The organism is Streptomyces sp. NPDC056128 (assembly GCF_042263835.1).
In the GTDB taxonomy this organism is placed as follows: Bacteria; Actinomycetota; Actinomycetes; order Streptomycetales; family Streptomycetaceae; genus Streptomyces.
Genome location: NZ_JBHJVQ010000024.1, coordinates 1 through 53,520 on the forward strand (window position 1 = coordinate 1; position 53,520 = coordinate 53,520).

The window sequence follows — 53,520 nt, forward strand, 5'->3', positions numbered from 1 at the left end:
GTTGTCCACCGCCAGCCGCGGACGCCCCCGGAACCGCCCCTTCACCGTCGGCGGCACCAACTCCGCACGCACCTCGGTGAACGCCGTGATCGTCAGATTCCCCTCGGGAACCGTCACCGCATCCGGATGCTCCGTCGGCGTAATCCGCACCGCATAAGGATTCGGCCCCGCCACCGCATCCGACGTCCGCGGCGGAGCGAACGTCAGCTCCACCGTCCCCGTCGTCCCCGGATACAAGCGCAGCGTCTGCGGCTCCACCGTCGTCCAGGGCGACACACCCCCGACCGGCTCGAACCGATACTCATCGACCACATCGCCGGTATTGCGAACCCGCAACCGCACACGCGTACTGCTGCCGGGATCGACGGTGGCGGAGGCGGGCTCGAGGGAAGTCCAAAGGCTCACGCCGCGACGCTAGTTCGGATCCGAAGTGACGTCAGGAGTCGCAAGGGCAAACTGGTTTGCCCTTGCCGACGACGTCATACGGTGATCCGGACCGCCTCCAGCTGGTGCCGCTGGTCCATCGGGCTGCCGAAGTAACGCCAGTTCCCGGCCTCGGTGCAGCCCTGCTTCTGCCAGCCCGTGTCCTTGACATGGGTGTTCGGGCAGACGATGCCTTCCGTCGTCTTGAGGGTGAACCCCTCGAGCGGGGAGACCGCCTCCTTGGAGCTGCCGAGGTACATGTCGACGCCGTCGCCGGCGCTCGCCCACTTGTCGCCGGTCAGCCAGCCCTCGACGACGTGGGCTCCGTTGCCGGTGACGCCCTTCGTGCCGGCCACGGCGATGTTGAGGACCTTGATCGGCAGGTTCTTGCCGACGGTGCCGGCCTCGGCGCCGTCGCACACCGGTTGCTGCCAGCCCTTGTCCGCCACGTAGGCGCGGTAGCAGATGTGCCGGCCATCGCTGCGCTCGGCCAGCTCCTTCACCGCCGTGGCGGCGGTACGCACCGGCGGCTTGGCCTTCTTCGTCGGCTTCTTGGACGGCTCGCCACCGCCCCCGCCGCCACCGCCGCCGTCCTTCGAGTCAGGCTGGGCGGACTGCGCCGCAGGCGACTCGGCGGGGGCTGAGGGCGCCGCGCTGGGCAGGGTTTCCGGGGACGCGCTGGGGCTGGGCGCGAGAGCGGCGCCGGCCTGCTCCGTCTGCTCGGTGGCACTCGTGCGGACCTGCGGCTTGTACGCGATCCAGATCATCACGAACGCGATCGCGATGGCCAGGAAGATGCCGAAGAAGGTCGCCAGCCAGCGCGGCAGGAACCCACGCTGCACGTACGTCCCCTCGACGTCCGTCGGATCCGTCCCGGAACGCTTGACGGACAGGGTGTACGGCCGCTCCTCCTTCGAGCCGCACCAGATGATCTCCCGCGGCTTCAGCGTCGTCTCCACGAACGCCGCACGCCCCGGCTCGATCTGCACATTGGCCGGACGGATCTCGTACGACAGATGATCCCCGTTGTCGCTGCCCGCGACCGACGCCGTCACCTTCGTATTGCCCAGGTTGTCCACCGCCAGCCGCGGACGCCCCCGGAACCGCCCCTTCACCGTCGGCGGCACCAACTCCGCACGCACCTCGGTGAACGCCGTGATCGTCAAGTTCCCCTCGGGAACCGTCACCGCATCCGGATGCTCCGTCGGCGTAATCCGCACCGCATAAGGATTCGGCCCCGCCACCGCATCCGACGTCCGCGGCGGAGCAAACGTCAGCTCCACCGTCCCCGTCGTCCCCGGATACAAGCGCAGCGTCTGCGGCTCCACCGTCGTCCAGGGCGACACACCCCCGACCGGCTCGAACCGATACTCATCGACCACGTCACCGGTATTACGCACCCTCAGGCGCACACGCGTACTGCTGCCGGGGTCCACAGTCGCGGACGCGGGCTCCAGCGAAGTCCACAGGCTCACACGCCGACGCTACGGCCGTCCCGCCGCGACGTCAGGAACTGGTGGGGCAGGAGGCGTTGCCCCAAAGGGCCGTTCGTGCGGCGCCCGGGACTAGTCCGCGTCCTCCACGTCGTCCGCGACCGCTCGCTGGGCGACGAGGGACGGGGCGGTGGTGTGCCCGGCCTTGAAGGCCGCTCCGTCGTTCACGGCCGCGACCTCGGAACTCTGGCCGGGGTCGGTGACGGCGGGGCTGCCGCCACTCCCGCTGCCCGTCTCCGTGATTCCCCGGCTGTTCTTGTCGAGGTGGCTGGCCTCGTGGGCGAGGATCTCCTCGTTGCCGACGGCGGACGGGCCGAGGAACACGTCCATCCCGATCGTCATGGCATCGGCCCCCATGGCCGCCGTCGCGCGCTGGGCGACCGGACCCGTGTACATGCGTGCGCCGGCGAGGTTCGGATTGTCGTAGAACGGCACCGCCCTGTCGAGGAAGGGCCCGGGGAGCGTCGAGCTGGGCTCCCCCTTGGCCTCCTTGATGAGCTGGTGCTGCCCCTCCGCGCTCCGGTCGTCGATCCCGTCGTGCCCGCAGCCCGCGCCGTGCTGGTGCGAGTCCGGGTCGATGCGGCGCTGCACGGGGTGCCCGCAGCCGGGGCCGTGCTGGTGCGAGTCCCGGGCGACGACGCGCTGGACGGCGGCGTTGCCGACGGCGCTCTGCAGCGCCAGGACCGTCGCCGGGGTCATCGGCGCTCCGCGCACCCCGGTGGTGGGCGCGGGCGTGGCCCGGTGCGGAGCGCGGCCGCCCCGGGCGGCCGGCTGGTCGGCGGCTTCCTCGTGCGCGCGCACCATGCGCTCCCTTCGACACCGGGCGTGTGACCCTCAGCCTTACCGGAGCTTTGCCGCGGCCGACAGGTCTACGCGGGCAACACCGGGGGCAACGGCCCCCGGAGTCGACTCGGGACGCGGCACACGGCGCTCAGAGCGAGCCGAGCTGCTTGGCGATCGCCTCTTCCCATTCCGCCTGCTTCTCGGGGTCGTTGAGCGACGCCAGCCACTCCTCTTCCTTCTGGTTGTGGTCATCCGGGCCACACTTGAGCTCCTTGAGGAACTCACGTGCCTCGTCCCGGATGTCATTGGGAACGTTCCTGCCCGCGGGAACGGCCGGTCCGGCTGCGACCGCGTAGATCTCCTGCGCTCTGAGCTGCCGCTTCCCCTGCTTGATGGAGTGCGTCACCGTGACCGCCTCCTTCAAGGCGTCACGCCTCCTGCCCCTCCTGCTCGTACCGTCCTTGGACATCCTCGGCGCCTCGGACGCCTCGGACATCTCGGGCTCCTTGGGCTCCTCGGTTCCCTCCTGGGCCGGCGTGGTGCGGGCGTACCGGTCCGGCTGCCGTACCGAGATGTAGCGCTTGTTGGCCTTCTTCACGGCCTTCTTGGCGGCAAGGCCGCCCAGGAACCCCGCCGTCAAACCACCTGCGACACCGGGAGCGATCCCGCCGGTCACCGCACCCGTAGCGGCGGCGATCGCCACGGCACCGGCTGCGATGCGCGCGACGTTGCCCGCCAGGTTGGTGAAGCGGTGCCCCAGTTTCCACTTCTTCTTGTGCACCACGTATTCCCGTGCGGCGGCCATGTGCTCCCGCACCTCTGTCCTGAGGTTCTCGATGCGGGCCTGCTGGTCCTCGACGGCCTTCAAGCCGTTCTCCGAGTCCCCAAGTCTGGACGCCTTCTCGGCCAGGCCGACGCCGGCCCTCCCCAGGTCGTCCAGTACGTCCTGGAGCTTTCGGTCGCGCTTCGCGGCCACGTCGCTGAAGTGGTCCTTCAGCTTCTTGCGCTGGGCGTGGGTGTTCTTGATGACCATGCTGTCGCGGCCCACGTGCACTGCCGAGAACGAGATGGTGAGGGCACCGCTGGCATCTGCGAGCGCGGCCGTCCCTGCCAGGTCTCCGGCGGTCTTCGTACCCGTGTTGGCGATCTTCAGGACGTCATTGGCGGCCATCTGGGAGCTGCTCGCCAGGCCGAGGGGCTTGCCCACGTAGTTCTTTCGGTGCGCGTGGGAAGCCGGGCCCGATTCATGGCGCTTGCCGGCCGCTTCCTTGATCGCCGCGATGTCGTTCACGGTCCCGGTCACGTCGCTGACGAGGTTGATCGGGTTCTCGACGTTCTGCTGGATCACAGTGTCGTGCGCCGTCCCGTGGTCCCCGTGCTTCATCGATGCCGACTGGACCGTCGCCCCGGGCGGCGCACTGCCGCGGAGCACCAGGGTGTCAGGGACGTCGGCCCACGGCTTGGCCTTGGCGGAGGCCTTCTTGACCGCCTGCCCGGTACCGTCGACCGCTCGCCCGACACCGCTGCGCGAGGCCCCATCCGTCGTCTCGGCGCCGGCCGGTCCCGACTGCTCCGCACCTTCCGTCGCGGTCTGGGCGGCCGGTTCCTTCCCCTTGGCCGCCTTGTCCTGCGCCGCCTTGTCCTCCGCCGCCTTCTTCTCCGCCGCCTTCTTCTCGGCCGCCTCCGCGGCCAGTGCCGCCCTCGCCTCGGTTTCGGCCGTCCCGTGACGCAGCTGTCCCTGCGCCGCGGCCGCCGCTTGCTGCCGGGTGGCGGCCGCCACCCGCCCAAGGCGTGTCACCTCGGTGAGGGCGGCTTCGTGCTCCGTCTGCTTCTCCCCCGCGGTCTTCGCGAACCCGGCCGCTTCGGCCCGGGCCTTCCTGGCGTTGCCCTGTGCGTCCTGCGCGGTCTTCTCGTGCCCGGCCGCCGCCCGCTCGGCGGTCTCGCGTGCCTCGGTCGCGGCCCTGGCCTTGCGGTCCAGCTTCGCTGCCAGGGTCGCGGCCTCCCTCGCGCTCTCGTTCGCCTCGTCCCGGAGCCGGGCGGCCTCCTCCTCGCCCTCGCCCGCCTCCTTCCTCGACGCACCGGCTCCCTCGGCCTCTTCGCTCCTCGCCTCCGCCTCTGCTCTGGCGGCCTTCGCCCCCTTCAGGGCCTCGGCCAGTTCGACGGTCCGCTTCCTCATGGTCGCCGCGAACTGCACCTCGGACTCCGCCTCGGCCTCGGCCTCGGCCGCCTGCTCCTGCGCCTTGCCCTCGGCTTCCCCCGCCCGGCGCGCCGTTTCGTCGGCGTCCTTCAACTGCGCCGCGGCCAGCTCCGCCTGCTGCGAGAACAGACGCACCTTTTGCTCGGCTTCCGCCTGACGCTGCCGGGCGTCCGCGATCGTCGCCGAAAGTGCCTCCACCAAGTCCTCGGCGGTCTTCCGCTTCCGCTCGGCGTCCTCGGCCTCCTTCGCGAATTCATCCGCCTGCTCGCGAACTTCCTTGGCCGCCGCGCCCTTCCTCTCCTCGGTCGCGCCGTGCCTCCCGGCCGCCTCGGCGGATCTCCGCTGCCTCTTCGCCGCCGTCTTCGCCTCGCCCGTGAAGTCTCGTGCCGCTCCGAGCGAAGCCTGCTCTCCCCGCTTCGCGGTCTCGACTTCTCCCTCGAGCGCGTCCGCCCTGCCCCGGGCGGCCGTCTCCTTCTTGCGTGCCTCGATCGCCGTCCCGGACAGGTTCCGCACCTCGGCCACGGCGTCGGCCCGGGCCCGCGAGGCGTCCGCGACCTTCGCCTTCTGGTCCGTCACCTCCTCCACGGCCGCCTGCCGCTCGGGCTCCGTCACCGGTGTGATCTGCAGGTCGTCCGGCGTCGACGAGGTCGCCCGTTCCGGTGCCGGGGCCTTGGGGAGCTGTGCCGTACCGGCCGAGCGCTGGATCGCCGTACCGGACCCGCGCTGGATCGCCGAGGCCACGGCCCGGTTCCCCGCCGCGGCCTGCAGCGAGGCCAGGGGCGGTGACTGACGCGCCTGCGGGCGGGACCGCGCCGGAGCGACCTCGGCCGGGCGGTGTCTGTGCGTATGGTTCAAGCGGTCCGACACGGACGATCCCCTCCTGACACCCCGTCACCGTCCCCGCTTCACACGGGGCAGCGCCCCGGTGCGGCGGGACGGCGCGCCCCGGAACGGGGCTTGATCGCAAGATGACATCCTGGCGAACTGACAGTCGACACAAGATGTTGAATCAGAAACGCCAGGCGTCCGCCAGGGGTCTTCGGGGGGAAGTGCCGGGAAGCGGCGGGAGTCTGCCCCAACGGGCACGACCAGGGGCAAGGAACATGCCCCCGCTCCGGCACCCGGGGACGTTTCGACGGCGGCAACGCGCGCGTGAAGCTGGGGGGCGTCCTGTCTCGTACCCCGAGGAGAGCAGAGCATGCCGTCCTACCTGTCGCCCGGCGTCTACGTCGAGGAGGTGGCCAGCGGCTCGCGCCCGATCGAGGGGGTGGGCACCTCGGTGGCGGCCTTCGTCGGTCTCGCCCCGACCGGCCCGCTGAACGAGCCCACGCTGGTGACCAACTGGACGCAGTACGTCGCGGCGTTCGGTGACTTCACCGGCGGGTACTACCTCGCGCACTCCGTCTACGGGTTCTTCAACAACGGCGGTTCCGCCGCCTACGTCGTCCGCGTCGGCGGTTCGGCCGAGGAAGCGGCCCGCGACGTCACGGACGGTTCCGCCGCGCCCGCCGCCGTCACCGGCAGCGCCTGCAAGGCCGCGCTGCCCGCCGCCGAGCCCAAGCAGCTCGGCACGTTCGCCGTGACGGCCACCGGTGAAGGCCAGACCGGCCCGCTGACCGTCGAGGTCGCCGACCCCGAGGGCGAGGGCCCCGCCGAGCGCTTCAAGCTGATCGTCAAGGACGGCGAGAAGCCGGTCGAGACCTTCGACGTGAGCGCCAAGAAGGGCAACCGCTCCTACGTCGTCACCCAGGTCAAGGAGCGCTCCAAGCTCATCACCGTGACCGAGGCCGCGCCGTCCGCGCAGCTGGCCCGTCCGGAGAACCAGACCCTGACGCTGCCCGCGCCGCCGTCCGCCGCCCCCGCCGTCCCGGTCGAGCAGGCCGAGAGCGCGCACCCGGGCCCGGCCCAGTACCTCGGCGACTCCTCGGACCGCACCGGCTTCGGTGGTCTGGAGGCGATCGACGAGATCTCCATGGTCGCGGTGCCCGACCTGATGGCCGCCTACCAGCGGGGCGCGATCGACCTGGAGTCCGTCAAGGCCGTCCAGCTCGGTCTCATAGCCCACTGCGAGCTGATGGGCGACCGCGTCGCCATCATCGACCCGCCGCCCAGCCAGAACGCCCGTCAGATCCGCGTCTGGCGCCAGGAGACGGCCGGCTACGACTCCAAGTACGCCGCCCTGTACTACCCCTGGATCAAGTCCTTCGACCCGGCGACCGGCCAGTCCCGCCTGGTCCCGCCGAGCGGCCACGTCGCCGGCATCTGGGCCCGCAACGACTCCGAGCGCGGCGTGCACAAGGCGCCCGCCAACGAGGTCGTGCGCGGCGCCGTCGACCTGGAGCTGCAGATCACCCGCGGCGAGCAGGACCTGCTCAACCCGATCGGCGTCAACTGCATCCGCTCCTTCCCCGGCCGCGGCATCCGCGTCTGGGGTGCGCGCACCCTCTCCTCCGACCCGGCGTGGCGCTACCTGAACATCCGCCGGTACTTCAACTACCTGGAGGAGTCGATCCTGATCGGCACCCAGTGGGTGGTGTTCGAGCCGAACGACCACAACCTCTGGGCCCGCATCCGCCGCAACGTGTCCGCGTTCCTGGTCAACGAGTGGCGCAGCGGCGCCCTCTTCGGCCAGAGCCCGGCAGAGGCCTACTACGTCAAGTGCGACGAGGAGACCAACCCGCCGGAGTCGGTCGACCTCGGCCGGGTCATCTGCGAGATCGGCATCGCGCCGGTCAAGCCCGCCGAGTTCGTGATCTTCCGGCTGGCCCAGTTCTCCAGCGGCAGCGGTGAGCTGGAGGAGTAGGACCCGCGTCCTGCGCCCCTCCGCACCGACCGCCTCTTCCTTTCACTCAGACACCTAGAAGGACAGCGAACCAATGGCACTCATGCCGGGTGACTCCCTCACAGCGAATAACTTCGGCCTCCAGATCGACGGAGTGATGGTCGAGTACCTCGCCGAGGTCAGCGGCCTCTCGCAGGAACAGGACGTCATCAAGTACCCGCAGAACAACAGCGCCACCGGCAAGGCGGAGACGGCCGTTCTGCCGGGCAACAAGAAGGACGGGCAGTGCACCGTCGTGCGCGGTATGACCCAGTCCTCGTCGTTCAACCAGTGGATCAACGACTCCATGAACGGCCGGATGAGCACGGCGCGCAAGAACGCCTCCATCATCCTCATGGACTACGAGGACAACCCGGTGAAGCGCTACAACCTGCGCAACGCCTGGTGCAGCAAGATCGACGCGAGCACGGTGAAGGCGGGCGACACCTCCGCGCTGACCGAGACGGTCACCATCGTGTTCGAAGAACTGGTCGTCGAATAATGCGGCGTGCGGCCGGCGGGGCGCCTGCGGCCCCCGCGGCCCCCGAGGCCCCTCAGACCGCGGCGGTGGGAGCGGACTTCCCCCGTTCGGCTCCCGCCGCCGCACCCGCGGAGACACCGGCCGCGACGGCGCCTCGGCAGCAGTTGCGCACCGAGTTCCCCTTCGAGCTGCCGCGCGGGTACGTCGACGAGTCGGGCACGGTCCACCGGGACGGTGTGATGCGCCTGTCGACGGCCCGGGACGAGCTGATCCCGCTGCGCGACGTGCGGGTGCAGGAGAACCCGGCGTACCTGTCGGTGGTGCTGCTCGGCCGGGTCATCACCCGGCTGGGCACGCTGTCGATGGTGCACGACGGGATCGTGGAGAACATGTTCGCCTCCGATCTGGCGTTCCTCCAGGACTTCTACCGCCAGATCAACGCGGAGGGGCACACCCGCGCGGCCGTCGAGTGCCCGCACTGCTCGGAGCCCTTCGAGGTGGAACTCGGCGGGAGCCGCCTGGGGGAATCGTGACGTACGCGACCGACCGGCTGCATGAGGAGATCGCGTACGTCGCCTACCACTTCCACTGGGGCCTGGAGGCGATCCTGGACCTGGAGCACCAGGACCGCCGCCGGTACACGGACCAGATCGCGTCCCTCGTGACGCGTGGCATGGCGGAGGGCTGATCGTGGGATTCCTGGACCGGCTGCGGGCCCGTCGGGACGGCGTCGGCGGGGGCGGGACCACGCCCCCGCCCGAGCCCTCGGGTACCGACCCGGGTGCGGACACGAGCGGGAGCAGCACGGGCGGGAGTGTCACGCCCGCGCCCGTGGCCGCGCCCGTGGCCGTCGCCGCCTGGACGGGCCTGCCGCCGATCCAGCGGGCGACGGGTACGGCACGTACGGGAGTGGCGGACGCCGGGTTCGGCGGCCGCCTTCCGACGTGGCAGAACCCGTCGTTCACGGGGGCGCCGTCCCCCGCGGTCCTCGACCCCGCGTCGGGCGACGGCATGCTGTCCGGCGCGGTCGGCACGCCGTCCCGCCCGGCGGCCGGTCTCGAACACCCCGCGCAGCCCCTGCCGTTGGCCTCACCGTCCGCCGCACCGCCGGTGCAGCGGATGCCGGTCGCCCCGCTGCGGGCGATACCGGCGGACACCCCGACGCCGACGGCTTCCACGGCTCAGGCGCCGGGGACGCGGTCCGTCGGTCCCGCCGTGCCGGGTGCGCGCGCGGGGGCGTCCGGCGGTCCGTCGGCCCCGCCGGGTGCGAGGGGCGGGGCTCCGACCGCGCCGAGTGCGCGCGGCGGTGGGCGCCCGTCGTCGCCCGCGCCCGCGTCCGCCGCCCCGGCCACGCCGGTCCAGCGGTCGCGCTCCACCGCGTCCGCGTCGTCAGCGTCGTCCGCGGCACCCGTGAACCCCTCGCCGCAGGCGGCCCGTGGTGTCCGCGTGACACCGGTGCCGCCCGCGCCGCCCCGCCCTCGGCAGCCGCTGACCAAGGCCCCGTCCGGGTCGCCGCCCGTGCAGCGCCGCGCCCTGCCCTCGACCCGCCGGACCGCCGACGCCCCGCCGAAGTCCTCCGGAACGGCGCCGTCGTCGGGTACCGGCGACCGAGCGGAGCCCGGCTCGGCACCGGCTGGGCCCGCCGTCCCGGCCCCCGATTCCGGCGGTGACACTCCGGCCACGATGCCTGCGGCGTCCCCGGCATCCCCGGAAGCCCCGGTGCAACGCGCCGTGCGCCCGCAGCAGCAGGGCCCGGCCGCCACCGACGCCCCGGCCGTCCAGCGGTCGGTTCCCCGTCCGCCTGCCTCTTCCGGCGACGCCGCAGCTTCCAACGCGTCGGTGCGCAGGGCGCCTTCGCCGTCCGGCGACAGCGCGGCCTCCGGTACGCCGAGCCCGCCCGCCCCTCCGGTACAGCGTGCGACGCGGCCCTCGGGTAGTCCGGCCTCCCCCGCCCCGACCGGCGGTGCCTCCTCCGGTACGCCGGTCCAGCGGGCGGCGTCACCTCGGCCGAACCGGGCGGCCCCGGCGCCGGGCAAGGGCACGCCGACCGGTACTCCGACCGCACCGGCCGCTACCCCGCCGACTCCTCCGGCCCCTCCGGCCCCTCCAGCTCAGGGCGCCTCCTCGCCCTCCGGCGGCGGCACGGCGTCCGGTACGCCGGTCCAGCGGGCCGTGCCGCGATCCGGCCCGGCACCGGCCACCCGTCCCGACCCCGCCCGTGGGGCCGCCGACACCGGTGAGCGCCGGTCCGCCGCCGCACCGGAGCCCACGACGACCAGTTCCCCCGTGCAGCGGGCGGTGCCGGAGCAGCACCCCCGCACCGAGGCACCCTCCCGCGCCAACTCCGGGCCCAGCGCTTCCCGTCCGGGCCGGGACGCCCCGTCCGCCCCCGGCACCGACGTGGCGCCGCACACGCCGGTGCAGCGGGCCGTACCCCGGTCCGGCAACGCACCGAGCGGCACGGGCGACCTCCCGGTGCAGCGAGCCGTGCCCCCGACCACCTCCGCCAATTCCCGCACCGCCCCCGCGCCCCGGACCGACCGCAGCGCGACCGGCGGCTCCGAGCAGCGGGCCTCCTCCGCTCCGGCCAACCCCGCGCCCCGGACCGGCGGCACGACGGCACCAGCACCGGCACCTACGCCCGCCCCCTCAGCGTCCCCCTCGCCCGCACCCACCCCGACGAGCGGCGGCACGGCGCCCGGAACCCCGGCCCAGCGGAGCACCGCCCCGCAGGACCGCCCCTCCAGCGCCACCGACCGCACCACGCCGAGCGGCACCCCGGTCCAGCGAGCCGTCACCCGGCCCACCACCCCCGCGACCCCGGCCCCGCCAGCCCAGCGTGCCGTGGCCCCCGTCAACCCCGCGCCCAGCAGCGGCAGTACGGGCACACCCACCCCCGTACGACCGGCAGGCAACGGCGACGGACCCACCGCTGCTCAGCGGCCGTCCCCGACGCCCCCGCCCGCGAACCGGCAGCCCGAGCCCCTCGCCCGCCCCAACACCCCGACGGGCGCCCAGCAGCCCCCCGTCCAGCGGAGCGCGACGACTCCCGGCAGCCCCACGGCGCACCAAACCGCACAGCCTTCCCACGCCGTCCCCCCGGTCCAACGCGCCACGAACACATCGATACCGTCCGGCACCACGCGACCCCCGGTGCAGCGCACCGCCGGGACACCGCAGCCGCCGCCACCCGCCGGTGACCCGGCGCCCGCGTCGCCCCCGGTCCAGCGCTCCGCGACGAGTTCCACCAGCCCGTCCGCCACGGCCGCGTCGCCCGGCCCGTCATCCCCCGTACCCCCGACCCAGCCGCCCGGGACGACCCCGCCGCTGGCCACCACCCGCCCGGTGCAGCGCAGCGCCACGCGCCGTCCGGGTCTCGGTGCCCCCACCACGGCCAAGCCGGCCGACGCCGTACGCCCGACCGCGCTCCCCTCCACCACGCCGCAGGCGCCCGTGCCCCCCGCGGCCCAGGGCCCGTCGGCCCCGTCTCCGTCGGCACCCGTCTCGCGCCGCTCCCCCCTCGGCGCGCCCCTCTCCACGCCGCCCTCGGACACCATGCCGATCACCCCGGCCTCGGCACCGGCCGCGAACTCCCCGCTCACCGGCGGCCGTACGGACCCGCCGGTCCAGCGAGCCGTCGCCCCAGTCGCGGCGCCGATCGTCACGACGCCCGCGCCGACGGTCACCGCGCCCCCTCCGGCCGTGACCGGGACCGCGCCGACCGTCGCGGCGCCGACGCCGACGCCCTTCCCGACCACGGCCTCTCCGCTCCCCTCCCCGGGCTCACCGGCCCCGGTCTCCCCCGCCCCGTCGTCGTCGCCGCTGCCCGTCGCCGGTGGTCCGACCGTCCAGCGCGCCGCGGCCGGCCGCCCGGCGCCCGCCAAGGCGGTCCCGCTGCGCCGACCCACGGCGTCCGCGACCACCGCCGCCGCCACGCCGCTCCCCGTGGCGCCCCTGACTCCTCCCCCGCCGGCCCCGTCCACCCCGCTGCAGCCGCCCGCCCCGCAGCCGGCACCGGCCACGGACACCACCTCCGCTCCCCCGGTGCAGCGCCTGTTCGGCCTCAGCCGCGGCCGCACCACCCGCACCCTCGCCGCCGCGGCCGCGCACGCCGCGCTCCTCCCGCTCCACCGGGCCCAGGAATCGTCACAGCAGGCCCCGCCGGACGACCCGCCCCCGGCCTACAGCCCGGCGGCCCCGCCGAACGATCCGCCCGCCCAGTCGGCCGGGTCCGCCCGGCGTCCGGAGGCGTCGGAGCCGCCGCCCGGATACACGAGCGTCCCGGAGGGCGGGCTCGACCCGAATCAGCTCACCGAGTTCCAGCTCGACGCGCTGGTGAACCGGATCATCGGCCGCGTCACCCGGCTCGTGCGCACGGAACTGCGCATGGACCGTGAACGGATCGGCAGACTGCGCGACCCCCGCTGACCGGCGACCTCCCCAGCACACCCGACAGAAAGGCCCACTCGCGATGTCCCGCAAGGATCCGGGCTCCACGGTTTTCTTCAGCCTCGCCATCGACGGCGAGAGCCTCGGTTACTTCAACGGGTGCGAGGGCCTGTCGTCCCAGGTGGAGATCGAGCAGCGGCAGGAGGGCGGCAACAACGGCTTCGTGTGGCAGCTGCCCACCCGCGTGTCCTTCTCCAACATCCGGCTGACCCGGCCCATCACGCCGGACACCGCCAAGGTCGCCAAGTGGATCTCCTCCGTGCAGACCGGCATCAAGCGGCCCACCGCGCAGATCTCGGCGCTGCGCGCGGACGGGTCGCTGGTCGCCCGGTGGGGGCTGATCGACGTACTGCCCGTCAGCTGGCAGGGCCCCAGTCTCGACCCCAACAACCCGGCCGTGGCCAACGAGGTCCTTGAGATAGCCCACCACGGCTTCACCGACTGACGGCGCCGAGGGACTGAGAGGAAGACCCATGGCAAAAGGCAGCAAGGGCGCCGGCAAGAGCCTCGTACGCGCCAACCTCGCCATCCACGAGCCCCCCACCGGCACGAGCACCACGCCCGGTGCGCTGATGCGGACGTTCGGCTTCGAGTTCAACCCGGCCCAGCTCTCGCTCACCCAGCGGACCCAGTGGCAGGCGACCCCGACGGCGGCGGTGCGCAAGGCCGCGAAGCCGCAGTTCATGGGCGCCGAGCCGCGGGAGATGACGCTGGAGATCTTCCTGGACTCCTCCACCAAGCCCAACGGCAACACGGTGCTGAAGAAGGTCGAGTCGCTGCTCAAGTGCTGCGAGGTGACCGCCAAGAGCCTCGCCGCCAAACAGCCGTCGCCGCCCTGGGTGGTCTTCGAGTGGGGGTCGTTCTCCACGGCCCGGTTCACCGCGTACGTCGCCTCCATCGAGGCGTCGTACACCCTCTTCGGCACCTCCGGCATCCCCATCCGCGCCACCTGCCAGGTGCACCTGGTCGAGATCCCCGGCCCGACCAAGGGGCAGAACCCGACCTCGGGCGCGCTCACCGCCCAGCGCGTGCACCGGGTCGTCGCGGGAGACTCCCTGGAGTCGCTGGCCTGGCGCGAGTACGGCAGTGCCAACGCGTGGCGGGCGATCGCCGAGGCCAACGGCATCGACAACCCGTCCCGCCTGCCGACGGGCACCGAACTCATGCTGCCCGCCTCCGAGGAGGTGCCTCACTGATGGTGCGTCCCGCGTTCTCCAGCATCGTCCAGGTGCGTGTCGGCGCCGCGAAACTGCCCGACGACATCGCCCTGATGCTCGTCGACGGCTGGGTCGACCAGGGCATGAACGTGCCCGCCGCCTTCCGCCTCACCTTCCGCGACCCCGACCACCTGGTCCTCGGCAAGCTGGGCGTCAAGTTCGGCACCAGGGTGGTCATCACCCCGGTGGCCGACGGCCAGGGCGTCGGCAAGCCCCTGCTGACCGGCGAGGTCACCGCCATGGAGGCCGACTACGACGGCACCGGCAGCTACACCGTGATCCGCGGCTACGACTTCGGGCACCGCATGGTGCGCCAGCGCCGCGTGGCCGCGTACCGCAATCAGAAGGCCTCCGACATCGCCCGTAAACTCGCCGCCATGGACGGCGTCTCCATCGGCCGGATCCAGCCGACGAAGGGCACCTACGGGTTCATCAGCCAGTCCAACGTCACCGACTGGGACTTCCTGGCCCGGCTCGCGGACGAGAACAACATGGTGATGTCCGTGGACCCCAAGGGGAAGTTCCGGTTCGTCAAGCCGAACCCGTCGGCCGGTGCGCCCTCCCCGAAGACGGACGGCGACAAGAGCGCCTTCGTCCTCCAGGCCCGCCACGACATCATGCGGCTGCGGGCCGCGGTGACCGCCGCCGACCAGGTCGGCAAGGTGGAGTCGCGGGGCTGGAACGTCACCACCAAGAAGAAGATCACCGAGGTCGCGCCCGCCAAGACCGACCCGGGCATCACCATCGGCTCCACACCGGGCGAGGCGGCCGGCAAGTTCAAGGCCGCCAAACTCGTCGAGACCGCCAACCCCTACGACAAGCAGGACGAGGTCCGGCACGCGGCGAAGGCGCTCGCCGCCGACGTCACGTCCTCCTTCGCCGAGCTGGAGATCGCGGTGAAGGGCAGCCCCGACCTGCGGCCCGGCGTGCCCGTGGCGCTCAGCGACGTCGGCAAGCCCTTCGAGGGCAAGTACACCGTCACCTCGGTGCGCCACCACTTCGGCGACAGCGAGCCCTACCAGTCCTGGGTCACGGTCAGCGGACGCCAGTGGCGTTCCCTGTACGGGCTGGCCTCGGGCGGCGGCGGTGCCGCGGACCCCGCGAGCGCCCTCCGGCTGCCCAGCGTCGCCAACGCCCTCGTCACCGACGTACAGGACCCCCTCAAGCAGGGCAGGGTCAAGCTCCAGTTCCCGTGGCTGGACGACACCTACGTCAGCGACTGGGCGCGCAGCGTGCAGCTGGGCGGCAAGGGCGGCGGCGGTGTCTTCCCGATGGACGTCGGCGACGAGGTGCTGGTCGCCTTCGACCGGGGGGCGCTGGACCACCCCTTCGTGATCGGCGGGCTCTACAACGGCCGCGACCTGCCGACCAAGGTCAACGACGTACCGCTGCACGACGGTCTGAAGAAGCAGGCCACCCGGCACACCCTGTCCGACCGCCAGGGCAACCGCGTCGACCTGCTCAGCCAGCGGACCGGCATGCGCAAACAGGGCGTCCGGATCGCCAGCGGCAACGACAAGCTGACCATCAACCTGGACCGCACCAAGACCGAGATCACCGTCGACAGCAAGGGCTCGGTCAGCATCACCGGCACCCGCTCGGTGTCGGTGGAGGCGGGCACCAGCCTCACGCTGCGCGGACGCAGGTCGGTGATGATCGACAGCGGTGGCTCGCTCGTCCTCAAGGGCAAGGCCATGGTCAGCCTCACCTCGCTGGGCGGCGTGGTCAACGTCAGCGCCATGGGCGGGGCCATGAACCTGTCGTCGAGCGGCATGACAACGATCCAGGCCACGGGCATGGTGTCGGTCACCTCCGTGGCCAACGTGAACATCAAGGCCGTGAAGCTCGACCTGTTCGGAGCCGTCTTCGTCAACACCATCAAGTACCCGCTCCCGGCATGACCGGACGCACCGCAAGAGGAAGGCAGGAGGCTCCCTGATGGCCGAACAGTTCGTCGGCTCCGGCTGGTCGTTCCCGCTGCGCATCGGGCCCACCGGCGGCATCGCCCTGGTCAGCGGGGAGCGGGAGATCGAGGAGGCCATGCAGCTGGTCCTGGCCACCGCCCCGGGCGAGCGGCCGATGCGCCCCGAGTTCGGCTGCGCCATCCACGACCTCGTCTTCGCGCCGGTCAACGAGCAGACCGCCGGCCGCATCCAGCACGAGGTGTACACCAGCCTGGACCGCTGGGAGCCGCGCATCGAGGTGCACGAGGTCGATGTCACCGCCGGCACCGACCAGAGCGTCCTCTACATCGACGTGCGCTATTCGATCCGCGGCACCAACAACCCGCGCAGCCTGGTCTTCCCGTTCTACGTCATCCCCTCCCACGACGAGCCGGATCTCCCCGACAGTGCGGCCGGCCCCGCCGGCCTTCCGGGCTCTCCCGAAAGCGACCTCTGATGTCCCTGCCCTCCCCGAACCTCGACGACCGCCGCTTCCAGCAGTTCGTCGACGACGCCAAGCGCTACATCCAGCAGCGCGCCCCGGAGTGGACCGACCACAACGTCTCCGACCCCGGCGTCACCCTCGTCGAGACGGTCGCCCACATGGCCGACCAGATCGTCTACCGCCTCAACCGGGTGCCGGAGAAGAACCACCTCGCCTTCCTCGACCTGGTCGGCATCACGCTCTTCCCGCCGTCCGCCGCCCGCACGGAGGTCACCTTCTGGCTGTCCGCGCCGCAGGAGGACACGATCCTGGTGCCGGTCGGCTCCGAGGTCGCCACCCTGCGCACCGAGCGGGACGAGGCGGTCGTGTTCGCCACCGAGGGCGACCTGGCCGTCGTGCCCTGCTCGCTCAGCCGTCTCGCCGTCCAGCACCAGGGCGAGGCCGTCACCGACCGGACCACGGACCTCGCCGAGGGGAAGGACCTGATGTGCTTCGCCGAGGCCCCCCGCCCCGGCGACTGCATGCTCATCGGCCTCACCGCCGCCACCCCGCACTGCGCGCTCGCCCTGGAACTCGACAGCCGCGTCGACGGTGTCGGCGTCGACCCCCGGCAGCCGCCCCTGGTCTGGGAGGCCTGGACGGAGGACGGCTGGCAGTCCTGCGAGGTCGACCGGGACGGCACCGGCGGTCTCAACCGCCCCGGTGACATCGTGCTCCACATCCCCGGCGGGCACGTCCTGTCCCGCAACGGCGGCCACGAGGCGGGCTGGATCCGCTGCCGGGTCACCGACCCCCTGCCCGGCCAGCCCTTCTACACGACCTCGCCGACCATCCACGCCGCCGAGGCGTACACCATCGGCGGCACCACCGGCGTCGTGCACGCCGAGTCCGTCCTCGACGAGGCGCTCGGCGAGTCCACCGGCCTGCCCGGCCAGCGGCTGCGGCTCGAACACTTCCCCGTCGTCGCCGGCGACCCGCCCGTCCTCCTCCAGACCGCCGACGACGACGGCTGGCAGGACTGGCAGGTCGTCCCGCACTTCGCGGGCTCCCGCCCCGACGACCACCACATCACCCTGGACGCCGCCACCGGCGAGATCGCCTTCGGCCCCGCCGTGCGCGAGGCCGACGGCGCCCTGCGCCAGTACGGCAGCGTCGCCCCCAAGGGCGCCGTCATCCGCGCCCTGCGCTACCGCACCGGCGGCGGCAGGGCCGGCAACGTGGCCCGCGGCGCCGTACAGGTGCTGCGCACCTCCATCCCGTACGTCTCCGAGGTCGTCAACCGTGAGGCCGCCCGCGGCGGCGTCGACGGCGAGACCGTCGAGGAGGCGAAGCTCCGGGCGCCGATCACCCTGCGCGCCCAGGAGCGCGCTGTGACCCTGCGCGACTACGAGGAACTCGCCCGCCGCGCCGCCCCCGAGACCGCCCGCATCACCTGCCTGGAGGGCGAGGAGGGCGACCACGGCGCCTACGCGGTCCGGGTCCTCGTGGTCCCGCAGGCCGTGCCCGACCCGGGCGGCCGGCTCCGCTTCGAGCAGCTCGTCCCCGGCGACGCCCTCCTCGGCCGCATCACCCGCCACCTCGACGAACGCCGCCTCATCGGCACCCGCCTGGCCGTCGGCCCGCCCTACTACCAGGGCGTCACCGTCGTCGCCACGGTGCACGCCTTCCGCGGCGTCGACACCGACCGGGTGCGCCGCCAGGCCCACGACGCCCTCTACCGCCACCTCGACCCGCTCACCGGCGGCGCCGACGGCAAGGGCTGGCCCTTCGGACGCCCCGTGCAGACCGGCGAGGTCTTCGCCGTGCTCCAGCGCGTGCCCGGCGTCGAACTCGTCGACGAGGTCGTCCTGCACCCCGCCGACCCGCTCACCGGCAAGCGCGGCGACCCGACCGACCGCATCGATCTGCGGCCGCCCGCGCTGGTCTTCTCCTTCGACCACCGGGTCCGCGTGATCGGGGACGGCGCGTGACGGCCGCCGTGTCGCACCGGGGGTCCGTCGACGGACTCGGCTCCTCGCTGCCCATCGCCACGATGCTGCCGGCCGTCTTCGCCGACGACGACCTCGCGCTGCGCTTCGTCGGCGGGCTCGACGACGTCCTCGCGCCCATCCTCAACGTCCTGGACTGCCTGGACACCTACTTCGACCCCGCCCTCACCCCGGCCGACTTCGCGCAGTGGCTCGGCAGCTGGATCGGCGCCGAGACCGACGGCACCGAACCCGAGCCCATGCTGCGCGCGGCCGTCGCCGCCGCCGCCCGGCTGCACCGCGTACGGGGGACCCGGCAGGGCCTGTCCGAGGCCGTACGGCTCGCGTTCGGCGTGGAGCCGGACATCAGCGAGAGCGGCGGCGCCGACTGGAACGCCCGTCCCCTCGGCCCGTTCCCCGGGGCTCCCCGCCCCCACCTGCACGTCACCCTCCGGCTGCCCGAACCCAGACCCGGCGACACCCATCGCCTGGACACCCTGGTCGCCGCCGCCCGCCCCGCCCACATGCCCTACACGGTCGAAGTGACCGCCTCCGAAAGGACCCCGGAGAGATGACCACGCAGAACTGCGCCGAGTGCGGGACGCCCGCGGAACCGGGCCAGTCCTTCTGCGACGCGTGCGGCGCCGTACTCCGCTGGGACCAGGCCGGCGCCCGCACCGCGCAGCCCGCGACCGCCTCGGCCGCCGGCCGGGACGCCGCCGGACCGGCCGCCGCCCCCGCCGGAGGCGGCCACCAGGCCACGGCGACCGCCCCGGGCGGCGCCGCCGCGCCGGACCGCGAGGCGGAGGACAACCCGACCGTGCCGCAGCCGCGCCGCGCGGCGAGCGCGCCCGCCACCGGCACGCCGGACACCGGCGCGGCGGCAGCGGGTGCGTCGGGAGCCGGCAGGCCCGCCGACGACGCGGATGCCGCCCCGGCCGCCCCCACCGCGTCCGCCCCCTCGGCCCCGGCGCCCTCCCGCGCCCCCGACACGGACGAGACCGCCCCCACCACCCCGGTGGCACCGGTGCCCGCACCGAACGCGCTCACCGACACCATGTCCGACCGGGCCCGCTCGCTCCTCGTCCCCGTCGCCGACCCGGAGGCGCAGTCCCCGGCGCCGCCCCCCGGCATCGCCCCCGTCCTGCCCGGCCGCCCCGACGCGGACCGGCCCCAGGTCCGCGCCCCCGGCCACGTGGACATCGCCAACGGCCCGCCGTGCCCGTGGTGCTCCACGCCCAACCGCCCCGACCGCCACTACTGCGCCCGCTGCGCCATGCCCCTGGTCGCCGGCGGCGATCAGGCCGCCGTACGCGCCCCCTGGTGGCGCAGGCTCTTCGGCGGCACCCGCCGCGAGACCCCCTGGGCAGGCGACCGGCCGCGCCTGCGCCGGGTCTTCGACCGCATCGGCACCTGGATCACCATCGTCGTGGTCGTGACCCTGACCGTCCTCGGCTTCATGTACATCCCGGACGGCTACCAGGCCACCCGCGACCACTTCGCCAAGCGCGCCCCGGTCTCCCCGGACGGCATCAAGGCCTCGCGCTCCTACGCCGGCCACGAGCCGAAGCTCCTCATCGACAAGCTCAGCAACACCTGGTGGGGGCCGGGCGTCGTGGAGTCCGGCCAGGGCCAGTGGGTCGAGGCCACCTTCACCGAGCCGACCCGGCTCCTGGACGTCATCATCACGCCCGGCGTCTCCACCCGCGCCGAGAAGAACAAGGAGAGCGCCCTCCCGCACCGCGTGAAGGCGACGATCACCCTGAAGGACGGGTCGGTCAAGACCCGCGACCTCACCCTGGACCAGGGTGCCGGCGGCCAGCGACGCCCGTTCCGCGTCGGCGAGGCCACCAAGGTCCGCTTCACCATCGAGTCGGCCCACGCGGCCTCCGCGGACAAGCAGGTCGCCATCGCGGAGATCGAGTTCTTCGGCCGGTCCAGCGCCAACCGCAACTGACCCACAGCAGAACCCTCAGCAGGCCGAAGGCCCCGACACCGCGTGGTGTCGGGGCCTTCGGCCTGCTGTTTTCTCCGAGCCCCCTGTCGGATTCGAACCGACGACCTTCGCTTTACAAGAGCGGCGCTCTGACCAGCTGAGCTAAGGAGGCACTCGCGCGGCGGCACGCGCGCGCGGGTCGGTCCACTGTACACAGAGCCCGGTGAACGGTGGGATTCGAAAATTTCGGCGAAGTTCACAGGCCCACAGGTACTGACAGACCAGGTGAACGCCGGGTACCGTCCTGAGCCAGCTACACCCGTGTGGACTACACCACCACCTTCCTACAACGGATCGTCCGGCACGTTCCTGCCGGTAGAAGGGGGCCCATTCACCATGGCCACAGTTACGTTCGACAAGGCGACCCGCATCTACCCGGGTTCCACCAAGCCCGCCGTCGACGGTCTCGACATCGACATCGAGGACGGCGAGTTCCTCGTCCTGGTCGGCCCCTCCGGTTGTGGCAAGTCCACCTCGCTCCGCATGCTCGCGGGGCTCGAGGACGTCAACGGCGGCGCCATCCGCATCGGCGACCGCGACGTGACGCACCTGCCGCCGAAGGACCGGGACATCGCCATGGTGTTCCAGAACTACGCGCTCTACCCGCACATGTCCGTCGCCGACAACATGGGCTTCGCGCTCAAGATCGCCGGCGTCAACAAGGCGGAGATCCGGCAGAAGGTCGAGGAGGCCGCGAAGATCCTCGACCTCACCGAGTACCTGGACCGCAAGCCGAAGGCCCTCTCCGGCGGTCAGCGCCAGCGTGTGGCGATGGGCCGCGCGATCGTGCGTGAGCCGCAGGTGTTCCTCATGGACGAGCCGCTGTCCAACCTGGACGCCAAGCTCCGCGTCTCCACCCGTACGCAGATCGCCGGGCTCCAGCGCCGTCTCGGCATCACCACCGTCTACGTCACCCACGACCAGGTCGAGGCCATGACGATGGGCGACCGCGTGGCGGTCCTCAAGGACGGTCTGCTCCAGCAGGTCGACACCCCGCGGAACATGTACGACAGGCCCGCGAACCTCTTCGTCGCCGGCTTCATCGGCTCCCCGGCCATGAACCTGGTCGAGGTCCCGATCACCGACGGCGGCGTGAAGTTCGGCAACAGCGTCGTCCCGGTCAACCGCGACGCCCTGAAGGCCGCCTCCGACAAGGGCGACCGCACGGTCACCGTCGGCGTCCGCCCCGAGCACTTCGACGTCGTCGAGCTGAACGGCGGCGCGGCCAAGACCCTCACGAAGGACTCCGAGGACGCCCCGGCGGGCCTCGCCGTCTCGGTGAACGTCGTGGAGGAGACCGGCGCCGACGGCTACATCTACGGCACGGTCGACGTCGGCGGCGAGACGAAGGACCTCGTGGTCCGCGTCAGCAGCCGCTCGGTGCCGGAGAAGGGCGCGACGGTCCACGTCGTGCCGCGGCCGGGCGAAGCCCACGTGTTCTCGTCCTCCACGGGCGAGCGCCTCTCCGACTGAACGTCCTCGCGCGGGTGATTTTCACCCGCGTTGACGAAAAGTGCCCCGCGGCCTGCTGCGGGGCACTTTTCGTTGTCGACAAATACCCCGGCAGAACGGACTTTTCGCTCCCCGCGCGTCAACCCCCTACCCACTTCGGGGCTGCTCTTCATCCCCCGAAAGGGTGACTAAATGTCGCCAAATCATCACCGGGCGCTACCCTCACTCGCGTGAAGCACTCCGTGAAGCACTCCACCACCCGACAGACGCGACGCGGCCGGGGCCCCGCCCACCGGATCGGCCGCTCTCTCGCCTTCGTCCTGCCCGTCGTCCTGGTGCTCTCCGGGACCCTCGCGGTCACCAGGGTCAACTGGTCCGGGGACCCCTCGGACTCGGTGCTCGCCGCGTCGGAGGCCTCCTCGGCCAAGGCCTCCACCTCCCGGGCCGCCGCCCGCGCACCGCACGAGGTGCTGCGCGACCGGCTGCTGACCGAGCTGCAGGAGGAGGACCCGGGCGTCGCCCTCACCCACCTCCAGGAGGCGGTGAACGAACGCCCGTCGCTGGCCGGCCACTGCGCGTCCATCGCCCGCGCCCTCGGGCGCGCCGCAGTGAAGGTCTACGGCCCGACGCGCGCCCAGTCGTACTCCCGCCCCGTCTGCGACACCGCCTTCGCCTCGGGCGTGCTGGCCGCGCACGGCTGAGGAGGCTTCGGGGGCCGGTGGGGCGCCGCGTACAGTTCGGGCATGACCGATCCGAACGCCGCGTCCCGCCGCCCCGTTCAAGCCGTCGTCCTGGCGGGCGGACAGGGTTCCCGGCTGCGCCCGTACACCGACGACCGGCCCAAACCGATGGTCGAGATCCCGGGCACGGGCACTCCGATCATCGGCCACCAGCTCGCCTGGCTCGCCGACGAGGGCGTGACGGACGTCGTGGTCTCCTGCGGCCATCTGGCCGAGGTCCTCCAGAAGTGGCTGGACACCACCGAGCTGCCGCTCTCCGTCACCACGGTCGTCGAGACCGAGCCCCTCGGCCGCGGCGGCGGCCTCAAATACGCCGCCGCGCACCTACCCCACCCCGATCGGCCCTGGTACGCCACCAACGGCGACATCTGGACCCGTTTCTCGCTGCGCGACATGGCCGGCTTCCACGCCGAGCGGGACGCCGTCGCGACCCTCGCCCTGGCCCGCCCGCGGCTGCCGTGGGGCGCCGTGCAGACGGACGGCTTCGGCCACATCACCGACTTCATCGAGGCCCCGCCGTCGACCTTCGAGATCAACGCCGGGGTGTACGTCTTCTCGTCCGCCTTCGCCGCGATGCTCCCGGAGCGCGGCGACCACGAGCGGACCACGTTCCCGAGACTGGCCCGTGAACGCCGCCTGTCCGGCTTCCCGATCCCGCAGGGCTCCTACTGGCGCGCGATCGACACCGCGAAGGACCTGACAGAGGCGGCACGCGAACTGTCGGCCCTGTCCGGCCGCTGAGCAGCCCCCCCCCCGGAGAGGTCCAGCCGCGCCCCTCTCAAGGACTGGCCGACCCGGGTCCGTAGTCCGCCTTGAATCCGCCAAGACCTCCCGCGAGGTGGGCCAGCCAGCCGCCCGGGGAGTAGGGCCGGGGCGGGTCGACCTCCATGCCCAGCTCGGCCATCGCGAGGGCGTAGTCGGACTCTTCGAGAGCGAGGGCGAGCAGTTCGTGGAGCTCGCCCGTGAGGCGGGCGACCAGCTGCGGGTCCGTGGTGGCGATGTAGTCGCGTACGGCCGCGTCGTGGTACGGGAACTCGTCCGGCATGTCCTGGGAGAACCAGCCTCCGAGGAACTGGCCCAGCTCGGGGAAGCTGGTGTGCCACTCCCAGTGGGTGCGAGGCCCGGCCGGGGGCGGCACCTCGCCCTCCTCGATCGACCGCTTCAGGTGATCTGCGATCACGAACAGCCAGTCCTGGATCGCCGATTCGGGCAGACCGACGTCCGGCACCGGGTAGAACTCGCCGAGACTCAGGCGCAGCCGGCCCGGCGGATTACGGGCGTACTCCCGGATCTGCTGTTCGGCCGTGGCCAGTGCCCAGGGGCGGGTGTGCCAGGTGTGGCGTAGATACGCCCGAAGGGCTTCGCTCGGCCTGTCCGGCTCGTCGTCGGCCGGCATGCCGGTGTACGCGCTGATCACCTGGTCCAACTCGCCGTAGCGGCGGTCGAACTCGAGCGGCTTCATGGACACGGCGCTGGACCTCTACAGGTAGATCGGGACGGTGGTGAGCACGACGAAGCCATGCGGGCTTTTCGGCTCACGCCTGAGGACGACACGCGCCGCGCGCACACCGACGGGCTCGCGCCCGGCGAGCATCATCGCCTGAAGCAGTACGCGGCCGACGGGCGTCTCACGGGAGGGCCAGGCGGCCTCGATGGTGAGGCGAGCGCGGGTGCCCTGGGCGAGCCAGCGGTGGATCTTCTGTTCATTACCGGTTACCACCTGCTGGGTGGCCCAGTGGGCGGTTTCTCGGTCGGGGTAGGTGGCCGAGCGGGTCCGTACGGTCATATCTGTCCACTTCAGCTTGCGTCGAACGACCAGATGAGGCCGACTTCCTCACGGGACACCGCGAGCAGGCCGAAGTCCCAGGCGTATTGGGACATCGGCCAGCAGCCGGTGACCTTCTCGTAGAAGTCGGGGGGGTCGCCGTCGTGACGGGTGTTCGTGAAGAACTGCGAGCCCTCCGGGAAGCGCGAAAGGATCACCTGGGCGTGCTCCTCCATGGCCGGCCTGCGATCGGCAAAGCCGTACTGCCGCGACACGTCCATGGCATCCGTCGCCAGCATGACGAGCAGCCGTACGACGGCGGACCGCGGGATCTCGAATAGCCGACTGCGCCACTCCGCAGCCCCGGCACCATCCGCCGGCGGAACCCGGAACGGGAAGCCGGGATCCTCCTCCAGTTCCTCTTCTCCCTGCTCGGAATCCCGGCCCCGCCAGCCACGGGGGTCGGCCACCCCGCGGTGCATGACCGCGGCCACATCGGGCAGCCAGTCCTCGTGTGTGTGCGGGCCGACCGCGATGAAGGAGTACCGGTTGCGGTACATCTCGACCGCCGCCGACCACATGCTGGCGTCCAGAGACGCTGACGCTCCACACGTCGGGTCGTGGTGAGATTCGCTGTGCATCCGGGGCCTCTCATTAGGGCATCGAACTGACGACGACGAAGGGCGGGTTGAGGCCCGGCTCGTGCATGAGGTCCGGTCAGCAACGGTTGTTACCTCTCAACGTGGATCGAAGGACCAAATCAGCCCGACTTCCTCGTCGGACACCCAAAGGAGCCCCAGGTCCCAGGCGTATTGACTGAGCGGTGAGCAACTCGTGATCTTCTGGTAGAAGTCGGGGGGAGTGCCACCTCCTCGAGTGTTCGTGAAGAATCGAGCTCCGCGGGAGAAGCGCGTGGCAATGACTCGCGCATGCTTCTCCATTTCAGCTCGCTGCGCGGGGAAGCGGAGGTTCCGAGAGACATCGAGATCGCGGGTGGCCAGCAGCACGAGGAGTCGCACCACTGAGGAACGCGGAATTTCCCTGAGCCAGCTTCGCCATTCCGTCGAGCCCGCCTCGTCCACGGGCGGGGTGATGAAGGGGTAGGCCGGGTCGTCCTCCCTCTCCTCCTCGCCTTCGTCGGGATCGATGGTCCGCCAGGACCAGGGATCCGCCGTCTCCCCTCGCATGATCGAGGCGACATCGTGCAGCCAGTCCTCCCGCGTACGGGGTCCGACGGCAACGAAGGTGTACCGACGGTCGTACATCTCCACCGCCGACCCCCAGGAGTCGGCATCCAGTGGTGTCGGCGGCCCGTTCATCTCGGGCGTCGCTCCGTAGTCCATCCAGTCCTCGCTCATACGGGCATCGAGGTGAAGACGACGTAGGGCGGGTCGAGGCTCGGGTTGTACACGAGACGCAGCGACACTCCCTTGGTGTCCTGCACCTCTGTGATCTTCCCGTCGACCAGCGAGGTGCCCCGGCCGGTCACCGCGTCACCGGCCAGGGGACCTTGCAGTGGAACGGACGCCGTGTTGAACTCTTCCATCGACTTCGGCGGATTCCCAGCGAGCCACTTGTTGATCTCGTCCGTGTTGTCACGCAAGGCGTACTGCGTGTATCGCTGAGCGGATTCCATGTCGGCGAACGTCGACGCACCGGGGATCTTGGGGGTTCCGTCCGCCTTGCTCTCGTCTCTCATGCGCTGCAACAGCTGTTCGTCGGTCTTTCCCACGTGCTTGTCAAGGGTATGGCCATTGCCCACCCCTTCCGCCGCGGCCAGGTCCACCGAGTACGTGTAAGGAAATCGGCTCTCGGGCAGCTGCCAGCTGTGCTCCTTCTTGAACTCGTTCAAGGAGCGAGCACCGAAACCTTGCGCCCGGGCCCGTTCCGCCTGGAACGTGGGCACGCTCAAGAGCGCCTCGTCGAGCTCGAACTCGAGCATGGCCAGCTTGCCCGCTGCATCGCCGAACGCCTCGTGATACGCCGAGACCGCCGCGTCCATGCCCGCTTGGTCCATGTGGGACCGGAAGGTCAGGACCACTTCTGCAACCACGAGCCCGACCGCGAGTTTGGTGGCCTCGAAGGGATCGAGGCCCGTAGTGAGGTCCTTAGCCGTCCTTTCCGCGGCCTCCTTGGCAAGGCGCGTGGTGGTCTCCGTGGTCTTCTGCCCCACGTCGGCCAGGTCGTCAAACAGCTTCTGAATGGTGTTCGCGCTCTTGTCGAGGACCTCGATGATGGGGCGCCTGGTGGCGGGATCCACCTTCCCCTGGGTCTTCCAGTTCCGGGTGCCCTTCTTGGGAGTCACCTCGGCCCGCTGGTCCCGGGCCTTGCCCCAGGCCGTGGTTCCCCAGATCGTCTGGCAGAAGGCATTCATCGCGGCCTGCCATTCACCGTTGCCTGTGGGGTCGGTGATGTAGGAGATCGCGTCGGTGAAATCGTCTGCCGCCTTCTTCGCGCCCTTGGAGGCATCCCGCCAGGCCCCGGCGATGTCGCGGAACTCCTCTTCCTTGACGCCCGGCGTGATCTCATGGACGCGGCCGAGTCTAAGCCCTTCGTCGACCACGGGTTTCATGATGAACATGAGGAAGTCCGGGACTTCTCCGAGAATACCGGAAATCGCCCACGAGTCGTGGTATTCGCCCTCTCCCCGCCAGGTCAGGTCATTCGGCGGACCGTACTTGGGCACGGTGGCAATCACCGCTGGAGGCTGCTTCTCCTCCGGCGGTTCGCCCTTGCCCTTGCTGGCCGCCCAGTCCGCCTGCGTGTAGTTGTTCGCGGTCTGAGTGAGGCCCACCGCCACACCGCCCACCGACACCACGCTCCTCGCCCAGAGCTCCAGGAACTTCTGCCGTACCGATCGGCGAAGGAGTCCGCACCCCAGCCCGTTCCCGCGGACTGGCTGTACTTGTCCAACGTGTCCGTCAGCGTCTTCGCCTGCTTGTCATAGGCGAACTGACCGTCCCGCACGACGAGCGAGGTGAAGTAGAGGTGCTGAGGCTGCACGTCGAAGCGCCCCACACCTTGGTTGGGTGGCGCGGTCCTGGCCTCGTCCCGCGCCTGCTGCCGCTGCTTGCCTGAGGGCAGATCAGCCATCAGGCCGCACCCCAGCCCCGCAGTACCGCCCTGTGCGCCGCCGCGTAGTTGATCTCCCCGTTGACCACGACGTCGTGCAGCCACGCCTGGGCTGCCTGAAGGTCCGCTGCGGACCGATCCCACTCGTCCAACTTGTCGATGAACACCTCGCGGGCTTCGCCCTCCCAGGTCAGGACCACCTTCTCCGCTCGCCGGTAGAGCAGGTCCAACTGCTCGTTGAGGCGCTTGAGGATGTCCTCAAGATCTCCGGAAAGGTCCTGCAGCGTCGCGAAGTCGACGGTTATGTGGTCGTCGTCCACCATGCTTCTCCGTTCCGAAGCTGAAGTCGTCGGTCGGCGTAGGAGCCGTCAGAAGTCAGAGAGGCTGCTGCGCGGCGCGACGGGTACCTCGGTGTTCGGCGTCGACAGCGCGTCCGCTTCGCGCTTCACATCCGTCTCGACCTGGATCTTCCTCAGCTGCGCCATGACGTCCAGTTCTCGCTCCGAGAACCCGTCACGGCTCAATCGGACGGCCTGTTCAAGAGCCTGGATGACCATGCGGATACGTACGGCGTCCTCGGCCGCGCCTCGGTGGAGATCCCGGTAGGCGCGGGCGGCCGGCCCCTGCCATCCCGCCTCGATCCGGTCGACGATCGCGTCCATGCGTCTGACCTGCTTGTCCAGGTGGTCCTGCATACCGTCGAGGTCATCGGCCAGGTCCGTCAGCCGGTCGCCCTGTACCCGAAGCCGTGGTTGTTCACCTGCGCCGCTCATCACTTCCCCCGTTTGTGGTCCGAAGTGCCGCTGTCCTGCACCTCACTTGACACACCCATGGCACCTTAACAACTTCACTTTCGACCCATGACAGCAGCAAGTCCGCGCTGACCATGGAAGTTCGCTCGGCTTACTCGTCCTCGAACGTGTGAATTGAGGATCTCATCTGTCGGGTGTTTGTCCGGTGCTGTCCGGGCGGTCGGGGCGGTTGGTGCGGGTAGGGGCGTCGCGGTACGGCGCGGTACGACGGAGGGGCGCGGCATGACGACGGTGGACGGCGAGGCGGTACCGCCTGCGGAGACGGGTCGACTCATGGGCGAGGCGGATGAGCCGGGGTGGGAGGTCGACCCGGACGACGAGTGGGGCATCGCGGTCATCGCAACAGTGGGTCGGCAGCTGAAGCTCCGGCGCGAGGCGGCAGGGATGCGGGCTGGGGACTTCGGGACGGCGGTGGGATATGGGGAGGACCTCGTCTACAAGGTGGAGGGCGGCAAGCGGATTCCCCGCCAGGAGTATCTGGAAAGGGCCGACGAGGTGTTGGGGGCCGGTGGGCTCATCTCGGCGGCCTGGGAGGACGTGAAGGAGGTCCGGTACCCGAGGAAGATTCGGGACTTGACTCGTCTGGAAGCGCAGGCCGTCGAGCTGACCGCGTACGGCATTCACAACCTTCACGGCCTGCTGCAGACAGCGGACTACATGCGCGCCCTGTTCGAGATGCGTCGGCCTGCGTACTCACAGGACGAGGTGGAGAGGCTGGTCGGTGCGCGGATGGCTCGGAAGGTCGTCTTCGAGCGGGACCCTGCTCCAGAGCTGTGCTTTGTCCAGGAAGAGGCGACGCTCAGGAGGCCACTCGGGGGCAAAATGGTGCTGCGCCGCCAGTTGGAGCACCTCTTGGAGCTCGGGCAGATGCGGAACGTCGAGATCCAGGTGATGCCGATCAACCGTGCGGTGCACGCCGGCATGGGAGGCGAGATCCAAGTGCTCAAGTTCACTGACGGTACGGCAGTTGGGCGAGCCGAGGGGGACTTCGGCAGCCGTCCTGTCTCGGAGTTGAAGCATCTCAGGATCATGGAACTGCGGTGTGGCATCATCCGGGCTCAGGCTCTCTCGCCAGGAGAGTCGCTGGCTTTCATCGAGCAAATGCTGGGAGAGGCATGATCCGCAAGACGTGGGCTGAGGACGGCTCGGAGCTGCGGTGGTTCAAGAGCAGCTACAGCGACAGCAGCAACAGCAATGAGTGCGTTGAGGTCGCGACCACGCTGAGCGCGGTGCACGTACGTGACTCCAAGAACCCGGGCGGCCCTCGGTTCGCGGCCACCCTGGGTGCGTGGGCAGACTTCCTGACGTACGCGTCGGCGCACTGACGCGCCAACCGCACGCGCCCCGCACCTGGTTGTCACCGGGAGCGGGGCGCGGGCATGTCGGGCTACCCCAGGAGGCCGCCCACGAGGCGGCCGCCCGGCTGGCCGGTGGAGGAGGAGCCACCGCCCTCCTCGCTTCCGGAGCCCCCGGTGGAGCCGCCGGTGGAGCCGCCGGAGCCTCCGGAGCCGGTCGAGGTGCCCCCGGCGGTCGGTCCGGCCGAGGTGGTCGGCGCCTGGCCCTGGCCGGCCGGGGTCGACTGCCGCGGCGGGGCCTGTCCGCCGGCGCCCTGGGTCTGGCTGGGCGTACCGCCGCCGGCGGTGCCGCTCTCCCGGGTCGCTCCCGGTGTGGCCGCGGCTCCCGTGGACGGGGTGGTGGCCCCGCTGGTCGCGCCCTGGGTGGGCGAGGCGGACGCCTCCGGGCTCTTCGGCTCGCGCGTGCCGGGCTCCTGCGGGAGCGGGGCGCCGGGCAGTTCGTTGCGCGGGGCCTCGCCGGGGCCGGGGACGACGACGCGGTCGGCGTCCCGGACGGCGCCGCCGAGCAGCGAGCCGACCAGGAGGGTCGCGCCGGCGACCAGGAAGGTGATGAGGGCGCCGCGGCGCAGGACGTAGCGGCGCAGGTCCCAGATGTCGGCGCGGGGGCCGAGCCGACGCCAGGCGCTGCCGGCGAGTCTGCCGTCCACGGAGTAGACGGGCGCCCCGGCGATGATCAGCGGGGACCAGGCGGCGAGGTAGATGATGTCGGGCGCGTCGTAGACGGGGACGCTCTTCCAGCTGACGGTGACCAGGAGCGCGGCGGACAGGCCCGCGCCGACGACCGCGGCCACGCGCTGCCAGCAGCCCAGCACGGTCAGGACGCCCACCAGCACCTGGAGGAAGGCGATGACCAGCCCGGCGCCGACCGGGTGCGCGAGGGCGAACTGGCGCAGCGGCTCGGCGACGTCCCAGGGGTGCAGGGTGTTGAGCCACTTCACCATGGAGCCGCGTTCGCCGCCGTCGAAGTAGACGGGGTCGCAGAGCTTGCCCATGCCGGCGTAGATCGAGATGAAGCCGAGGAAGACGCGCAGCGGCAGCAGCACGACGCCGAGGTTCATGCGGCGGCCGGGGAAGTACGCGTGCCGCACCGGGTCGTCGGAACGGCGCCTGCCGCGCGGCTCGTCCGGGTCCGTGTCGTCGCCGTAGCCGTCGTGGCCTTCGTGGTCTTCGGGGCCGAAGTCCTGGGCGGCGTAGGCGGGTTCGTCGAAGGCGCTGCCGACGGTGCGCATGGCGGGCAGCAGCCGGGTGCCCTCGGGGACGGGGCCGCGCTGGGCGCCGACGAGGGGGGTTTCGAGGGTCTCGGTGGCGGGGCCGTCGTCGTAGCCGTCGTAGCCCAGGGGGTCCCCGCCGAGGTCGACCCTGGGGATGACCTGGGTGGCTCCGGCGTCGGCGGCCGGGTCCTCGACGTGGTGACCGGCTCCCGCCCGCACCGCCTGGAGCAGCCGGTGCGCGCCGGTGTCGTCCGGGTCGGACCGTCCGCTCCACACGACGGCCCGGCGACGGCCCGGGGCGGCGGGCATGCGGGGGGTGGCCTGGGTGGCGCTCAAGTGCTGTGCGATCCGCGGGGACTGGGTCCGCCGGGCGGAGGCACCGAACTGCACGCGGAAACTCGCGTGGTTGACGATGACCTGGGCCGGATCGCTCGGCACCTTCACCATGCTCAGCGCGGGAGCGTCGTCGTATCCCGACGAGCGGTCCCCCGTGGGTGTGCGGGGTGTTCTGGTGTCCACACTCATCTAACCGAGTGATGTGTCGTTAGGACACTGCCTTGACCGGCCGGATCTGTCCGGACCGCGTCAAACCAGCCCGGACCGCCCGGAACACCCCATGTGGGGGACGGATCCGAACACCCATCCCCCACCCGAAGAATCGATCACCCCGGCCGCTGCACGGGCGGCCCCGACGTTCAGCGCCGCCGCCGCGCCGCCTCGTACAGCACGATCCCCGCCGCCACACCCGCGTTGAGCGACTCGGCGCCACCCGGCATCGGGATCCGTACCCGGAAGTCGCACGTCTCGCCGACCAGCCGGGACAGTCCCTTGCCCTCGCTGCCGACCACGACGACCAGGGGACCGTCCAGGGCCTCCAGCTCGCCGAGTTCGACTTCGCCGTCGGCGGCGAGGCCGACGACCGTGATCCCGGCCTTCTGGTACGACTCCAGCGCGCGCGTGAGGTTGGTGGCGCGGGCGACCGGCGTACGGGCGGCCGTACCGGCGGACGTCTTCCACGCGCCGGCCGTCATCCCGGCCGCGCGCCGCTCGGGCACGACGACGCCGTGGCCGCCGAAGGCGGAGACGGAGCGGACGACCGCACCGAGGTTGCGCGGGTCGGTCACGCCGTCGAGGGCGACGATCAGCGGGTCCGCGCCCTCGTCGTGGGCGGCGGCGACCAGGTCCTCGGGGTGCGCGTACTCGTACGGCGGCACCTGGAGCACGAGCCCCTGGTGGTTGAGCCCGTTGGTCATCCGGTCCAGCTCGGGGCGCGGCGCCTCCATGAGGTTGATGCCGCCGCGCTCGGCCGCGAGCTGGAGCGCCTCACGCACCCGCTCGTCGTTGTCGATGAACTGCTGGACGTAGAGCGTCGAGGCGGGCACGCCGTCGCGCAGGGCCTCGTAGACGGGGTTGCGGCCGACGACGAGCTCGGACGTCGACCGGCCGCCCCCGCGCCGCTGCTGCTGCGTACGTCCCGTGGCGCGGCGCGCCTTCGCGTTGGCGGCGCGCTGCTTGGCGTGCCCCTTGCGCATCTCGGCGGGAGGCGTCGGCCCCTTGCCCTCCAGGCCCCGGCGTCGCTTGCCGCCGCTGCCGACCTGCGCGCCCTTCTTGCCGGACATGCGGCGGTTGTTCGCGGCCATGAGTTACCTGTCTCCGCTCTCTACGGGAGTGTGCGTGAAGCTTGTGTTCTATGCAGTGTGCCGCCCGGAGGGCCGGGCGGCACAATCGATCTACGGGACGGACGTCGCCGACCGGCCGGGTCAGCGCGACCCGAGACTCCAACGGGGCCCCTGCGGGCTGTCCTCGATGACCAGCCCGGACTGTCCGAGCTGGTCGCGGATGGCGTCCGCGGTGGCCCAGTCCTTCCGCGCCCGCGCGGCCTCCCGCTGGTCGAGCACCAGGCGTACGAGGCTGTCGACGACGTGCCGCAGGTCCTCGCCCTGCTCCTGCTCCCCCGCCCAGTGCGGGGCCAGCGGGTCGAGGCCGAGGACACCGAGCATGGCCCGCACCTCGGCGAGCCGCGCCACGGCGGCGTCCTTGTCGTCGGCGGCCAGCGCGCTGTTGCCCTGCCGGACGGTGGTGTGCACGATGGCCAGCGCCTGCGGGACGCCCAGGTCGTCGTCCATCGCCTCGGCGAAGGCGGGCGGCACCTCGGCGGCCGGCTCGACGGTCTGCCCGGCCAGCTCGGTGACGCGCTGCACGAAGCCCTCGATGCGCGCGTACGCCGACTCGGCCTCGCGCAGGGACTCCTCGCTGTACTCGATGGTGGAGCGGTAGTGCGGGGTGCCGAGGTAGTACCGCAGCACGACCGGCCGCCACTGCTTGACCATCTCGCTGACGAGCACGCTGTTGCCGAGCGACTTCGACATCTTCTCGCCGCTCATGGTGACCCAGGCGTTGTGCACCCAGTACCGGGCGAAGGCGTCGCCGAAGCCCTCGGCCTGGGCGATCTCGTTCTCGTGGTGCGGGAAGATCAGGTCGATCCCGCCCCCGTGGATGTCGAACTCGCTCCCCAGGTACTTGTGCGCCATGGCGGAGCACTCCAGGTGCCACCCCGGCCGCCCGCGCCCCCACGGCGTCTCCCAGCTCGGCTCCCCGGGCTTGACCGCCTTCCACATGGCGAAGTCCCGCGGGTCCCGCTTGCCGGTCTCGCCCTCCCCGGCGGGCTGGCGCAGCTCGTCGAGGTCCTGGTTGGACAGCGACAGGTACCCGGGCAGGGACCGTACGTCGAAGTAGACGTTGCCCTCGGCCTCGTAGGCGTGCCCGCGCTCGATGAGCCCGCGCATCATCTCGACCATCTCGGTGATGTGCCCGGTGGCGCGGGGCTCGTACGTCGGCGGGAGGCAGCCGAGGGCGGAGTAGGCGTCGTTGAACGCCCGCTCGTTCTCGTACCCGATGGACCACCAGGGGCGGTTCTGCTCGGCCGCCTTCTTGATGATCTTGTCGTCGATGTCGGTGACGTTGCGGATGAACGTGACGTCGTAGCCGCGGTACGCGAACCAGCGGCGCATGATGTCGAAGTTCAGGCCCGACCGGATGTGCCCGATGTGCGGGGCCGCCTGCACGGTGGCACCACACAGGTAGATCGAGACGCAGCCCGGCGTGAGGGGGGCGAAGTCACGGATCTGCCGGGCGCTGGTGTCGTACAGCCGAATAGTCACGAGTCCAGGGTAGTAGGCCCCGAGCAGTGCCACGGGCACACGGCCAAGCCTGACGGCCGTTTCGAGTCCAGCCTCTTGCCCGACCGAGACATCGCCCCCGCCCGGCTAGGGCATGGGCACCCGCACCACCAACGCCGTCGCCACCGCCATCAGCCCCTCCCCCCGCCCGGGAAAGCCCAGCCCGTCCGTCGTCGCCCCCGACACCGACACCGGCGCCCCCACCACCTCGGACAACACCTTCTGCGCCTCGTCCCGCCGCTTACCGATCTTCGGCCGCGCCCCCACCACCTGCACCGCGACGTTCCCGATCCGGAACCCCGCCGCCCGCACGATCCGCGCCGCCTCCGCCAGCAGCGTCACCCCGGACGCCCCGGCCCACTCCGGCCGCCCGGTGCCGAAGTGCTGCCCGAGATCCCCGAGCCCGGCCGCGGAGAACAGCGCGTTGCACGCCGCGTGCGCGACGACGTCCGCGTCGGAGTGCCCGGCCAGCCCGTCCCCCTCGCCCTCCCACTTCAGCCCGGCGCACCACAGTTCCCGCCCCGCCTCGAAGGCGTGGATGTCCGTACCGATCCCGACCTGCGGCAACACCGGCAACGACTCCGCCTCAGAACCCATCGTTGAGCCTCCTGCGCGCCAGTACCGCCTCCGCGAGGACCAGATCCAGCGGCCGCGTCACCTTGAACGCCTCCTCGTGCCCCGGCACGACCACCACGGCCGGCCCCATCCGCTCGACCATGCTCGCGTCGTCCGTGACGTCGTCGGTCACCGTCTCGTGGGCCCGCACCAGCGTCCCCCGGTCGAAGCCCTGCGGCGTCTGCACCGCCCGCAGCAGCGCCCGCTCCGGCGTCGCCACCACGGGTTCCGGCACGCCGGGGACCTCGGCGGGCTCGACCTGCTTGACGGTGTCGGCGAGCGGCACGGCCGGCACCACGGCGGGCGCGCCCTCCCGTACCGCCTCGATCACGGCGTCCACCGTGTCCACGGGGACCAGCGGCCGGGCCGCGTCGTGTACGAGGACGATGCCGTACTCGGGCGGCAGCGCGTCCAGTCCGAGCCGTACGGACTCCTGGCGCGTCTCGCCGCCGGGCACGACGAGGAAGTCCGTGCGCTCGGGCAGCGCGTGCGCGTCCAGCAGGCTCCTGACCTCGGCCGCGCCGTCGGGCGGGGCGACGACCACCACGAGGGAGACCCCGCGGGAGGCGGCCATCGCCCGGACCGCGTGGATGAGCATGGGCGTGCCGCCCAGCGCCCGGAGGGCTTTCGGGGCACCCGGCCCGAGCCGTACACCCCGGCCGGCGGCCGGAATGACCGCCGCGGTCCTGGCGTTGGCACGGTCCTCGGCGGCTGCGTCGGCCGACGGCCGGGCGGGCGAGGGACGCGAATCGTCAGACATCGGTTCCTGTCAGGTTTGTGTGCTCGACCTAGTTGGGTATGGCCTCACCGTGCCGGGCGCGACGCCTTGACCGGACCCTTCCGTGACCCTGGTCGAGCCAGCAGTCCGGGCCCGGCACACCAGGACCCGGGGAAAGCCTCCCGGGAGGAGCGTACGAGGATCATCGGCATCCGGACCTGCGGATGCGCGAATTCACGTCCGGGTACGAACATGCCGCAGCGCCCGGCGACAGCAAAGATGTCATCGGGCACCACGGCATTTCAGTGCGCTGGACCGAGCGGGCAGCGGTCCGCGCCTCGCCTCAGGAGGCGAGCACCTCGTCGAGCAGGGCCTCCGCCTTGTCCTCGTTGGTGTTCTCCGCGAGAGCCAGCTCGCTCACCAGAATCTGGCGGGCCTTGGCGAGCATGCGCTTCTCACCTGCGGAGAGTCCGCGCTCGCGCTCACGGCGCCACAGATCGCGTACGACTTCCGCGACCTTGATGACGTCGCCGGAGGCGAGCTTCTCCAGGTTTGCCTTGTAGCGACGCGACCAGTTCGTGGGCTCCTCGGCGTACGGCGCGCGCAGCACCTCGAAGACCCGGTCCAGCCCGTCCTGACCAACCACATCACGCACGCCGACGAACTCCGCATTGTCCGCTGGCACACGTACCGTCAGGTCGCCCTGAGCGACCTTCAGCACCAAGTAGGTCTTGTCCACGCCTTTGATCTGGCGAGTTTCGATAGCCTCGATCAGCGCGGCCCCGTGATGGGGATAGACCACGGTGTCGCCAACCTTGAACGTCATGTGACAGGTACCCCTTCCGTGGCTATCCAGGGTAACACGGAAACGGCGGGTTCTGAATGGCGTTTTCGCAGGTCAGGGCATATCTCGGGGCTTGACAACAGCAACAGGAACGTGCTGCGCGAGGCGAGCGGAAGAAAGAATTCGCAGGTCGGAGCGGCTCTCCAGGCCGGGCGAAACAGGCCCGTCACACACAACCGGAGCGCCGCCCACCGGGCTGAACATCCCGATATGTCGGGTTCCAGGCGTGCGACTTCCGCTACTCCGTTCGGTGGCCGCGCCGGGGTTCCGGCCGATTCCGGAATTGATCACGAGCCACGCCGATGGACCCTCGATGATCAATTTCCGGCGGTCCGCGCATTCCTTCACCGAAATTTCGCGCACCGATCGACAACCCGTATGGCGGACTGGTTCTTATGTGAATGGCGGACGGTTGCGAGCCGCAAAGCGGCCCCTGAAGAGGGCCGGGACTGCCGCCTGCCGGGCGAAGCCCATGGCCCTTCGGGGAGGGTCGGGTGCCGCGGCCCGGGAACGGCTCGGTAGCCTGAGGCCGCTGACAGTCACTTAGGGCGGCTTTATCCGATGCCGCCACCCCGCTCGAGTCCAAGGAGTTGCCGCCGCCGTGAGCAGCAGCCTTCGACGCGGTGCCCTCGCCGCCGCCGCCATCGCGTTCTCGATCGCCTCGCTCGCCGCGTGCGGCGCCGGTCACAACGCCCAGTCGCTGGAGATCAAGCCGGACAACGCCGCGACGACGGTCGGTGACATCCAGATCCAGAACGCCGTCGTCATCACGCAGCCGGACCTGGAGTCGACGGGCCCGGCGGTGGTCTCCGCCACGCTGTTCAACAACGGCAGGTCGGACCAGACGCTCGAGTCCATCACCGTGGCCGGCACCGACAAGACCGCCGAACTGAAGCCCGCCAAGGGCCAGAAGGGCAGCCTGACCGTCCCCGCCGGCGGGTCCCTGATCCTCGGCGGCAAGGACAACGCCGCCGCCGTCCTGCCCAGCAGCCGCGAGGCGATCCAGGACGGCAACGCGCAGAAGATCACCTTCACCTTCAGCAAGGCCGGTGAGGTGAGCCTGCGCGCCTTCGTCGTTCCCGCCGAGAGCTACTTCTCCGGCTGGGGCCCCAGCGACGTCCCGGCGGCGCCCGGCGCGTCCGCACAGCCCTCCGAGGGGACCTCCGGGGAGCCGTCCGACGGCGAGACCTCGGGCACCCCGGGCGACGACGCCTCGGGCCCCGGCACGGGCGAGTCCACCGGCGAAGCCTCGGGCGAGCCCTCCGGCGCGGCGAACGAGACCGGAACGGCGACCTCCGGCACCTCGCAGGGCGCCGGCACCGGCACGGGCACCGACGCCGGCCACTGAGCACCGTACGGACGAAGGGCGGGACCTCCGGGAGGTCCCGCCCTTCGCCGTGTCCCGCAGGACGGCGTCCGGTTTACGGCTCGAACTTGTAGCCGAGCCCGCGCACCGTCACGAGGTACCGCGGCGCGCCCGGGTCGGGCTCGATCTTGGCGCGCAACCGCTTGACGTGGACGTCGAGGGTCTTGGTGTCGCCGACGTAGTCGGCACCCCACACCCGGTCGATCAGCTGCATGCGGGTGAGGACGCGGCCGGCGTTGCGCAGCAGCATCTCCAGCAGGTCGAACTCCTTGAGCGGCAGGTCGATCTTGGTGCCGCCCACGGTCACCACGTGCCGGTCGACGTCCATGCGGACGGGGCCGGCCTCCAGCGCGGCGGGAGTGACCTCCTCCGGCTCGCCGCGGCGGCGCAGTACGGCGCGGATGCGGGCGACCAGCTCGCGGGAGGAGAAGGGCTTGGTGACGTAGTCGTCGGCCCCTATCTCCAGCCCGACAACCTTGTCGATCTCGCTGTCCTTGGCGGTCACCATGATCACGGGAACGTTCGAGCGGCCGCGCAGCTGGCGGCAGACCTCGGTGCCCGGCAGGCCGGGCAGCATCAGGTCGAGGAGGACGAGGTCGGCGCCGTTGCGCTCGAACTCGTCGAGTCCGTCGGGGCCGGTGGTCGCGACGGCGACCTCGAAGCCCTCCTTGCGGAGCATGTACGACAGGGCGTCGGAGAAGGACTCCTCGTCCTCGACGACGAGCACACGGGTCACGGAAGGACCTCCGGGGCGGGAAGCGTTTCGTACGGGGATGTTTGGGGGGATGAGGGGGACCGTTCGGTCTCGTCGGTCTCGTCGCCGAGTCCGGCGTGGTCCGGGCGCCGCGCCGCGCGGTCGCGGGACAGGCCCGACTCCGGCAGTCGCAGGGTGAAGGTGGAGCCCTGGCCTTCGGCACTCCACACCGTGACCTCCCCGCCGTGCGAGGCGACCACGTGCTTGACGATGGCGAGACCCAGACCGGTGCCTCCGGTGGCCCGGGAGCGGGCCGGGTCGACGCGGTAGAAGCGCTCGAAGACGCGTTCCTTGTCCCGCTCCGAGATGCCGATGCCCTGGTCGGTCACGGCGATCTCGATCTGGTCGCCGCCGGGGGCGTTGACGCGGCGGGCGGCTATGCCGACGCGCGTGCGGGCGGGTGAGTAGTTGACGGCGTTCTCGACGAGGTTGCCGAGCGCGGCGGCGAGCTGGCCGCGGTTGCCGCGTACGTGCAGATCCGCCGTTCCTCCGGCGGCCATGGTGATCTGCTTGTTGCCGGCCGCCTGCCGGCAGCGGTCGATGGCCTCGGCGACCAGCTCGTCCACCCGGACGGGCTCGGCGTCGTCGAGGGGGTCGTCGTTCTGGACCCGGGACAGGTCGATGAGCTCCTGCACCAGGTTGGTGAGCCGGGTGGCCTCGATCTGCATCCGTCCGGCGAACCGCTCCACGGCCTCCGGATCGTCCGCGGCGTCCATGACGGCCTCGGACAGCAGGGAGAGCGCCCCGACCGGCGTCTTCAGCTCGTGACTCACATTGGCGACGAAGTCGCGCCGTACCGCCTCGATGCGGCGGGCCTCGGTGAGGTCCTCGACCAGCAGGAGCACCAGCCGGGATCCGAGCGGCGCGACGCGCGCGGAGACGGCCAGGGCCTCGCCCCGTCCGGTCCCGCGCCTGGGCAGGTCCAGCTCGACCTGCCGTATCTCCCCGTCCCTCCTGGTGTCCCGGGCCATCTGGAGCATGGGCTCCACGGCGAGCTTGCCGCCCCGGACCAGGCCGAGGGCGTACGCCGCCGAGCTGGCCTTGACCACCCCGTCGGCCTCGTCGAGGACGACGGCGGAGGAGCGGAGCACCGACAGGACGGTGTCCACCCCGGGCGGAAGGACGGGGTCCGTGTGCAGGGAGGTGCGGGTGGGGCGGTTCTGGTCGCGCTCGCTCCAGCGGAACGCCAGCATGGCGATGACGCCGGTGAGTACTCCGGCGATCGCTGCCGCTGCGGCGACCGCCGCGTTCACGTCCATGTCTCCAGGTTAGGCATGCCGAACGTCCCCGCCCCAGCCATCGGGGTGCGACCTCGAACACTCGTCGCCCAGAGTTCACCTTGGAGCCAGTGATGGTTCATTTGTGGTGCCGGAAACGGACGCGTACAGGCCGGAACGTGTAAGCGTGGGGGCACGGCGAGGGGTGCGAGCCGGTGCGAGCCATGTGCGAGCCAGTTCTTTGAGCCCCCTAAACGGACGTACGAGAGGGAACCCTGATGCGGGACGCGTACCACGAGGAACTTGATTCGATCGGTGACGGTCTGGTGGAGATGGCCCGGCTGGTCGGGTCGGCCATCGGACGCGCCACGACCGCGATCCTCGACTCCGACCTGAAGCTGGCCGAGGCCGTCATCGAGGGCGACCAGCGGGTCGACGAACTCCAGCACGAGCTGGAGGCCCGGGCGATAACCCTGCTGGCCCGGCAGCAGCCGGTGGCGACGGACCTGCGGATCGTCGTCACCTCGCTGCGGATGTCCGCCGACCTGGAGCGCTCGGGCGACCTGGCCCAGCACGTGGCCAAGCTGGCCCGGCTGCGCTACCCGGAGCGCGCCGTCCCGCACGACCTGCACGCGACCATCCTGGAGATGGGGCAGCTCGCGCAGCGCCTGATGGCGAAGGCCGCCGAGGTGATCATCACCAAGGACGTCGACCTGGCCCTCCAGCTGGAGCAGGACGACGACGCGATGGACCTGCTGCACCGCACGCTCTTCCAGCACCTGATGGACGACCGCTGGAAGCACGGCATCGAGACGGCGGTCGACGTGACGCTGCTGGGCCGCTACTACGAGCGCTACGCCGACCACGCCGTCGCGGTCGCCAAGCGCGTGGTCTACCTGGTCACCGGCGAGCACCCGGACGACCTCCAGGCGGACATCCAGCCGACGACGCAGGTCGAGGGCGCCTGACCCGCGCGGGAGCGTACGGGCCGGGGCGTGCGGGCCGGGGCGCGCGGCGATGCCCCAATGCGCCGTTGATGCGACGGCCGCCCGGGGCGTGCAATGGAGCCGGACACCGGCCTCCGGACGGAGGCAGGCACCAGCTTCCAGGAGGATCCATGGCCGATTCCCCCAGCACGAAGCCCGACCCCGCCCAGGAGCGCCGCACCGAGCAGCCCGCCGACATCCGCGCCCTGCCCCTGATCGCCGCCTGCGGCTGCGGCTCGGGGTGCGGCTGCGGCTGCCAGTCGGGCAATCCCTGCCAGTGCGGGTGACGGGGTAGCGGTGGTGCGTGGGGCGGCCGGGGGTGTGGCCGGCCGCCCCAGGCCCCCCATGGGTGTCGCGTCGTTCGACTTGAGTACGGGTACTCAGGCCCCGGAGCCGTCCACGTCCGACCCTGGAAACAGGAAGAAGACGTAGACCCAGACGACTCCCGGGGAGATCGAGATCCCATGAAGCGCAGCCCGATACACACCCTCTCCCGCCTCGCCCGCCTCGCCGTCGCCAACCGCGTCTCGGGGATCTACCTCGCCCTGGTCGGCGGCGCGATGGCCGTGGCCGCGTTGCAGCCCCTGTTCGCGGACAACCCGGACGCGTCCCTGATCTGGGTCTGGCCCGCCCTGTTCACCTTCCCGGCCTTCGGCTTCGTGGCCTGGCTCGGCGAGGGGAGCTGGGGCGGCGAAGCCCCGGCGTGGTTCTTCATCGGCGGCATCGTGCTCTCGGCACTGGTCCAGTCGCTGGCGCTGGGCGCGGTCTGGCAGGGCCTGCGCGGCCGCCGCGGCAACCGCGGGCACCTCACCGCGGCGAACTGACGCCGTGGCCGGGCTCGGCCCCGCTACGTGTACCCGCCCCGCAGAGGGAGATTGTGCTCCTCCCTGAGCATCTCCTCCGTGGTCACGCCCAGGTTCTTCGCCCGGTGCAGCTTGGCCGACGACTCGGTGCCGGACACCGTCGCCATCTCCTCCTCCTGGTTCTCCCTGGTGCCGAGCCCGGCGACGTTGATGCCGTGCTTGTTGTGCTGTGCGTGGATCAGCTCGTGCCCGTAGACCGCGAAGACCGGGGTGAGGGACTCGCCGTCCTTGGCGACCTCACTGTCCATGAACCGGTGGGGCACGGAAACGGTGCTGCTGGAACCGGTGTTCGGCTTGTCCGCGCTCTCCGCGAGTGCCGCCGGCCGGTCGTCGGCGTCCGCCTGCGCCGCGAGGTCGGTCTTCCCCATCATCTCGACGACCTCGGGGTGATAGGGCACGACCTTCACGGTGGGCTTCCCGGACGCGGAGTCCGAAGCCAGATCGGACACCAGGCCGCGGCCGTGCTGCCGGGAGAGCAGCCGGGCGTGACTGGAGAGGATCTCGGTGTCGAACCCCTCCAAGGCCGTCGGCCGGGGGTCGTCCCCGGCGGGCAGCGGCTTGGTCGACGTGGCGATCCCCCGCCCGCCCGCGACGCGCGACCAGGTGTCGGAGAGTCCCTGCTTGCCCGCGGTGTCTCCCGGAGCGAGATCCATCGCGACGGGCCGCAGTCCGGAAGTCTTCCGCAGGATCCTGACGTACGAGAAGTGCCGCTTCTGGATCTCGTCCAGCAGCGCCTTCAGTCCGCGGTTGCGCGCGTTGTCGGCCTTGCCGCCGGGGTCGGCACGGAACTGGCCGTAGATCATGTGCTCGGCCGTGTCCAGGGTGGTGCCCAGCTCGTCGCAGTGGTTCTGCTTGGCTGTCAGGGACTTGAACGACCAGGCCAACGACTCGGTCTGGCGGATCAGGTTGTCCGCCGCGGCGAGCGCGTCCTGTGCGAAGTCGTGGAGGTGCTGGACCTCGGGATCCACGGCGTTCCCCGCGTCCACGGCCGTACTCGCCGCGGGCGCGCGCTGCACCGTCGCCGTCGCGAGGGACGGGGTGACACCGGTGTGCCGATGCCCTTCGACCGCGCGGGCCACGGCGTCGTTGCCCGCCGCGTGCCCCAGGGCCAGCAGCCCCGCGGAACGCCGGTCCACCTGAGGCACCCGACGGGCCTCGGCTCCCGCCTCCTGCCCAGGGCCCACCCTGTTGGCCTGACCCGGCCCCTTCTGCGCTCGCACGTCACTCCCGCGATAGCTCCTGCACACCTGGATTCCAGCCCCGGCCCGGGGGCGGGCACCAGGGCCGCGGGGGCAGGCTCGGGGGCAGCGTCCGGTGTCCTCCGCCGACGGCAGCCGGTGACCGGAGGATGGGAGAGTGGGCCCATGACGGCACCTGAAGCGGCGGTCGTGGCAGTCGACGAGCTCGAGGAACTCGCGGTGGACGCGCTGCGATGGCTGATCGGTTCGGCGCGGGAGGCCGCGGGGGGGGCGGCCTCACCAGGCCCGAACGCCCTTCGGACGACGAGCCCGACCCGACGCTCTACAGCGGTACGGCGCCCTCCGCTTCGTACGCCTGACCCGAGGCGGCGATCCGCGGTATGCGTTCACGTGGCCGGACCAGCCCGCGGTACCGGCGTAGGCGCGAGGACGTCTGCTTCCCCCTGCCCCTCCCCCCTCTCCCCTCCCCCCGATCGAAGCGGACCGCAACGATCGGGCGGAGCGGGACCGCCCCCTGCCACGGTTGACGCGGAAGGGAGGTCCCGTGATCTCGGAACTGAACAGACTCATCGATCTCGTCGAGGAGCACCTCACCGAGGAGCTCGACGTACCCGCGCTGGCCGGAACGCTCGGCACGACCGAGTACCACCTGCGCCGGATGTTCTCGTCGCTGGCGGGCATGCCGCTGTCGGAGTACGTCCGCCGGCGCCGCATGACGGTCGCCGCCGCCGACGTCGTACGGGGCGAGGACGACCTGCTGAGCATCGCCGTCCGCCACGGATACGGCTCGACGGAGGCGTTCGGACGCGCGTTCCGGGCGGTGCACGGCGCCGCCCCGCGCGAGGTACGCCGCGCCGGAGGCCCCCTTCAGTCACAACCGCAGCTCAGGTTCCGCCTGACCGTCGAAGGGAGCACTCCCATGGACACCCGTTTCGCCGACCGCCCCGCGTTCCGCCTGATCGGACACGCGACCCGCGTCCCGCTCATCCACGAGGGCGTCAACCCGCACATCCAGGAGCACATCGCGGCCCTCCCCCCGCAGGAGCACGCCCGCCTCAAGTCCCTCAGCGACACCGACCCGGCCGGCCTCCTCCAGGTCTGCGACGACCTCGCCCCCGACAGCGCGGAGGGCACCGACCTGACCTACCTGCACGGCGTCGCGGTCACCCGTGACACACCGGCCCCCGACGACCTCGACGCCATCGAGGTCCCGGCCGGCATGTGGGCGGTCTTCCGCACCTCGGGCCCCCACCCGGAAACCCTCCAGACCGCCTGGGCGGCGACGGCGACCGAGTGGTTCCCCTCCAACCAATGGCGCCTGCGCCCCGGCCCCTCGCTCGTGGCCGTCCTGTCCCGCACGGAGGACTTCACGACGGCGACGTGCGAGCTGTGGCTCCCGGTGGAACCGGCGTAATCACGATCCGCCCGGCCACCGATGAGTTCGGTGGCCGGCCCCGGTCCTACCCCTGACGACGGACGCACGAAGAACTCCCGAACAGGCGGTACGGACCATGGACGCGCAATTCACCGCGACCCTGCAGAAGAGCCCGAGCAAAGGCGGCTGGACCTACGTCGTCTGGCCCGAGTCGGCCGCCTTCTTCGGCACCCACGGCCTGGTAAAGATCCGCGGCACGATCGACGGCCACCCCTTCCAGAGCTCCTTCATGGCCCTGGGCGACGGCACCCACAAACTGCCGGTGAAGGCGGAGGTGCGGAGGGCGATCGGGAAGGGGGAGGGGGATGTGGTGACTGTGCGGGTGGTGGAGCGGGTGGGGGCCTGACGCCTCCGCGGGCGCACAATTCGGATGAACACAGTCCCCGGACGGCGCTAACGTGCGGCGATGATCAGCAAACAGGGAACGCGTCTGGGGGCGCAGGCCGCACGTCGTCTTGCAGAGACGGGTCTCTACGAGTTCGAGCCGGGCCTGACGGACGCCGAGTTCGCCCGCATCGAGCGCGAGTTCCACTTCGAGTTCGCGGACGATCACCGGGCATTTCTTGCCACGGGCCTGCCGGTCAACGTCCCGCCTGAAGACGGGCAGACCTGGTCGAGGCCGTGGCCGGAGTGGCGCGGTGGTGACCTGGACAGCCTTCGCCGACAGCTCGACTGGCCGGTCGAGGGCGTGCTGCTCGCCGTCGAGCACAACGGGTACTGGAACGACGGCTGGGGCGAGCGCCCCACCGACGGAGCGGTCGCGCTGGGCAAGGCTCGACGCCATCTGACGGATGTGCCGACCCTGGTGCCCGTGTACGCCCACCGATACCTGCCCGACGGCCGGGGCAGCTTCGGTCATCCGGTGCTCTCGATCTGGCAGACCGACATCATCCACTACGGGCTGGACCTGGTCGACTACGTCCACCAGGAGTTCGACGAGGCACGGGGCGAGGTCGACGAGCGCTGGAACCCGCGCGCGACGGTTCCCTTCTGGCGGGACCTCCTCTGACTTCTGCGAATCACCACCAACCAGCCCCACCAGGGAAAGCGGAAGGGCTGGACCCCGACGGCTCCAGGATCCTCCCGGCACCGGATGATCACGCGCCCTCTGGCGGATGGCACTCCTGGCGGGTGCCGGCCTGTGCGGTGGCCGTGCGGGACGGGTTCCAGAGCTGGTCGGCCTCGCCGCGGACGAGATGGTCCTCGTAGATCCGCACCTTGGCGCGCATCACGTTGAGGATCTCTTGCAGCTCCTGGATCTGGGTCTCCACGTGGTGTTCGTGCCGGCGGAGCAGTTCCAGCCGTTCAGGTTCGTTCCCCGGGCCCTGGCGGACCAGGACGATGTACTGCCGGATCGTCGCCAGTGACATGCCGGAGGAGCGCAGCTTCGTGCAGATCGCCAGCCACTCCAGGTCTTCCTCGTGATAGATCCGGCGGCCGTTGGACAATCGGCGTACCGGGTTGGCGAACAGCCCCTCACGCTCATAGAACCGCAAAGCGTGCACGCTGAGCCCACTGCGCTGTGCCACCTCACCGATGCTCAAGTCCATGAGCGCTCCCCCCTCACACAGCTGTTGATCTAGACACGACTCTAGGTTCTAGCGTCGAGCCGTTGGCCATGGGGCGATCGGATGGTGGGAGAACATGAGCGTTTGGTTTGTCACTGGTGCCGCGCGTGGACTCGGCGCGGAGATCACTCGTGAGGCACTGAACCGCGAGCATCGCGTGATCGCGACAGCGCGGGACGCATCGGCGGTGCTACGTGCCTTCCCGGAGAAGCCGGACGGATTGCTGGCGGTGAGCGCGGACGTGACCGAACCGGGGCAGCTGGCGGCTGCGGTGGAGTCGGGCCTGACGGAGTTCGGCCGGATCGACGTCGTGGTCAACAACGCCGGTCACGGCCTGGTGGGCGCGATCGAGGAGACCTCCGACAACGCTGCCCGGGCACTGTTCGACGTCAACGTCTTCGGCGTGCTCAACACCTTGCGGGCGACCCTGCCCACGCTGCGCGCCCAGCGATCCGGGCACGTCTTGAACATCGGCTCCGTGGGCGGCTTCGCCACTGCTCCGGCGGTGGGCCTGTACGGTGCGTCGAAGTTTGCCCTCGAGGGCATCTCCGAGGCGCTGCACGGCGAGTTGGCGCCGCTCGGCGTGCGCGTCACGATCGTGGAACCGGGCGGATTCCGCACCGACTTCCTCAGCGGCGCCAGCATCCAGGTCGAGCCGGCCGCCATTGAGGACTACGCCGTCGGCGCGGGGCCGGTCCGCGAGGCACTGGCGCGGAACGACGGCCGCCAGCCGGGGGATCCGGTGAAGGCGGCCAAGGCCGTCGTCGACGTCGCCGAGGCTGCCCAGCCGCCGCTGCGTCTGCAGTTGGGCGCGGACGCGGTCGAGCGCGTCGAGGCGAAGCTGGATCTGGTACGACGTGAACTCGACCAGTGGCGTCACGTGGCCCTCTCGACCGCCATCTGAAGCCATCCGCCGACGGGGCTGTCGTCTCGGAGGCGGGTTCCCGACCGGGTGGTCGCACCTGGTCCAGGTCCGCCTCGGGAACGGCCGCCGACTCTTCGACCGCCTCGGTGGCGATCACACACCTCCGCTACCGGGTGCGCCACCCCGAGGAGACGGCATGAAGACGACGCCGACGACAGCTCACTGCGCGAGGTGGGAACATGCCTCAATGGGGATGATCGACAGAGACAGCGAGACCGTCCAGTACGTACGCTTCCAGTCGCCTCACCGGAACAGCCGAGGCCACTTCACCGGCATCTTCGGCCTCGTCAACAACCTCGCACGGGCGGGAAGGCTCTCGGACGAGCAGGAGACCTTCCGCCGCAGCAACAACAGTTGGTACGACGCCGCGTACACCGACCCCTCAACGATCGATCCCAGCGTCTACGACGACGAGATCAATCCCGGCGCGGCGGCGTGGTTCAAGCCGTCGGCGTCCCAACTCCTCGCCCGCATCCCCGGCTACCTGGAAATTCTGTCCGCACACGGCGTCGCCTGCCGGGCTCTGCGTTCGGCGGACCCGGGGCGGGTCATCTACGAGGACGACGTACAGATCGTGGTCGTGCCGCACGCCCAGAAGTGACGCCTGGCAGCGCGATCGTTCGAAGGCGGGGCGTGGGCCTGTCCGGCGGGAGCTCAGCTCGGCCACGACTCGGTCTCGGCGTGGTGAACCGTGGCGCAGTGCCCGGCGGGACACGCGAGCGTGTGACCATGCGATTCGAGCCGAGTTCGCCTGCACCGCACTCCCCAAGGGACGGCTGCCGCACCGGACGGCCCTCGGACGCGAAGGGGGACGGGTTCGAGGCCGGCTGCATAAGCCTGATACTGCTGCTCATCGAAATCCCGGTCGCCCTCCTGCTGGGGCTGACGGCGGTCCTCAGTGGATGGGGCCGTCCGGGCGAGCAAGCCAGAGCACTCCCGATGGACTGGGCTCCCATCCTCCTGCTCGGCGGGTTCACCGTGACCGTGCTCGTGATCGGCGTGCTCTTCCTGCGCTCGGCACATCCCTTCGCGGGAGCGGTCCAGTTGCTCATAGCAGCCGTGGCCTTGGTTTTCACGATCGCTGCTTGGCACGACCAGTACGAGCGTGCGCACCCATCTCCCCCACCGACGAAGTCCGGGATGCCGCACGCTCCTCCGCAGACCGACCTGTAGAGCGCGCGCCGGCGGAATGCAGCGACGGACACAGCCCCCGTGAGCCGCCACGAACAGCGCACCCGCTCCCCAGGGACTTGAGCCTGCGCAGAAGGACCGACTCAGTCGTTGGCCGACGCGTCGGTCGAGGCAGCTCTCGGGCCGGAGTCGAAGTCGTACTCCAGGACGTACGAAGCGGCGTCCAGGGTCATCTCGTTGACCTCGACCGCGCGGCCGTCGTCCGTGAACGCGGTGCGGCAGATAAGGATGACCGGAGTGCCCGGGGAGATTTCCAACTGGGCCGCCTCGTCCTTCGACGGCATGCGTGAGCGGACCTCTTCACGGAAATGCACCGGTTCGTGGCCGAGTTCGGCGAGCCTGGCGTACGCCCCGCCCGGTCCGGTGTCCTCCTCGGTGATCCGGGATCCGGCAACCAGTGACATGGGGAGATAGCTCGTCGCGAGCAGGACCGGCTTGTTGTCGAGGACGAAGCGCCTGCGCCTCACGCACGCCGTGTCCTCGTCGGCCAGATTCAGGACCGCGCTGACGCGTTCCGGCGGCGCTTCCTCGGACACCGTGATCCGGTCGACCTCAAGTGCGCGGTCCTCGACGTCTGCCGACCAGACGGAGCGGCCATTCCCCCACTGGTCGCGGGCCAGTCGGTCGATGCCTCGGCGTCGGATGGGGCGGAATTCGCGGACGAAGACGCCGGCGCCCTTGCGGGCCTCGGCGAGGCCTTCGTCCCGGAGAACACTCAGGGCCTGCCGGGCCGTCATGCGGGCCACGCCGTACGTGTCCATGAGGTCGTTCTCGCCCGGGAGCCGATCACCGGGACCGTAGTCGCCCGCCTCGATCGCCTCGCGCAGGGAGTCCGCGATCCGCTGGTACTTGGGCCGACGGTCGTCGTCGGTCTTGGCCATCCCGGGATCCTCCTCGCTCACCTCTCTAGACACCTTAGGTCAGGGGTCGCGTGTCCGCGCTTCGTCGGAGTGACAGTCCACCACCCTTCCTGACATCTCTAGAGGCCTTGATCCCGACTCCGGAGTCCGTCCCCCGAGCCCGTCGCTGGTTCCGGAGGTTCATCGCCCCGTATGAACCACGCTGCTCGATCGACGACTGCGTGCTGATGCTCTCGGAGCTCGTGACCAACGCGATTCTCTACGGGAGTACGGAGTACGCATGGCTCGCACGGGTCGAGTGGTTCCGTGACGGGACCTCCCTGCGCGTAGAGGTGCACAACCCGGGCCTTCCGGCGAACGTACGCCTCCGCCGACCGGACGCCGGCGACGCCCATGGGCGAGGGCTGCTCCTGGTCGACTCCATCGCCGCGTCCTGGCACTCCGGCCCGAGCCGCTTCGGAGGAACGGCCGTCTCCTTCGTGATGGCCGAGGCCTGGCTCTCGTGAGGGAGGGAACGCATCCGCGTCCTCCCTAGGAATCCGTGCAGGGTGTGTCCCGCCGTGCTTGACTGGGCTTCTCGACAGCGGGTTGAAAAACCTGCGACAAGTCCTGTGCATCAATGCAGAGTTGGCTCATGTTGGATCACATAGCCATTCAGGTGCACGACATCGCCGCCAGTGCCGCCTTCTACGACGCCGCGCTCGCCCCGCTGGGTGGCGAGCGGAAGAAGCAGTTCGGCGAGAACATCAGCTTCGGCGTAACGGGCCACCCGTTGTGGCTCGTCCCCGCGACCGACGCCGCGCCGGCGCGGGAACTGCACATCGCGTTCGTCGCGGCCGACCGCGCCGCCGTAGACGCTTTCTACGCGGCCGCTCTCGCGGTAGGTGCCGAGAGCCTGCACGCGCCCCGGCTCTGGCCGGAATATCACGAGTCCTACTACGGCGCATTTGTTCGCGATCCCGACGGGAACAACGTCGAGGCAGTCTGTCATCTGCCCTGAAGCCGTTCCAGGGAGGTTCCCAGCGCATGAAAATGCCCCTGCCCCGCGCTTCCCGCGCAGGTCAGGGGCGTGATCACGTCTGCTACTTCTTCTTCCCCTGGTTCTTGACCGCCTCGATCGCAGCCGCAGCCGCGTCCGGGTCCAGGTATGTCCCGCCCGGGTTCAGCGGCTTGAACTCGGCGTCGAGTTCGTAGGACAGCGGGATGCCGGTCGGGATGTTCAGGCCCGCGATGTCGGCGTCGGAGATGCCGTCGAGGTGCTTGACGAGGGCGCGGAGGGAGTTGCCGTGGGCGGCGACCAGGACCGTGCGGCCGGTGAGGAGGTCGGGGACGATCGCGTCGAACCAGTACGGGAGCATGCGGACGACGACGTCCTTCAGGCACTCCGTCTGCGGGCGCAGCTCCGGCGGGAGGGTCGCGTAGCGGGCGTCGTCGAACTGGGAGTACTCGGCGTCGCGGTCCAGCGGGGGCGGCGGGGTGTCGTAGGAGCGGCGCCACAGCATGAACTGCTCCTCGCCGAACTCCGCGAGGGTCTGCGCCTTGTCCTTGCCCTGGAGGGCGCCGTAGTGGCGCTCGTTCAGGCGCCAGTGGCGGTGGACCGGGATCCAGTGGCGGTCGGCGGCCTCCAGCGCGAGCTGGGCCGTGCGGATCGCGCGCTTCTGGACGGACGTGTGCAGCACGTCGGGCAGCAGGCCGGCGTCCTTGAGCAGCTCGCCGCCGCGCGTCGCCTCCTTCTCGCCCTTCGGGGTGAGGTTGACGTCCACCCAGCCGGTGAACAGGTTCTTCTCGTTCCACTCGCTCTCGCCGTGGCGGAGGAGGATCAGCTTGTACGGTGCGTCGGCCATGGCTCCGAGCGTAATCGAACCCTCCGGCCACCCGCGCGGGGCGCCCGCTGGGCGGACGGTTGACGGGAAGTGTTAATCCGGTGGCCTCCGGCGACCCCGAGTTCGTAAGTTGTGCGTGCCGCTCCAGCCGCTTACACATCCACGGGGGTCCCATGTCCGTCGCCGGGCTCAGACGTGCCGCACGGGAGACCGTCTCCGGGCTCCCCCGCGAGTTCTGGTGGCTGTGGACCAGCACCCTGGTCAACCGGCTCGGTGCCTTCGTCGCCACCTTCATGGCGCTGTACCTGACCATCGACCGCGGCTACTCCGCCTCGTACGCCGGTCTGGTCGCCGCCCTGCACGGGCTCGGCGGGGTCGTGTCCTCGTTGGGCGCCGGGGTGATGACCGACCGGCTCGGGCGGCGGCCCACGCTGCTGGTCGCGCAGACCTCGACCGCCCTGTCCGTCGCCGCGCTCGGCTTCGTGCACCACCCCGTCGCCATCGCCGCCGTCGCGTTCCTGGTCGGCATGGCCAGCAACGCCTCCCGGCCCGCCGTGCAGGCGATGATGGCGGACATCGTGCGGCCCGAGGACCGTATCCGCGCCTTCTCGCTCAACTACTGGGCGATCAACCTCGGCTTCGCCATCTCCTCGATGGCGGCCGGGTTCATCGCCGAGGTCAGCTATCTCGCCGGATTCATGATCGAGGCGGGGATGACCCTGGTCTGCGCCGTCCTCGTTTTCGTGAAGCTGCCCGAGTCACGGCCGCAGCCGCAGGGGGGCGCCGACGCCTCCGGCAAGGACGCGGCCGTCTCGCTCGGGACCGTACTGCGCGACGGGCGGTACATGAGCGTCGTCGGGCTGTCGTTCCTGGTCGCCGTGATCTTCCAGCAGGGGTACCTCGGGCTGCCGGTCGCCATGGGCGAGGCCGGGTTCACGCCCGCGGACTTCGGCATGGCGATCGCCGTCAACGGCGTCCTGATCGTCGTACTCCAGATTCCCGTCACCCGGTTCATCGAGCACCGCGATCCGCGGCTGCTGCTCGTCGCCTCGTCCCTGCTGGCCGGGTACGGCTTCGGGCTCACCGCCTTCGCCGGGTCGGTCGGCGTCTTCGCGCTCACCGTGTGCGTGTGGACGCTCGCCGAGATCGTCAACGCGCCGACGCAGACCGGGCTCGTCGTCCGCCTCTCCCCGGTGCACGGGCGCGGCCGCTACCAGGGCATGTACACCATGTCCTGGGCCGTCGCCTCGCTCGTCGCCCCGCTGATGTCCGGTTTCGTCATCGACCGCTGGGGCGCCGAGTGGCTCTGGGGCATCTGCGCCGTCGTCGGCACGGTGGCGGCGGGCGGGTACTGGGCGCTGATGCGGGGGCTGCCGACGGAGGAGGCGGAGGCGGAGGTGGCCGCGGCCGCAGCCGCAACGCCCTCGCCCGCGAAGCCCGAGGTCAGCGCCGCCTGACCGGCACCACCCCACCCCGTCCGCCCCGCCCTCACGGATGCATCCGCGCCCCCTTCAGCACCTTGTCCACCGCGTTCTTCGGCCCGTACACCGCGAGTCCCACCAGGTCCAGCTCCGCCGTGGGCACGGCCCGTACCGCCGCGCGGTTGTCGCGGTCGTTGCCCGTGGCGAAGAGGTCGGACGTGAAGAGCGCGCGGGGCAGGGCGCGCGACAGCACGCGCGCGTGGGCGTTCGTCAGCGTCTCCTTCGTGCCCTCGAAGACCAGCACCGGCTGGCGGAACATCGGCAGGTAGCCGACGGCGTCCGCGTCCTCGTACGGCTCCCCGATCACCTCGGGGAACTCCTTGCCCAGGCCGCTGACCAGGAAGGCCGTGACGTTCAGGCGCTGCCACGTCTCCAGGTCCTCGCGGAGCAGGACGGCGATCTTGGTGTCGAAGCGGATGGGGGTCTCAGCCTCAGGAGCCTCGGGGGCTGCTTCGTGCGTGCTCATACGGTGAGACTGCCGACCCGCACCCCGCCAGGTCTTGTACGTTTTTTGCATGGCCGGCCAGCGGAACGACCAGCGGAGCGTGTCCGCCTGGCGACCCCGCGTCCCGGGCGTCGTCGAGGTCTTCCACGCCCACTACACCGAGTACGCCTACCCGATGCACGTCCACGACGCGTGGACGCTGCTGATCGTCGACGACGGCGCCGTACGGTACGACCTGGACCGCCACGAGCACGGCACCCCGCACGACACGGTGTCGCTGCTGCCGCCGCACGTGCCGCACAACGGCTCCCCCGCGACGCCGGACGGCTTCCGCAAGCGGGTCCTGTACCTGGACGCCTCCCGGCTGGGCGACGAGCTGATCGGGCCGGCCGTCGACGCCCCGGACCTGCGTGATCCGCTGCTGCGCCGGCGGGTCGGGCAGCTGCACACCGCGCTCGCCCTGCCCGGCGACGAGCTGGAGGCGGAGAGCCGGCTGACGTTCGTCGGCGAGCGGCTGCGGTCCCACCTGGTGCCCCGGCACGAGGCGGGCGCGGAGCGCCGGGACCCCGACCTCGCCCGGCGGCTGCGGGAGCTGCTGGACGAACGGGTCGTCGAGGGCATCGGCCTGGCGGAGGCGGCCGCGCTGGTGCCGGCCCATCCGGCCCACCTGGTACGGGCGTTCAGCGGCGCCTACGGCATCGCACCGCACCAGTACCTGATGTCCCGCCGGGTGGACCGGGCCCGGCGGCTGCTGCTGGCGGGACACGCCCCGGCGGACGTGGCCGGCGTCACCGGTTTCTACGACCAGGCCCATCTGACCCGGCACTTCAAGCGTCTGGTGGGCGTCACCCCGGGGCGCTACCGCAGCAGCGGCGGCGGCAGAAGCAGCAGCAGCAGCAGCCACTGACGGCGGCGCCGGCCACCGGCGTCAGTCGCCGCCGCGCTCGATCAGGTGCTGGAACGCCTCCAGGTTCCGCGTCGACTCCCCGCGCGCGGTGCGCCACTCGTACTCCTTGCGGATGGCGGACGCGAAGCCCAGCTCCAGCAGGGTGTTGAAGGCGCCGTCGGCGGCCTCCAGGACCTGTCCGAGGAGCCGGTCGATCTCGTCGGGGGTGACGGTGGCCAGGGGGAGTTTCGCGGTGACGTAGACGTCGCCGAGGCGGTCGACGGCGTAACCGACGCCGTAGAGCTTGAGGTTGCGCTCCAGCAGCCAGCGGTGGACGGCCGGTTCGTTCTCGTCGGGGTGGCGGATGACGAAGGCGTTGAGGGAGAGCGAGTGCCGGCCCAGGAGGAGGGAGACGGTCGTCGACAGCTTGCGGGTGCCGGGGAGTTTGACGACGTAGTTGCCGGGTTCCGGGCTCTCCCATTCGACGTCGGCGTCCTTGAGCGCCCCCTCGATCACCTCTGCCGTCGTCCCGCGCGCGTCAGC

Annotated in this window: 59 protein-coding genes, 1 tRNA gene and 1 pseudogene (2 of these 61 cut by a window edge); 31 read left to right on the forward strand and 30 right to left on the reverse strand. The window is 71.1% G+C overall.

What is annotated here, in order from left to right:
* The 4 genes and pseudogenes from ACFC1X_RS30350 to ACFC1X_RS30365 all read right to left on the reverse strand — a co-directional run.
* Positions 1 to 405: pseudogene (locus tag ACFC1X_RS30350) on the reverse strand (hypothetical protein); the annotation flags it as partial.
* 74 nt (positions 406 to 479) lie between these two features.
* Positions 480 to 1,898 (reverse strand): hydrolase, encoded by a 1,419-nt coding sequence (locus ACFC1X_RS30355; RefSeq protein ID WP_376359567.1) that lies wholly within the window; start codon positions 1,896 to 1,898, stop codon positions 480 to 482.
* A 90-nt stretch (positions 1,899 to 1,988) separates the two neighbouring features.
* Positions 1,989 to 2,720: a DUF4157 domain-containing protein gene (locus tag ACFC1X_RS30360; RefSeq protein WP_376359570.1), complete on the reverse strand. Its 732-nt coding sequence runs from the start codon at positions 2,718 to 2,720 to the stop codon at positions 1,989 to 1,991.
* A 127-nt stretch (positions 2,721 to 2,847) separates the two neighbouring features.
* Positions 2,848 to 5,637 carry a hypothetical protein gene (locus tag ACFC1X_RS30365; RefSeq protein ID WP_376359573.1) on the reverse strand — a complete coding sequence of 930 codons (2,790 nt, stop codon included), beginning with the start codon at positions 5,635 to 5,637 and terminating at the stop codon, positions 2,848 to 2,850.
* A gap of 457 nt (positions 5,638 to 6,094) precedes the next feature.
* On the opposite strand from ACFC1X_RS30365, the gene ACFC1X_RS30370 reads away from it, so the two are divergent.
* The 4 genes from ACFC1X_RS30370 to ACFC1X_RS30385 all read left to right on the forward strand — a co-directional run bounded on the left by ACFC1X_RS30370 (position 6,095) and on the right by ACFC1X_RS30385 (position 8,886).
* Complete coding sequence (locus ACFC1X_RS30370) at positions 6,095 to 7,699, forward strand: phage tail sheath subtilisin-like domain-containing protein (protein WP_376359576.1); 1,605 nt, start codon at positions 6,095 to 6,097, stop codon at positions 7,697 to 7,699.
* Positions 7,700 to 7,772: 73 nt separating this feature from the next.
* Complete coding sequence (locus ACFC1X_RS30375) at positions 7,773 to 8,219, forward strand: phage tail protein (RefSeq protein ID WP_125495634.1); 447 nt, start codon at positions 7,773 to 7,775, stop codon at positions 8,217 to 8,219.
* Positions 8,219 to 8,731 carry a hypothetical protein gene (locus ACFC1X_RS30380; protein WP_125495633.1) on the forward strand — a complete coding sequence of 171 codons (513 nt, stop codon included), beginning with the start codon at positions 8,219 to 8,221 and terminating at the stop codon, positions 8,729 to 8,731. Before ACFC1X_RS30375 ends, ACFC1X_RS30380 begins: the two co-directional genes overlap by 1 nt.
* Positions 8,728 to 8,886, forward strand: a complete 159-nt coding sequence (locus tag ACFC1X_RS30385; RefSeq protein ID WP_185832758.1) for a DUF6760 family protein — start codon at positions 8,728 to 8,730, stop codon at positions 8,884 to 8,886. The genes ACFC1X_RS30380 and ACFC1X_RS30385 overlap by 4 nt, the downstream gene beginning before the upstream one ends.
* A gap of 493 nt (positions 8,887 to 9,379) precedes the next feature.
* Here ACFC1X_RS30385 and ACFC1X_RS30390 read toward each other — a convergent pair whose 3' ends face one another.
* The 3 genes from ACFC1X_RS30390 to ACFC1X_RS30400 all read right to left on the reverse strand — a co-directional run bounded on the left by ACFC1X_RS30390 (position 9,380) and on the right by ACFC1X_RS30400 (position 12,220).
* Positions 9,380 to 10,240: a hypothetical protein gene (locus tag ACFC1X_RS30390; protein ID WP_376359581.1), complete on the reverse strand. Its 861-nt coding sequence runs from the start codon at positions 10,238 to 10,240 to the stop codon at positions 9,380 to 9,382.
* A gap of 69 nt (positions 10,241 to 10,309) precedes the next feature.
* Positions 10,310 to 11,086, reverse strand: coding sequence for a hypothetical protein (locus ACFC1X_RS30395; RefSeq protein ID WP_376359584.1), 777 nt, complete (start codon positions 11,084 to 11,086; stop codon positions 10,310 to 10,312).
* A 48-nt stretch (positions 11,087 to 11,134) separates the two neighbouring features.
* A complete protein-coding gene (locus tag ACFC1X_RS30400; protein WP_376359587.1) occupies positions 11,135 to 12,220 on the reverse strand; it encodes a hypothetical protein in 1,086 nt (361 codons plus the stop codon).
* 22 nt (positions 12,221 to 12,242) lie between these two features.
* On the opposite strand from ACFC1X_RS30400, the gene ACFC1X_RS30405 reads away from it, so the two are divergent.
* Genes ACFC1X_RS30405 through ACFC1X_RS30440 form a run of 8 tightly spaced genes read left to right on the forward strand, consistent with a single transcriptional unit; the run spans position 12,243 to position 20,176 of the window.
* On the forward strand, positions 12,243 to 12,626 hold the full coding sequence (locus tag ACFC1X_RS30405) for a hypothetical protein (RefSeq protein WP_376359590.1): 384 nt from the start codon (positions 12,243 to 12,245) through the stop codon (positions 12,624 to 12,626).
* A gap of 43 nt (positions 12,627 to 12,669) precedes the next feature.
* Positions 12,670 to 13,092: a phage tail protein gene (locus tag ACFC1X_RS30410; RefSeq protein WP_376359593.1), complete on the forward strand. Its 423-nt coding sequence runs from the start codon at positions 12,670 to 12,672 to the stop codon at positions 13,090 to 13,092.
* A gap of 28 nt (positions 13,093 to 13,120) precedes the next feature.
* Positions 13,121 to 13,843: a LysM peptidoglycan-binding domain-containing protein gene (locus ACFC1X_RS30415; protein WP_376359596.1), complete on the forward strand. Its 723-nt coding sequence runs from the start codon at positions 13,121 to 13,123 to the stop codon at positions 13,841 to 13,843.
* On the forward strand, positions 13,843 to 15,765 hold the full coding sequence (locus ACFC1X_RS30420) for a VgrG-related protein (RefSeq protein WP_376359599.1): 1,923 nt from the start codon (positions 13,843 to 13,845) through the stop codon (positions 15,763 to 15,765). The genes ACFC1X_RS30415 and ACFC1X_RS30420 overlap by 1 nt, the downstream gene beginning before the upstream one ends.
* Before the next feature lie 37 nt (positions 15,766 to 15,802).
* The gene (locus ACFC1X_RS30425; protein WP_376359602.1) at positions 15,803 to 16,264 is read left to right on the forward strand and encodes a GPW/gp25 family protein; all 462 of its coding nucleotides are present in this window, start codon (positions 15,803 to 15,805) and stop codon (positions 16,262 to 16,264) included.
* Entirely contained in the window at positions 16,264 to 18,222 is a 1,959-nt protein-coding gene (locus ACFC1X_RS30430; RefSeq protein ID WP_376359605.1) for a putative baseplate assembly protein, read from the forward strand. The genes ACFC1X_RS30425 and ACFC1X_RS30430 overlap by 1 nt, the downstream gene beginning before the upstream one ends.
* An 8-nt stretch (positions 18,223 to 18,230) precedes the next feature.
* Entirely contained in the window at positions 18,231 to 18,794 is a 564-nt protein-coding gene (locus tag ACFC1X_RS30435) for a phage tail protein (protein WP_376359877.1), read from the forward strand.
* Positions 18,791 to 20,176, forward strand: coding sequence for a zinc ribbon domain-containing protein (locus ACFC1X_RS30440; RefSeq protein ID WP_376359608.1), 1,386 nt, complete (start codon positions 18,791 to 18,793; stop codon positions 20,174 to 20,176). Before ACFC1X_RS30435 ends, ACFC1X_RS30440 begins: the two co-directional genes overlap by 4 nt.
* 77 nt (positions 20,177 to 20,253) lie before the next feature.
* Here the strand turns inward: ACFC1X_RS30440 and ACFC1X_RS30445 are convergent.
* Positions 20,254 to 20,327: transfer RNA gene (locus tag ACFC1X_RS30445), tRNA-Thr, on the reverse strand.
* 224 nt (positions 20,328 to 20,551) lie between these two features.
* Between ACFC1X_RS30445 and msiK the strand changes: the two genes are divergently transcribed.
* The 3 genes from msiK to ACFC1X_RS30460 all read left to right on the forward strand — a co-directional run bounded on the left by msiK (position 20,552) and on the right by ACFC1X_RS30460 (position 23,148).
* Positions 20,552 to 21,688, forward strand: a complete 1,137-nt coding sequence (gene msiK / locus ACFC1X_RS30450) for a diacetylchitobiose ABC transporter ATP-binding protein MsiK (protein WP_376359611.1) — start codon at positions 20,552 to 20,554, stop codon at positions 21,686 to 21,688.
* Between the two features lie 221 nt (positions 21,689 to 21,909).
* Entirely contained in the window at positions 21,910 to 22,368 is a 459-nt protein-coding gene (locus ACFC1X_RS30455; RefSeq protein ID WP_376359880.1) for a hypothetical protein, read from the forward strand.
* Between the two features lie 42 nt (positions 22,369 to 22,410).
* Positions 22,411 to 23,148: an NDP-sugar synthase gene (locus ACFC1X_RS30460; RefSeq protein ID WP_376359614.1), complete on the forward strand. Its 738-nt coding sequence runs from the start codon at positions 22,411 to 22,413 to the stop codon at positions 23,146 to 23,148.
* 37 nt (positions 23,149 to 23,185) lie between these two features.
* Here the strand turns inward: ACFC1X_RS30460 and ACFC1X_RS30465 are convergent, their stop codons facing one another.
* The 7 genes from ACFC1X_RS30465 to ACFC1X_RS30495 all read right to left on the reverse strand — a co-directional run bounded on the left by ACFC1X_RS30465 (position 23,186) and on the right by ACFC1X_RS30495 (position 28,017).
* Positions 23,186 to 23,875 (reverse strand): contact-dependent growth inhibition system immunity protein, encoded by a 690-nt coding sequence (locus tag ACFC1X_RS30465; RefSeq protein WP_376359617.1) that lies wholly within the window; start codon positions 23,873 to 23,875, stop codon positions 23,186 to 23,188.
* 12 nt (positions 23,876 to 23,887) lie between these two features.
* Positions 23,888 to 24,193 carry an RNase A-like domain-containing protein gene (locus ACFC1X_RS30470; protein WP_376359620.1) on the reverse strand — a complete coding sequence of 102 codons (306 nt, stop codon included), beginning with the start codon at positions 24,191 to 24,193 and terminating at the stop codon, positions 23,888 to 23,890.
* A gap of 11 nt (positions 24,194 to 24,204) precedes the next feature.
* Complete coding sequence (locus tag ACFC1X_RS30475) at positions 24,205 to 24,813, reverse strand: hypothetical protein (protein ID WP_376359623.1); 609 nt, start codon at positions 24,811 to 24,813, stop codon at positions 24,205 to 24,207.
* A 96-nt stretch (positions 24,814 to 24,909) separates the two neighbouring features.
* Positions 24,910 to 25,530: a hypothetical protein gene (locus ACFC1X_RS30480; protein ID WP_376359626.1), complete on the reverse strand. Its 621-nt coding sequence runs from the start codon at positions 25,528 to 25,530 to the stop codon at positions 24,910 to 24,912.
* On the reverse strand, positions 25,527 to 26,981 hold the full coding sequence (locus tag ACFC1X_RS30485) for an RNase A-like domain-containing protein (RefSeq protein WP_376359629.1): 1,455 nt from the start codon (positions 26,979 to 26,981) through the stop codon (positions 25,527 to 25,529). Before ACFC1X_RS30485 ends, ACFC1X_RS30480 begins: the two co-directional genes overlap by 4 nt.
* Positions 26,982 to 27,264: 283 nt before the next feature.
* On the reverse strand, positions 27,265 to 27,567 hold the full coding sequence (locus ACFC1X_RS30490; RefSeq protein ID WP_328861205.1) for a WXG100 family type VII secretion target: 303 nt from the start codon (positions 27,565 to 27,567) through the stop codon (positions 27,265 to 27,267).
* A 45-nt stretch (positions 27,568 to 27,612) separates the two neighbouring features.
* Complete coding sequence (locus ACFC1X_RS30495; protein ID WP_376359633.1) at positions 27,613 to 28,017, reverse strand: WXG100 family type VII secretion target; 405 nt, start codon at positions 28,015 to 28,017, stop codon at positions 27,613 to 27,615.
* Positions 28,018 to 28,278: 261 nt separating this feature from the next.
* Between ACFC1X_RS30495 and ACFC1X_RS30500 the strand changes: the two genes are divergently transcribed.
* Both ACFC1X_RS30500 and ACFC1X_RS30505 read left to right on the forward strand, forming a co-directional pair.
* Positions 28,279 to 29,175, forward strand: coding sequence for a helix-turn-helix domain-containing protein (locus ACFC1X_RS30500; protein ID WP_376359636.1), 897 nt, complete (start codon positions 28,279 to 28,281; stop codon positions 29,173 to 29,175).
* Positions 29,172 to 29,381, forward strand: coding sequence for a DUF397 domain-containing protein (locus ACFC1X_RS30505; RefSeq protein WP_376359639.1), 210 nt, complete (start codon positions 29,172 to 29,174; stop codon positions 29,379 to 29,381). The genes ACFC1X_RS30500 and ACFC1X_RS30505 overlap by 4 nt, the downstream gene beginning before the upstream one ends.
* A gap of 62 nt (positions 29,382 to 29,443) precedes the next feature.
* Here ACFC1X_RS30505 and ACFC1X_RS30510 read toward each other — a convergent pair whose 3' ends face one another.
* The 6 genes from ACFC1X_RS30510 to ACFC1X_RS30535 form a co-directional block, all read right to left on the reverse strand.
* On the reverse strand, positions 29,444 to 31,147 hold the full coding sequence (locus ACFC1X_RS30510) for a DoxX family membrane protein (RefSeq protein ID WP_376359642.1): 1,704 nt from the start codon (positions 31,145 to 31,147) through the stop codon (positions 29,444 to 29,446).
* Between the two features lie 170 nt (positions 31,148 to 31,317).
* Positions 31,318 to 32,262 carry a 23S rRNA (guanosine(2251)-2'-O)-methyltransferase RlmB gene (gene rlmB / locus ACFC1X_RS30515; RefSeq protein ID WP_376359645.1) on the reverse strand — a complete coding sequence of 315 codons (945 nt, stop codon included), beginning with the start codon at positions 32,260 to 32,262 and terminating at the stop codon, positions 31,318 to 31,320.
* 120 nt (positions 32,263 to 32,382) lie between these two features.
* Positions 32,383 to 33,783, reverse strand: coding sequence for a cysteine--tRNA ligase (gene cysS / locus ACFC1X_RS30520; RefSeq protein ID WP_376359648.1), 1,401 nt, complete (start codon positions 33,781 to 33,783; stop codon positions 32,383 to 32,385).
* 105 nt (positions 33,784 to 33,888) lie between these two features.
* Positions 33,889 to 34,398: a 2-C-methyl-D-erythritol 2,4-cyclodiphosphate synthase gene (gene ispF, locus ACFC1X_RS30525; protein WP_376359651.1), complete on the reverse strand. Its 510-nt coding sequence runs from the start codon at positions 34,396 to 34,398 to the stop codon at positions 33,889 to 33,891.
* A complete protein-coding gene (gene ispD / locus ACFC1X_RS30530) occupies positions 34,388 to 35,176 on the reverse strand; it encodes a 2-C-methyl-D-erythritol 4-phosphate cytidylyltransferase (protein ID WP_376359654.1) in 789 nt (262 codons plus the stop codon). The genes ispF and ispD overlap by 11 nt, the downstream gene beginning before the upstream one ends.
* Positions 35,177 to 35,477: 301 nt before the next feature.
* Positions 35,478 to 35,960, reverse strand: a complete 483-nt coding sequence (locus ACFC1X_RS30535) for a CarD family transcriptional regulator (protein ID WP_003953493.1) — start codon at positions 35,958 to 35,960, stop codon at positions 35,478 to 35,480.
* Positions 35,961 to 36,579: 619 nt separating this feature from the next.
* On the opposite strand from ACFC1X_RS30535, the gene ACFC1X_RS30540 reads away from it, so the two are divergent.
* Positions 36,580 to 37,326 (forward strand): DUF461 domain-containing protein, encoded by a 747-nt coding sequence (locus ACFC1X_RS30540; protein ID WP_376359657.1) that lies wholly within the window; start codon positions 36,580 to 36,582, stop codon positions 37,324 to 37,326.
* A gap of 73 nt (positions 37,327 to 37,399) precedes the next feature.
* On the opposite strand, the gene ACFC1X_RS30545 is transcribed toward ACFC1X_RS30540, so the two are convergent.
* A complete protein-coding gene (locus ACFC1X_RS30545) occupies positions 37,400 to 38,080 on the reverse strand; it encodes a response regulator transcription factor (protein WP_030243122.1) in 681 nt (226 codons plus the stop codon).
* Complete coding sequence (locus tag ACFC1X_RS30550; protein WP_376359660.1) at positions 38,077 to 39,357, reverse strand: sensor histidine kinase; 1,281 nt, start codon at positions 39,355 to 39,357, stop codon at positions 38,077 to 38,079. Before ACFC1X_RS30550 ends, ACFC1X_RS30545 begins: the two co-directional genes overlap by 4 nt.
* Positions 39,358 to 39,593: 236 nt before the next feature.
* Here ACFC1X_RS30550 and phoU point away from each other — a divergent pair, with 236 nt between their 5' ends.
* From phoU to ACFC1X_RS30565, 3 genes are all read left to right on the forward strand, one after another.
* Entirely contained in the window at positions 39,594 to 40,283 is a 690-nt protein-coding gene (phoU, locus tag ACFC1X_RS30555) for a phosphate signaling complex protein PhoU (protein WP_376359663.1), read from the forward strand.
* 149 nt (positions 40,284 to 40,432) lie between these two features.
* On the forward strand, positions 40,433 to 40,588 hold the full coding sequence (locus ACFC1X_RS30560) for a hypothetical protein (RefSeq protein WP_376359666.1): 156 nt from the start codon (positions 40,433 to 40,435) through the stop codon (positions 40,586 to 40,588).
* A gap of 177 nt (positions 40,589 to 40,765) precedes the next feature.
* Positions 40,766 to 41,125: an SCO4225 family membrane protein gene (locus ACFC1X_RS30565; RefSeq protein ID WP_376359669.1), complete on the forward strand. Its 360-nt coding sequence runs from the start codon at positions 40,766 to 40,768 to the stop codon at positions 41,123 to 41,125.
* A 23-nt stretch (positions 41,126 to 41,148) separates the two neighbouring features.
* On the opposite strand, the gene ACFC1X_RS30570 is transcribed toward ACFC1X_RS30565, so the two are convergent.
* Complete coding sequence (locus tag ACFC1X_RS30570; RefSeq protein ID WP_376359672.1) at positions 41,149 to 42,300, reverse strand: M91 family zinc metallopeptidase; 1,152 nt, start codon at positions 42,298 to 42,300, stop codon at positions 41,149 to 41,151.
* 607 nt (positions 42,301 to 42,907) lie between these two features.
* Between ACFC1X_RS30570 and ACFC1X_RS30575 the strand changes: the two genes are divergently transcribed.
* The 3 genes from ACFC1X_RS30575 to ACFC1X_RS30585 all read left to right on the forward strand — a co-directional run bounded on the left by ACFC1X_RS30575 (position 42,908) and on the right by ACFC1X_RS30585 (position 44,807).
* The gene (locus tag ACFC1X_RS30575) at positions 42,908 to 43,777 is read left to right on the forward strand and encodes a GyrI-like domain-containing protein (protein ID WP_376359675.1); all 870 of its coding nucleotides are present in this window, start codon (positions 42,908 to 42,910) and stop codon (positions 43,775 to 43,777) included.
* 97 nt (positions 43,778 to 43,874) lie between these two features.
* Entirely contained in the window at positions 43,875 to 44,144 is a 270-nt protein-coding gene (locus ACFC1X_RS30580; RefSeq protein ID WP_376359677.1) for a DUF1905 domain-containing protein, read from the forward strand.
* A 60-nt stretch (positions 44,145 to 44,204) separates the two neighbouring features.
* Positions 44,205 to 44,807, forward strand: coding sequence for a hypothetical protein (locus ACFC1X_RS30585; protein WP_376359679.1), 603 nt, complete (start codon positions 44,205 to 44,207; stop codon positions 44,805 to 44,807).
* 88 nt (positions 44,808 to 44,895) lie between these two features.
* Here the strand turns inward: ACFC1X_RS30585 and ACFC1X_RS30590 are convergent, their stop codons facing one another.
* On the reverse strand, positions 44,896 to 45,348 hold the full coding sequence (locus tag ACFC1X_RS30590) for a MerR family transcriptional regulator (RefSeq protein ID WP_376359682.1): 453 nt from the start codon (positions 45,346 to 45,348) through the stop codon (positions 44,896 to 44,898).
* A gap of 94 nt (positions 45,349 to 45,442) precedes the next feature.
* On the opposite strand from ACFC1X_RS30590, the gene ACFC1X_RS30595 reads away from it, so the two are divergent.
* From ACFC1X_RS30595 to ACFC1X_RS30605, 3 genes are all read left to right on the forward strand, one after another.
* Complete coding sequence (locus tag ACFC1X_RS30595; RefSeq protein WP_376359685.1) at positions 45,443 to 46,270, forward strand: oxidoreductase; 828 nt, start codon at positions 45,443 to 45,445, stop codon at positions 46,268 to 46,270.
* A gap of 208 nt (positions 46,271 to 46,478) precedes the next feature.
* Positions 46,479 to 46,892 (forward strand): hypothetical protein, encoded by a 414-nt coding sequence (locus tag ACFC1X_RS30600; RefSeq protein WP_376359687.1) that lies wholly within the window; start codon positions 46,479 to 46,481, stop codon positions 46,890 to 46,892.
* A 128-nt stretch (positions 46,893 to 47,020) separates the two neighbouring features.
* Entirely contained in the window at positions 47,021 to 47,464 is a 444-nt protein-coding gene (locus tag ACFC1X_RS30605) for a DUF6234 family protein (RefSeq protein WP_376359690.1), read from the forward strand.
* 101 nt (positions 47,465 to 47,565) lie between these two features.
* On the opposite strand, the gene ACFC1X_RS30610 is transcribed toward ACFC1X_RS30605, so the two are convergent.
* Positions 47,566 to 48,363, reverse strand: coding sequence for a GntR family transcriptional regulator (locus tag ACFC1X_RS30610; RefSeq protein WP_376359693.1), 798 nt, complete (start codon positions 48,361 to 48,363; stop codon positions 47,566 to 47,568).
* 89 nt (positions 48,364 to 48,452) lie between these two features.
* Here ACFC1X_RS30610 and ACFC1X_RS30615 point away from each other — a divergent pair, with 89 nt between their 5' ends.
* Positions 48,453 to 48,848, forward strand: coding sequence for an ATP-binding protein (locus ACFC1X_RS30615; protein ID WP_376359882.1), 396 nt, complete (start codon positions 48,453 to 48,455; stop codon positions 48,846 to 48,848).
* 128 nt (positions 48,849 to 48,976) lie between these two features.
* Complete coding sequence (locus ACFC1X_RS30620; RefSeq protein ID WP_376359696.1) at positions 48,977 to 49,342, forward strand: VOC family protein; 366 nt, start codon at positions 48,977 to 48,979, stop codon at positions 49,340 to 49,342.
* A gap of 82 nt (positions 49,343 to 49,424) precedes the next feature.
* Here ACFC1X_RS30620 and ACFC1X_RS30625 read toward each other — a convergent pair whose 3' ends face one another.
* Positions 49,425 to 50,186, reverse strand: coding sequence for a phosphoglyceromutase (locus tag ACFC1X_RS30625; protein ID WP_122621099.1), 762 nt, complete (start codon positions 50,184 to 50,186; stop codon positions 49,425 to 49,427).
* Positions 50,187 to 50,338: 152 nt separating this feature from the next.
* Here ACFC1X_RS30625 and ACFC1X_RS30630 point away from each other — a divergent pair, with 152 nt between their 5' ends.
* Positions 50,339 to 51,622 carry an MDR family MFS transporter gene (locus tag ACFC1X_RS30630; RefSeq protein WP_376359699.1) on the forward strand — a complete coding sequence of 428 codons (1,284 nt, stop codon included), beginning with the start codon at positions 50,339 to 50,341 and terminating at the stop codon, positions 51,620 to 51,622.
* A 31-nt stretch (positions 51,623 to 51,653) separates the two neighbouring features.
* Here the strand turns inward: ACFC1X_RS30630 and ACFC1X_RS30635 are convergent, their stop codons facing one another.
* Complete coding sequence (locus tag ACFC1X_RS30635) at positions 51,654 to 52,112, reverse strand: DUF2000 family protein (RefSeq protein ID WP_376359702.1); 459 nt, start codon at positions 52,110 to 52,112, stop codon at positions 51,654 to 51,656.
* Positions 52,113 to 52,161: 49 nt separating this feature from the next.
* Between ACFC1X_RS30635 and ACFC1X_RS30640 the strand changes: the two genes are divergently transcribed.
* A complete protein-coding gene (locus tag ACFC1X_RS30640; RefSeq protein WP_376359705.1) occupies positions 52,162 to 52,998 on the forward strand; it encodes an AraC family transcriptional regulator in 837 nt (278 codons plus the stop codon).
* A 21-nt stretch (positions 52,999 to 53,019) separates the two neighbouring features.
* Here the strand turns inward: ACFC1X_RS30640 and ACFC1X_RS30645 are convergent, their stop codons facing one another.
* Positions 53,020 to 53,520, reverse strand: the 3' portion of a protein-coding gene (locus ACFC1X_RS30645; protein WP_376359708.1) for a YbjN domain-containing protein. 3 nt of this gene lie beyond the right edge of the window; only the last 501 of its 504 coding nucleotides appear in the window; the start codon falls outside the window, past its right edge; the stop codon is at positions 53,020 to 53,022.
* Positions 53,516 to 53,520 carry the final stretch of a D-inositol-3-phosphate glycosyltransferase gene (gene mshA, locus ACFC1X_RS30650; protein WP_376359711.1) on the reverse strand. 1,369 nt of this gene lie beyond the right edge of the window, so 5 of the gene's 1,374 nt are visible here — the last part of the coding sequence; its start codon lies off the right edge, out of view — the gene reads right to left on this strand; the stop codon is at positions 53,516 to 53,518. Before mshA ends, ACFC1X_RS30645 begins: the two co-directional genes overlap by 8 nt.

What these genes read in the sequence shown, in the direction of transcription:
- ACFC1X_RS30360 (WP_376359570.1), bottom strand. Translation starts at nt 2,720, where the DNA reads ATGGTGCGCGCGCACGAGGAAGCCGCCGACCAGCCGGCCGCCCGGGGC.
- ACFC1X_RS30370 (WP_376359576.1), top strand. Translation starts at nt 6,095, where the DNA reads ATGCCGTCCTACCTGTCGCCCGGCGTCTACGTCGAGGAGGTGGCCAGC.
- ACFC1X_RS30375 (WP_125495634.1), top strand. Translation starts at nt 7,773, where the DNA reads ATGGCACTCATGCCGGGTGACTCCCTCACAGCGAATAACTTCGGCCTC.
- ACFC1X_RS30380 (WP_125495633.1), top strand. Translation starts at nt 8,219, where the DNA reads ATGCGGCGTGCGGCCGGCGGGGCGCCTGCGGCCCCCGCGGCCCCCGAG.
- ACFC1X_RS30410 (WP_376359593.1), top strand. Translation starts at nt 12,670, where the DNA reads ATGTCCCGCAAGGATCCGGGCTCCACGGTTTTCTTCAGCCTCGCCATC.
- ACFC1X_RS30415 (WP_376359596.1), top strand. Translation starts at nt 13,121, where the DNA reads ATGGCAAAAGGCAGCAAGGGCGCCGGCAAGAGCCTCGTACGCGCCAAC.
- ACFC1X_RS30420 (WP_376359599.1), top strand. Translation starts at nt 13,843, where the DNA reads ATGGTGCGTCCCGCGTTCTCCAGCATCGTCCAGGTGCGTGTCGGCGCC.
- ACFC1X_RS30425 (WP_376359602.1), top strand. Translation starts at nt 15,803, where the DNA reads ATGGCCGAACAGTTCGTCGGCTCCGGCTGGTCGTTCCCGCTGCGCATC.
- ACFC1X_RS30430 (WP_376359605.1), top strand. Translation starts at nt 16,264, where the DNA reads ATGTCCCTGCCCTCCCCGAACCTCGACGACCGCCGCTTCCAGCAGTTC.
- ACFC1X_RS30440 (WP_376359608.1), top strand. Translation starts at nt 18,791, where the DNA reads ATGACCACGCAGAACTGCGCCGAGTGCGGGACGCCCGCGGAACCGGGC.
- msiK (WP_376359611.1), top strand. Translation starts at nt 20,552, where the DNA reads ATGGCCACAGTTACGTTCGACAAGGCGACCCGCATCTACCCGGGTTCC.
- ACFC1X_RS30460 (WP_376359614.1), top strand. Translation starts at nt 22,411, where the DNA reads ATGACCGATCCGAACGCCGCGTCCCGCCGCCCCGTTCAAGCCGTCGTC.
- ACFC1X_RS30470 (WP_376359620.1), bottom strand. Translation starts at nt 24,193, where the DNA reads ATGACCGTACGGACCCGCTCGGCCACCTACCCCGACCGAGAAACCGCC.
- ACFC1X_RS30475 (WP_376359623.1), bottom strand. Translation starts at nt 24,813, where the DNA reads ATGCACAGCGAATCTCACCACGACCCGACGTGTGGAGCGTCAGCGTCT.
- ACFC1X_RS30480 (WP_376359626.1), bottom strand. Translation starts at nt 25,530, where the DNA reads ATGAGCGAGGACTGGATGGACTACGGAGCGACGCCCGAGATGAACGGG.
- ACFC1X_RS30490 (WP_328861205.1), bottom strand. Translation starts at nt 27,567, where the DNA reads ATGGTGGACGACGACCACATAACCGTCGACTTCGCGACGCTGCAGGAC.
- ACFC1X_RS30495 (WP_376359633.1), bottom strand. Translation starts at nt 28,017, where the DNA reads ATGAGCGGCGCAGGTGAACAACCACGGCTTCGGGTACAGGGCGACCGG.
- ACFC1X_RS30500 (WP_376359636.1), top strand. Translation starts at nt 28,279, where the DNA reads ATGACGACGGTGGACGGCGAGGCGGTACCGCCTGCGGAGACGGGTCGA.
- ACFC1X_RS30505 (WP_376359639.1), top strand. Translation starts at nt 29,172, where the DNA reads ATGATCCGCAAGACGTGGGCTGAGGACGGCTCGGAGCTGCGGTGGTTC.
- ACFC1X_RS30510 (WP_376359642.1), bottom strand. Translation starts at nt 31,147, where the DNA reads ATGAGTGTGGACACCAGAACACCCCGCACACCCACGGGGGACCGCTCG.
- rlmB (WP_376359645.1), bottom strand. Translation starts at nt 32,262, where the DNA reads ATGGCCGCGAACAACCGCCGCATGTCCGGCAAGAAGGGCGCGCAGGTC.
- ispF (WP_376359651.1), bottom strand. Translation starts at nt 34,398, where the DNA reads ATGGGTTCTGAGGCGGAGTCGTTGCCGGTGTTGCCGCAGGTCGGGATC.
- ispD (WP_376359654.1), bottom strand. Translation starts at nt 35,176, where the DNA reads ATGTCTGACGATTCGCGTCCCTCGCCCGCCCGGCCGTCGGCCGACGCA.
- ACFC1X_RS30535 (WP_003953493.1), bottom strand. Translation starts at nt 35,960, where the DNA reads ATGACGTTCAAGGTTGGCGACACCGTGGTCTATCCCCATCACGGGGCC.
- ACFC1X_RS30550 (WP_376359660.1), bottom strand. Translation starts at nt 39,357, where the DNA reads ATGGACGTGAACGCGGCGGTCGCCGCAGCGGCAGCGATCGCCGGAGTA.
- phoU (WP_376359663.1), top strand. Translation starts at nt 39,594, where the DNA reads ATGCGGGACGCGTACCACGAGGAACTTGATTCGATCGGTGACGGTCTG.
- ACFC1X_RS30560 (WP_376359666.1), top strand. Translation starts at nt 40,433, where the DNA reads ATGGCCGATTCCCCCAGCACGAAGCCCGACCCCGCCCAGGAGCGCCGC.
- ACFC1X_RS30565 (WP_376359669.1), top strand. Translation starts at nt 40,766, where the DNA reads ATGAAGCGCAGCCCGATACACACCCTCTCCCGCCTCGCCCGCCTCGCC.
- ACFC1X_RS30580 (WP_376359677.1), top strand. Translation starts at nt 43,875, where the DNA reads ATGGACGCGCAATTCACCGCGACCCTGCAGAAGAGCCCGAGCAAAGGC.
- ACFC1X_RS30585 (WP_376359679.1), top strand. Translation starts at nt 44,205, where the DNA reads ATGATCAGCAAACAGGGAACGCGTCTGGGGGCGCAGGCCGCACGTCGT.
- ACFC1X_RS30590 (WP_376359682.1), bottom strand. Translation starts at nt 45,348, where the DNA reads ATGGACTTGAGCATCGGTGAGGTGGCACAGCGCAGTGGGCTCAGCGTG.
- ACFC1X_RS30595 (WP_376359685.1), top strand. Translation starts at nt 45,443, where the DNA reads ATGAGCGTTTGGTTTGTCACTGGTGCCGCGCGTGGACTCGGCGCGGAG.
- ACFC1X_RS30600 (WP_376359687.1), top strand. Translation starts at nt 46,479, where the DNA reads ATGGGGATGATCGACAGAGACAGCGAGACCGTCCAGTACGTACGCTTC.
- ACFC1X_RS30605 (WP_376359690.1), top strand. Translation starts at nt 47,021, where the DNA reads ATGCGATTCGAGCCGAGTTCGCCTGCACCGCACTCCCCAAGGGACGGC.
- ACFC1X_RS30610 (WP_376359693.1), bottom strand. Translation starts at nt 48,363, where the DNA reads ATGGCCAAGACCGACGACGACCGTCGGCCCAAGTACCAGCGGATCGCG.
- ACFC1X_RS30620 (WP_376359696.1), top strand. Translation starts at nt 48,977, where the DNA reads ATGTTGGATCACATAGCCATTCAGGTGCACGACATCGCCGCCAGTGCC.
- ACFC1X_RS30625 (WP_122621099.1), bottom strand. Translation starts at nt 50,186, where the DNA reads ATGGCCGACGCACCGTACAAGCTGATCCTCCTCCGCCACGGCGAGAGC.
- ACFC1X_RS30630 (WP_376359699.1), top strand. Translation starts at nt 50,339, where the DNA reads ATGTCCGTCGCCGGGCTCAGACGTGCCGCACGGGAGACCGTCTCCGGG.
- ACFC1X_RS30635 (WP_376359702.1), bottom strand. Translation starts at nt 52,112, where the DNA reads ATGAGCACGCACGAAGCAGCCCCCGAGGCTCCTGAGGCTGAGACCCCC.
- ACFC1X_RS30640 (WP_376359705.1), top strand. Translation starts at nt 52,162, where the DNA reads ATGGCCGGCCAGCGGAACGACCAGCGGAGCGTGTCCGCCTGGCGACCC.